Raw genomic sequence first — 50,928 nt, 5'->3', positions numbered from 1 at the left:
ACTGTCTGCTAGGGAGAGTTGCCCTGTTTGTTTCCATGCCATAGTCGTGTTTTTTGCTAGGTGATTGATTTTATTGTATTATACCAATTTAATGAACTTTTGTGTGTTTATTCGTGCAAAGGTTTCTAATCTATATTTCTGCTTTTTATTTTCGTTAATTTCTTGCCGTTGCCGGTTTTATCTTCACACTCAGGATTTTCACCGGTTGAGCCGGAACATTCTGGTGCACACCAACATTGCGGGTCGGTACTTTGGCAATTTTATCGACCACATCCATCCCCTTGGTAACACGGCCAAACACGGCATAACCCGCATTACGTGGACTTTTATTCAGGAAGTCGTTATCGACCAGATTAATAAAAAACTGGCTTTTGGCTGAATCAGGATGATTGGTCCGTGCCATCGCCAAAGTACCACGCTGATTGCTCAGGCCATTATAGGATTCATTTCTGACCGGTGGACGGGTATTCGGACGTTCCACCATGGCTGCATCCATACCGCCGCCCTGAATCATAAAGCCCGGAATGACGCGATGGAAAATGGTACCGGTATAAAAACTGCTGCTGACATATTTTTCAAAATTGGCTGCTGACAATGGCGCTTTGTCGTTAAAAAGTTCAATTTCAATATTGCCCATGGAAGTTTTCATTTCAATCATTGAATTGGCAGCCCATGCAGAGGCACTAAAGGCAAGGCTGGCGGCCATAAGAACGCTACGTTTTAACATTTCTTTACGAATCCGTGGTTTGATGTTTTGCTTCACTTATATTAATTGTTCAGTATAAAGAAAACATTAGCTGTTCCTTTCAAATCCTGAGAATAAGATGAATAACAATATCCAGAACCAGATTTTTGCGCATCCGCCTTGGCGCTTACACGGCGATGCTTTTATTTTGAATTATTGGCTGAATCCTTTTTTCCTGAAAACAGCCAAACGTTTTCGGCTGGCTCCGTCTCCTTTAGGACGCATGGTCAATGTAATGCTGATCCGTTATCAGGATTCGCCAGTGGGTCCGTATGATGAACTGTTAATTATGGATCATCCTTTATTGTATAAACATCGCTTGTCGACCATCCCCAAGATTTATGTCTCGACTCAGGCCTCTTTAGCGCATGGCCAGCAGTTATGGGGCATTCCGAAAGAGCTGGCCGAATTTGAATGGCTGGAAAAAGAAGGTCGCACCTATTGTATTGTGCGTCATCAGCAGCAAGAGATGTCAATTTGTCTGGAGCGGCCGAAAAACAGCACCTCGTTTTATATCAATAGCCACCATATTCCGGCTTCATTTTTATCCATTCAGCAGGCCTGGCAAGGCCAGCGCTACCAGTTTAGTCCGAAGTTTCGCGGCCGTTTATCTAAACTCAAAACGGTGGAATGGCAAAATACCCAGGATATTTTTCCTGATTTTTCCCAGGCCCGACTATTACAAAGTTTTTATGTACCGGAGTTTGATCTGTTATTCCCCGAAGCGCAGATTAAAACCAAAACCGCTGTTCCACGTGAAACCAGAAAAAATCTGAGTCGGCCTTTTTAAGTTACCCCTTTTAAAAGAAGCGTGGTCGATCCCAAAATTTTCTGAAATTCTTGCCCAGCTCGAGCGTGAGTTTTTTAGCACGGCGCGAAACCGGGGTTAAATTAATAAAACCATGGGTCTGGTCGGTATATTCCTTATATTGGACTTTGACCCCTTGCTGACGCAGCTTGTGCGCATAAATTTCCGCTTCATCGTGCAGCACATCATGCCCGGCCGTCACAATAAAGGTCGGCGGCAGTTTTCTTAAATTGCCGTAGGTTGGTGAAATCAGGGCATCATCCAGTGCCATATTGTGCTGTAACGCATAATACTCGGTGACGAAATCAATATCCTGCTCAGTCAGCACCAGACCATCTTTATAGGCAAAGAACGACGGATGACGGCTTTTAAAATCCACCACTGGATAAATCAGTAACTGGGCATGCGGTGCATAGGCGGTATTTTTACTACGCTGTGACACCACGGTAGCAATATTGGCACCAGCACTGTCACCCGCCACGGCAATACGGTTTTTCAGAATATTAAATTGACGGCGATGCTGATACACCCAAGCCAAAGCATCTTCACAGCACTGAATCAGCTGTGTCGGTGAAACCTCGGGGGTCAGTGGATAATCGACACTGACCACCTGCACCTGAGCGGCATGCGCCAATAGCCGGCAAACTTCATCATGGGTATCGAGATTACCCACCACAAAGCCGCCACCATGATAAAACACAATCAACGGCAGTTTTTTATGCGGTGCAGGATGATAATAACGGGCTGAAATGGTGCCACTTTGCAGGCTTAAACGTAAATCTTCGACCCGTTTGACATAGGTCGGCTGTTTACGGATCGCCTTCATCTGAGTATCAAAAGCCTGACGCGATTGCGCCGGATTTTCGCCAATAAAACCGATACGCCCCTGCTTGATTTGGGCCGCCATCATGCATTTAATGAGGGGATCAAGTTGCGGATACTGATAAGGATAGCCCAAGGCGCGCGCCAGTGATTCCTGCGCCACACACGGTAAATGATCGAGTGTTCGCACCACCGTACCCTGACTGTTATCAATGATTTTTTGCAGTTTCTGTTGATACGCACTCATCTATCATCTTCCTTTTTATTCATTCTTCACATTTTCTACATGATCAGCAGTTTAGTGACTATTTCGTTATAGAAGTCCAGTCATCGACCTACATATTCAGAATTTATATACGCTAATCTTATTTCTATAAGGTGTCATTGACAATTTTGATGATACAGAGGGATTGATTTTGCTAATCCGGATAGAAAAAGGACGCTCACCATGTCTAGAAAACTCCTCTTGGTTTCCTGTGCGACCGTATTTTTAGCGGTCGGTTGTGTCGCGTTCCCTGAAGATGGCCACTACAATGGCCGCTATGATCATCGTTATGACCGGGATTACGACCGTAACTATGATTATCGCCGCATGACAGAACGTCAGCGTTGGGAATATGAACAACGTCAGAAACGCTTACAGCAACAACGCCAACGCGAAGCGCAGTGGGATCGACAAAAACGTGAACTGGAACGTAAACGTGCCGAACAAAGCCGTCAGCAGTTACAACGGGAACGCGAACGACGCGCCGAACTGAACCGTAAACGCCAGCAAGTCGAACGCAAACAGCAAGAGCAGCGTAAAAAACGGGTCGAAGAACAGCGTAAACGGATGGAAGAATATCGCAAACGGCAACGCGACCGTCGCGATTAATCCTGTATTTGACAGCGTGCGTGCGATGCACAGTTTAAAAACCCGAAAACCTGGCTTTCGGGTTTCTATTTTTGCCGTATGCATTTATTTAAAAGCACTGTAATAGAAAAATAACGGCCTTCCATAATAATAGTGAAAATAGCATGGCCTTCCCTGGCCTATTAGTTTGATCTCCCTGTTGAGAAATTAAATTTTCCTCCCTGATTTAAATGATGGTCCTGTTTCATTTGAAATAGACAGCGTTGAATTTAGGGCTGTGGCTGTGCCTCAACCGCCGGTGCTTCCGATCCTGCTGGTGCAGCAATGGCCGGGGCAGTGACTTCTGCGGCTACGCCCACTTCAGCCCCCGCTTCTACCGGCATGGTAGTCACCTGTACCGTTTCAGGTTGCTCCGGATTTTGTGCCACTTCTGGCGCCTGTGCCGTTTCATGACTGCTACAGCCTACCACCGCCAGTCCAGCAAACAAGGCCACAGCCAATACACCCATTTTTTTCATCATTCGATCCTCATTCATTGAAAAATACAAAGTCCAACTTTGCGCTGGCTATACTTTCAAAATTTCAGCACTGGCTGGGCAGATAAAAAGTTAAATTTTTATATCCACCGGTACGAGTTATGCAGTTTTTTATAAACATGAAGATGTAGCTGTTTTTACAACCAATATAAATAAACAGCAGGATTAATCTGCTGTTTTTGTTATAGATTACAGCAATAAAAAAGACGAAAGTGCAGAATTATTTTAGAGGGAGAAAACAGCGTGCTCTACACAACATACGGCTAGTTTTGCGAAAAGATAACAGTGTAAATACGGTACTTTTAAATCTTCAGGGCAAAAAAAAGGCTTATCCAGAGGGCGGATAAGCCAGAAAACACATTTCAAGAAAATATCAAAAGAAACTACAGCGATAGAATCTGGGCGCAATCATACAAAGTTGACCTTGCCCTGTAAAATAGTATTTTTCACTCATTCTGATCGTTTTTATGTATAAAGAATAATCAACTTAAAAATTTTTTATAGACAACTCAACAGCATCTACAGAATTTATCCGGACTTAAAATTAAAATCATTTTCCCATAAATTGGGGTTTCAGCCTCGTAGTATCTTCCTGCACCCTCCTGCTAAAAAGATCAAAAATTAAAAGAATGTATGTTTTTTCAGCAAATTTCTGCAGATTTAATGACTGGCACCGCTTGAATTTTTATCCCCTGCCCCGACTTCTTTAATAATTACGAAATTCATCACTCATGGCAGTTCAGAATGAACCAGTCAATACTGATGCCAGAAGGACTGTACATGTTTAAGAACCCATTTAAACGGAGTAAATCAATGGCAACCGAGCACAACCAAGACGCTCAAGATCTGCAACAAGAGCAAGTAGAACAAGATACTACCCAAACTCAAGCTGAAACCGAGCAGGCAGACGTTTCCGTTGAGTCTTTACAAGAACAGATTGCGCAGCTCGAAGGCGATTTAAAACTTGAAAAAGCGCGTACCGCCAATGCAGTGTATGAAGCGCAAAAGAGTGTCGAGCGTATTCAGCGTGAATCTGAAAAGCATAAAGAAGCAGTGCTGGAGAAATTTGCCAAAGAACTGCTCGATAGCGTAGATAACCTGGAACGTGCTATTGCCGCAGCTGGCGAAGAAAAAACCCCGCTGTCTGAAGGGGTGGAACTGACGCTGAAATCACTGCTGACGACTTTAGAGAAATTCGGCATTGTGGCGGTAGATACCGCGAACGGTTTCAATGCAGATTTACATCAGGCGGTGGGCATTGATCCAACAGCCAAAGCCAACGAAATTGGCAACGTACTGCAAAAAGGTTATAGCTTAAATGGCCGTTTATTGCGTCCTGCAATGGTTATGGTCGGCGCTTAAGCCTCATAAATTCGGGAGTTGGTGAAATTTTTTCATATTTTTAACTTGAAAAAAATTGAACGGCTCTCATATCGGATAACAAGTGTAAAGCACAATAAAATTTTTGAGGAAACATCCAAATGGCTAAAATCATTGGTATTGACTTAGGTACAACCAACTCATGTGTTGCGGTACTTGAAGGCGATAAAGTTAAAGTAATTGAAAACGCTGAAGGCGCGCGTACAACCCCATCTATTATTGCGTATAAAGATGGCGAAATCCTGGTCGGTCAGTCTGCGAAACGTCAAGCAGTAACCAACCCGAAAAACACCTTGTTCGCAATCAAACGTCTGATCGGTCGTCGTTATGAAGACCAAGCGGTACAAAAAGATATCGGTCTGGTGCCATACAAAATCATCAAAGCAGACAATGGCGATGCTTGGGTTGAAGTAAACGACAAGAAACTTGCTCCACAACAGATCTCTGCAGAAGTTCTGAAAAAAATGAAGAAAACTGCGGAAGATTACCTCGGTGAAACAGTGACTGAAGCCGTTGTAACCGTTCCTGCGTACTTCAACGATGCACAGCGTCAAGCAACGAAAGATGCCGGTAAAATTGCTGGTTTAGACGTTAAACGTATCATCAACGAACCTACTGCTGCGGCGTTAGCGTTCGGTATGGACAAGAAAGAAGGCGACCGTAAAGTTGCAGTCTATGACTTGGGTGGTGGTACTTTCGACGTATCCATCATTGAAATTGCGGATCTTGATGGCGACCAGCAAATCGAAGTCTTGTCGACTAACGGTGATACATTCCTGGGTGGTGAAGACTTCGATAACGCGTTGATCGATTACCTGGTTGAAGAGTTCAAGAAAGAACAAAACGTCAACCTGAAAAACGATCCACTGGCGTTACAACGTTTGAAAGAAGCGGCTGAAAAAGCAAAAATCGAGCTTTCTTCTTCAAACGCAACTGAAATCAACCTGCCATACATCACGGCTGATGCGACTGGTCCTAAACACTTGGTGATCAACGTAACACGTGCGAAATTAGAAGGTTTAGTTGCTGACCTGGTTGCGCGTACCATCGAACCTTGCCGTATTGCACTGAAAGATGCGGGTCTTTCGACTTCTGACATCTCTGACGTGATTTTGGTGGGTGGTCAGTCTCGTATGCCACTTGTCCAACAAAAAGTACAAGAATTCTTCGGTAAAGAGCCACGTAAAGACGTGAACCCGGATGAAGCTGTAGCAATGGGTGCGGCGATTCAAGGTGCGGTACTTTCAGGTGACAAGAACGACGTTCTTTTACTTGACGTAACACCGCTTACACTTGGTATTGAAACCATGGGCGGTGTGTTAACGCCAATCATCGAGAAAAACACCACGATTCCTGCGAAAAAATCGCAAGTGTTCTCTACCGCTGCTGACAACCAGCCTGCAGTAGACATTTCGGTTTACCAAGGTGAGCGTAAAATGGCTCAACAAAACAAATTGTTGGGTAACTTCCAGTTGGGCGACATCCCACCTGCGCCACGTGGTGTGCCACAAATTGAAGTATCGTTCGACATCAACGCGGATGGTATCTTGAAAGTGTCTGCGAAAGACAAGAGCACGGGTAAAGAGCAATCGATCCAGATTAAAGCAAACTCAGGTTTGTCTGATGCTGAAATCGAAGCGATGATCAAAGACGCTGAAGCGAATGCTGAAGAAGACCGTAAGTTTGAAGAACTGGCAAAAGCACGTAACGAAGCCGATGCCCTGGTTTCTTCTGCTCAAAAAGCAGTAAAAGATCTTGGCGAACAAGTGACTGCTGATGAGAAAACTGCGGTAGAAACAGCAGTTTCAGAACTTGAAGCAGCAACCAAAGAAAATGACGTTGACGCGATCAAGGCGAAAACTGAAGCGCTGCAAAACATCATCATGCCAATTACGCAACGTGCGTATGAAGCAGCCCAAGGCCAAGGCGGTGCGCAAGGTTTTGACCCAAATGCCTTCGGTGGTGATGCAGGTCAACAGCAAAAAGCGGACGATGGCGTTGTCGATGCTGAGTTCACTGAAGTGAAAGATGACAAAAAATAATTTGTCGCTTTAAACAAAAAGACCGCGCGTAAGCGCGGTTTTTTTTATATCTGCTTGAAAGCAAAAAAGACTTGTTTCATCTCTGCGGCTTTTTTAAGCTAGTTAGACATCCCCATCTGGCCTACTCTGCTTGACCGTTTTCCCTGCTATATAAAGGAAAGAAAATCGATTAATCACAGAGATACAGGTGTGTAGTTAATTATCCCCTTCTCTACAGGAAGTCCAATCTGCGTGATGCGTCCCTTAATCCTGATTGTGTTACTGCTGTTTGCCGCCATGCTGTGGTATCAGAACCAGCAGCATCCGCAGTTGCAGCACAACAGCCTGCTGACCCGGATTCAGGCACCTTTGGATACCCGATTGCGTTACCGGATTGCCGAAGTGGACCCACGCTTTGGTTTAAGCCATGCCGAAGTAGTGCAACTCGCCCAACAGGCCACACAAATCTGGACAGAGGGTACTGGTCAGGACTATTTTGTCTATGATCCACAAGCGCGACTGGCAATCCGCCTGATTTATGATGAACGCCAATATGAATCGGAACAGCGTCGCCTACAGATGGGCCAGATTGAGCAACAGCAGCAGCATTGGGAACACCAGCAGACCCAAGTGCAGACAGTCAAACAGCAGATTCAGCAACTGAACCAGCAGCTGGCCTTTAAAAATGCCCAGTTACAGCAACAGCTGAATGCCTATAACCAGCAGGTGCAGCAGCTGAACCAGCAAGGCGGTGCATCGGCCACACAGCGTAGCTCTTTAAACCAGCAGCGCCAGCAACTTGAACAGCAAACCGCTAGTTTACAGGCTGAAATTCAACAGTTTAATGTGCGTATTGCAGGCTTGAACCAACAGGTCGATGCCCTCAACCAGCTAAATCAGTCAATTGATGCTTCGGTGCAGCAATTTAACCAGCGCTTTCAGCCGCGTTTATTTGATAAAGGCAGTTTTGATGGTAAAAGTATTCGCATCTATGAGTTTCAGTCAGCTGCCGACCTGCGTTTAACCTTGGCACATGAATTCGGTCATGCCTTGGGCTTGGGGCATACCCATGATCCACATGCCCTGATGCATCCTCTCATGCAAGAGCAAAATCTGGATCATTTTCAGCTAACTGCCGCCGATTTGGCACTTTTACAGCAGCGTTAAATACATTTGATGCTTTTCATTACAAGTTAATCTAGAAAACCGGGGCTTTATCGCCAACAGCACTGCCCTCTCTGACTATTTCATGTTATTGTGAAAGCCGCAATTTCAACAGGAATGTTTGTGGAGATTAATGTGAGTTACTACCATATTTTGATTGAAGTAAATGACCACATCAGCACGATTGAACAAACGCGTGATATTGAACTGTTTGATATCGTCGATATTCAGCCGTATCTCTACTCTATTCTATTGCCATATTTTAATGAGCAGATGATTGAACTCGAAGAAGAAAATGTCGAGTTTGAAGATATCCTGCATTTAGAAATTAAACAGACCCTGTTGCCGGTCAATCACCTGATTGAAGAAGAACAAAAATTGCTGCCAAGTGATACCGATGTCACCATTACAGCCTATGAAGTGTTTAACAACCGTGATTTGAGTCAGGATGTAACCACGGTGATTTTTGATATTTTAGAAGCCGTGAAGATTGATACCTCAGATATTGAATAAACATCCGGGCGCCATAAGGCGCCCTTTTTTATTGCTTATTTATTGCAGCATCATCAGTTTGGCATTTTCATTACGAAAAGCGCGTAACACCTGCTGTCCGGCACGCCCGGTTGGACTTAAGCCCAAGCGGATCTGTTCCTGACGAATGGCCTGACGGGTTTTATCACCAATCAGGCCATCTACCGCACCAATATCATGGCCGCGATTTAATAAAAACTGCTGGATTTCACGACGTTCTGCGCGTGAAGTGCCCGGATCATCGGTAGGCCATGCCGTCACAAACGGGCCTTTGCCCTGTAAACGGTCGGATAAATGCGCAATGGCCAAGGCATAACTTTCCGCGGCGTTATAACTGTAAATGGCATCAAAGTTTTTAAACACCAAGAAAGCCGGGCCATTGCCGCCTGCCGGTGTCAGCAAACCGGCCTGACTGCTGCCTGAAAGATTGCCCTGAATCAAGGCACTGCCATCGGCTCGTACTAGCCCAAGATTGACCCAGCTGCTTAAGGATTTTTTATTGCGGCGCCCTTCTCCACTGACTGACATGCCTGCGGGCAATTTCACTTCAAAGCCCCACGGCTGTCCGCTTTGCCAGCCACGTTTTTTCAGGAAATTGGCGGTTGATGCCAAGGCATCAGTGGTGCTTGAGACCAGATCACGGCGGCCATCACCATCAAAATCCACTGCCAGTTCTTCATAGGTCGATGGCATAAACTGGGTATGACCAAATGCCCCGGCCCATGAGCCTCTGAGCTGATCTTCACGCACATCGCCGCGTTGTAAAATACGCATGGCGGCAAAGAATTCGCCGCGGAAATAACTCTGACGGCGGCCTTCGCAGCTTAAAGTACCTAAAGCCTGCAATAACGGATAACGGCCAGAAATATCGCCAAAATTACTTTCTACGCCCCACACCGCGACCACGGTTTCTGGCGGTACCCCATAAGCTGCTGCAACCCGGTTCAGTACCTCACGGTGCTCGGCCAGTTTTTGCTGGCCCAGTTGTACGCGTTCTTCATCGACCAGACCGGAAAGATAATCCCAGATTGGCGTCGAAAATTCCGGCTGATAATTCAGGCGTTCAATCACGGAATAATCTGGCGTTAAATTTTGGGTATAGCGGTCATAAGTACTGCCACTGACGCCCTTGGCCATGGCCTGGCCGCGCAAATTGGCCAGACAGACCTGGAAATTATTTTGAGGCTGGATGGTACTTGGCACCGGCGCCGTAGTGGTGACCGGCTGACCATTAATAATCAGTTCTGCATGTAGCTGAGATGCAGCCAATGCCAAAGATCCGAAAACAAAAGCAAAGCGATGCATACTATCCCTTATGTCATTTGAATTTAAAACTGGTTTTACCATAACAGCTGAGCCATAAAATGACAGGGTAAAAACGTAAATTTAAATTTATTTTGCTTCATTTTAAATTCATATTTCAGTTTTGAATTTAAAAAATTTTATCCACAGATCTAATCTTGAGTATTTTTAAATTCAAATCTCGGTTTTCTTATTTTTTAAATTTAAATCATCATTTTTAAATTTATTTCAGGAAAACTTATCCACAAAACCCATCCACCGGACCGTAAATCTGTACTTTTTAAATTTAAATTGCAGTTTTTGAATTTATTTCGCAGGTTTTAAATTCAAATTTTAAATTTAAAACTACAAACAGATTTGAATTCATAATTTTGAATTTAAAGTTCAGCGGATATTTTAAATTCAAACTGCATATTCAGATTTAAATTTAAAATAAAATCTGTGTTTGAATTCATTTTTAATTTTTTCAGATGCTCTGTATTTGTGTTTGTTTTTTAGCCATTTATAGTTATAAAAGATCTGGACTGAAGCAATCAAGCCTGTTGTTGAACCAGCCGACCAATGGCAGCTGGCGAAAAAAGAGCGCAATCTTGCCCGAATTTCTGGCATAAAAAAAGCGGCCCGCTGAGGGACCGCTGTTTTCATAAACGAATCTGCAGTTAAATGCTCATATCTTCACTCAAGGCCAGCGGATTTGGCAAAATTTTCGCCAGCTGACGGCACAGTGACGTCAGTTCGCGACTGTCGTTTGGCATTAAGGTAATATGCCCGATTTTACGACCTTCGCGTTCGGTTTTATTGTACAAATGCAGATGTGCACCATTTAACGCCAACACATCTTCCGACTTTGGATGCTGACCAATAATATTCACCATCACCGTTGGGCGCACCACCTCAGTCGAACCGAGCGGCAAACCAGCCACTGCACGGACATGGTTTTCAAACTGTGAACAGACAGCGCCTTCAATCGACCAGTGCCCCGAATTATGCACGCGTGGCGCCATTTCATTGGCATACAGGCCTTTTTCAGTCACAAACAGTTCCAGTGTCAACACACCGACATAGTTCAGATGATTCAGCAGGCGCGTGATGTAGTCTTGCGCCACCGGTTGCAAGTCAGTGCTGTTCGGTGCCGGTACAATCGAGTGCGATAAAATCCCGTGATGGTGATGGTTTTCAGCCAATGGCCAGGTTTTGACATCGCCATTTTGGCCACGTACCGCAATAATCGATACTTCACGCGAGAAGGTGACAAAACTTTCTGCAATCAGCGAGCCGGCAGGGCCGAGTTCTGCCCAGGCCTGATCAATCTGATCGGCGCTACGCAGCACAAACTGGCCTTTACCATCATAACCGCCAGTTGCGGTTTTCAGCACAATCGGCAGACCTAATTCAGCCACCGCTGCCTGTAAACTGTCCAGCGAATCAACCGCCTTATACGGCGCCACCGGAATCTGCAGCGCATCAAATAGGGCTTTTTCCTGCAAACGGTTTTGCGCAATCGCCAGCGCCTGACGCGGCGGATGTAACGCTTTACTTTGGGTCAAGACATCAACATCGGCCAGCGGGGTATTTTCAAATTCCAGGCTAAATACATCTGCACTCTGGATAAAATCCTGCAAACCGTGTTCAGCTGCGCTTGAATAGACCGTACCTAAAGCCGCAGAAGGGCAATCTGCACTGGCTTCAAAGAAAGTACATTGAATATTGAGTGGTAACGCGGCTTGCGCCATCATACGACCAAGCTGCCCACCACCAAAAATACCAATGGTTTTATTCATAAGGAATGTCCCGTATTACGCCTGACCCGGAATATTGTTGCTGGCCACTTTATCGGTTTGCGCTGCACGGAAATCAGCGACATTTTTCGCAATCTCTGGACGCGTTAAACCCAGAATCTGGGCAGCCATAATGGCAGCATTGGTGGCACCGGCCGGACCAATTGCCAAGGTACCTACCGCAATTCCGGCCGGCATTTGTACAATCGACAGCAGTGAATCGACGCCATTTAAAATAGAAGATTTAACCGGCACACCCAGCACTGGAAGATCAGTCTTGGCTGCACACATGCCCGGTAAATGGGCAGCGCCACCCGCACCGGCAATAATCACCTGAATACCACGATCACGCGCAGTTTCGGCATATTCGAATAAACGGTCTGGGGTACGGTGCGCAGAAACCACTTCCGCTTCAAATGGGACACCAAGCTGCTTGAGCATATTGGCAGTGTGTTCGAGAGTTGCCCAATCAGATTGAGAACCCATAATAATTCCAACGAGAGGAGCGTCTTGTGCTGCGGCCGCATTCATTGCTAATGTTCCAGAGACTAAGTGAAAAAAGATAAATCTCGACGAGAGCCAAGCTTTAATGAATAAGCTCCGTATTATAGACTGAAAAACCGGCTGGCTAAAGTTCGGCGCAAGAATAAAGATTAAAATTATCTGTTTGTAAAACTGAAGAAAATACAATGATGGCAATAGGCCAAAAATACAAAAAGAGGACATACAGCGGTGAAAAAAACGCTATAACTATCAAGATAAAGCTTTTTGTAATGAATAACTTAAGATTAGATTAAAGATATTTTCAGGGCAGTTTCTATGTGGTTCAAACTTAAAATCTGGCTACAAAACCCTTCAGAAAACTTATGGCTGATGCCGGCGCTGGGTGCCATCTTTGCGACATTTTTTTCATTATTTGCCATCGCCAGCCAGTATTTTATTCCGGCCAGTACGGTACCGAATATCAGCATCGACACCTTGGGCAGCTTGCTGGATATTATTGCCTCCAGCATGCTGGCAGTGACGACCTTCTCATTGTCGATTATGGTGGCAGCTTTTGCTTCGGCTTCAAGCAGCGGCACACCACGTGCCTATAGCTTGATGATGAGCGATGACAACACCCGGCTGGCCATTTCCAGTTTTATTTCCGCTTTTATTTATGCAGTGATTGCCAAAATTGCCCTGGGGCTGGAGTACTACGGTCCATCGGGACGTTTTGTGTTGTTTATCAGTACTATTCTGGTGTTGATGTACCTGATTTACACCCTGATTCATTGGGTACAAACCCTGTCTAAACTCGGCAATTTAACCACCACCATCGACAAGATTGAAACTGCGGCCAAAAAGGCCTTGGGCCAGTTCCGGCATCAACCGGACTTGGGGGCAACAGGGCAGAAGCCTGCTTTTGCGCCCAGCTTTTGCGTCTATAGCAGCACAACCGGTTATTTTAACCATGTCGATCTGGCCGGACTGGAGCAGATTGCCGCGCAGCAGCAACTGCATTTACATCTGCCATCTATGCCGGGCAAATTTTTAGATCCGATGACGGCGCTGGTCGAAGTCTATAGCCCGCAGGCGCTGTCCGAAGAACAGCAACAGCAGATCCGCAATCAGATTCTGCAGCATCTGATTATTGAAACCAATCGCAGTTTTCTGCAGGACCCGCGTTTTTGTCTGCTGGTGATGAGTGAGGTCGGGCAAAAAGCCATGTCGAGTGCAATTAATGATGTCGGTTCTGGCATTAGCGCGCTGAATGCGCTGACCCGGATTCTAATTGACAGTCATCCGGACCCGGAGGCAACACGCTGTGATTGTCCGCATCTCAGTATTGAGTGCTTTGATCTGCAAGACCTGATTTATGGCAGCTTTATGCCGCTGGCCCGCGATTGTGCCCAGAATCTGGAGTTAAATCAGCGCCTGCTGAAATGCCTGTCGATGATTGAGCAGAATGTACCGGAACCGGAACTCAGACAGGCGGCCACGCAGATGGCGATGCAGGTGCTACAACGCTGTTTACATCACTTTGATTTCGCACCAGAACGGGCGCTGATTCAAGCAGATTTCGCCGCACTTTTTCCACATCTGCCACAACCGGAATAACTTTAGCTACTGCGAAAAACGAAGTAAACACAACCGAGTAGGCACAGACCAGCCCAGAGATAATCCAGTTTAAACGGCTGCTTGAACAGATACAGCATAAACGGCACAAAGACCAGCAGGGTCACCACTTCCTGGGTAATTTTCATTTGCCCAAGTGACCAGCCATGCTGGGCCAGTAAGCGCGTGGCCGGAATCATAAAGGCGTATTCGAGCAGGGCAATCATCCAGCCAAACAAAATGGCCTGCCACAGCGGCGCGCCATGCAAAAATTTCAGATGTCCATACCAGGCCAAAGTCATAAAACAGTTGGAAATAATTAACAGCAGTAAAGGGAAGGACATAGGCGGCAGTATCCAGAAAATGTCAGCCTATTGTACGGTTTCAGGCCAAAAAAGCAGTGCAGCCGTGCGGATTTTTTTCACGGTCAGCATCCGCCTGGAAAATGCCTGATTTTTTCGGATTCCAGTCAACGAATCCCTACAAGAATGACTATCTTTTCCGAAACAGCCTTGCTATCGTTGCTGACAATTCAATACATCATGACCAGGCCATCAACAAGAATGGTACGGTCCTACACGCAGTGGAGTAACAGCGGATGCATCTGCATATTTTGGGTATTTGTGGCACTTTTATGGGCTCTCTGGCCTTGTTGGCGCGTGATCTGGGACATACCGTGACCGGTTCCGACCAGAATGTTTATCCGCCGATGTCGACCCAACTGGAAAATGCAGGCATTACCTTAATGCAGGGCTATGACCGCAGCCATTTACAGCCGCATCCGGACTTGGTGATTGTCGGTAATGCCATGAAACGTGGTATTGATGCGGTGGAATATATGCTCAATGCCGGTCTGCCTTATGTTTCAGGTCCACAATTCCTGGCCGATCATGTGCTGCAAGGCAAGCATGTTCTGGGCGTGGCCGGCACCCATGGTAAAACCACCACCACCACCATGCTGGCCTGGGTGCTGGATCAGGCCGGTCTGGAACCGGGCTTTTTGATTGGCGGTGTTCCGCTTGGCTTTAAAGAAAGCGCGCGTTTAGGTGGTGGCAAATACTTCTGTGTTGAAGCCGATGAATACGATTCTGCTTTCTTCGACAAGCGCTCCAAGTTCGTGCATTACCATCCGAAAACTGCCATTTTAAATAACCTTGAATTTGACCATGCCGATATCTTTGATGATCTGGCGGCGATTCAAAAACAGTTCCATCATCTGGTGCGTACCATTCCAAGTGAAGGCTGCATTATTGCACCGGTTACCGAAACCCATATTGATGAAGTGCTGGAAATGGGCTGCTGGACACCGGTGGTCCGCACCTCACTGACTGCACATGCCCAGGCCGCGCTATCTGCCGAGCAGTTACAGGCCGATGGCTCACATTTTAAAGTGCTGCAAGATGGTGTGGTTCAGGGCGAAGTCTGCTGGAACATGACCGGCCAGCATTCAGTGGCCAATGCCCTGGCAACCATTGCCGCGGCGGCGCATATTGGTGTATCGATTGAAACGGCCTGTGCGGCCTTGTCCAATTTCGGCGGGGTAAAACGCCGTATGGAACTGCTCGATACCGTACGCGGCATTGAGGTCTATGATGACTTTGCCCATCATCCGACGGCAATTGACACCACCCTGGAAGGCGCGCGCAAACGTTTAGGTGAACGTAAACTGTGGGCGATTATTGAGCCTCGTTCCAATACCATGCGTATGGGCAGCCATAAAGATGGACTGGCACATTCAGCGCGTCTGGCCGATGAAGTAATCTGGTATCAACCGGAAGGACTGGACTGGGATTTACAACCGGTGGTGGCTGCGGCACCAAACAAGGCCAAAATTGCCCGGACGCTGGATGACATTATTCATACCGTCAGCCAGGAAGCAGGCGAGGGCGATGCGGTGGTGATCATGTCTAATGGCGGTTTTGGTGGTCTGCACCAGAAATTATTAAGCGCATTAAAATCGGCTTAAACACGTTTTATTGACCTGAAACATCATTCAACGGGGCTGTAGTTAGAATACTGCAGCCCTGTTTTATTTTCATACAATTCAATAGATTAAAATAAATATACAAATATCTGAATCAAAACGGTTTTTTAGAGATGAACTTGTCATCAACTCCTGTTAAGTTAGAACGATCACATCCTGCGCCATCACGGTTCCTGATGAGGTGAAAAGGCGCAGGCTGTCCCACAATAAGCACAACAAGAGGATGACCACCATGTCCCAGACAATGTAAGCCATGGTTTATCATGGCGCCAATGATATCCGTTTTGAACAGCGTCCACGTCCCCAAATTCTGCAACCCACCGATGCCCTCATCCGCGTGACCAAGTCAACGATTTGCGGTACCGACCTTGGTATCTGGAAAGGCAAAAACCCGGAAATTGAAAGCACCGCAATCGAAAAAACCGGCCAGTTTGATGGCCGTATTCTCGGCCATGAAGGGATCGGGATTGTTGAAGAGGTCGGTACGGCGGTCAAAAATTTCAAACCGGGCGACCGGGTGATTATTTCCTGCGTCAGCCGCTGTGGTACCTGTGAAAACTGCCAGAAACAGCTCTATGCGCACTGCCGCAATGAAGGCGGCTGGATCATGGGCTATATGATTGACGGTACCCATGCCGAATATGTACGAACCCCATTTGCCGATACCTCGCTGTATCCGCTGCCAGAAGGACTGAATGAAGAAGTCGCGGTATTTTTATCGGATGTGTTGCCGACTTCGCATGAAATTGGCGTGCAATATGGCAATGTCAAACCCGGCGATACCATTGCCATTATTGGTACCGGCCCGATTGGGATGGGCTGTCTGCTGACTGCACAATTCTATTCACCGGCACAGATTATTGCGGTGGACATGGATGATAACCGGCTAGCCATGGCCAAAGAACTTGGCGCGACCCACACCATTAACTCGGCCAAAGAAGATGCCATTCAGCGTATTCTGGAAATTACCGATGGCCGCGGGGTCGATTGCGCCATGGAAGCCGTGGGGGTAGAAGCCACCTGGAATATTTGCCAGCATGTCGTCAAAGAGGGTGGTCATCTGGCCAACGTCGGAGTACACGGCAAATCGGTGCATTTCGAGTTAAATAAACTCTGGATTAAAAACCTGACCATTACCACCGGTCTGGTCAATGCCAATACCACCGGCATGCTGCTCAAAAGCTGCTGTGCCGGCAAACTGCCGATGGAACGTCTGGCCACCCATCATTTTAAATTTGACCAGTTTGAAAAGGCTTATGAGGTATTTAAACACGCCTCAGATGAAAAAGCCCTGAAAGTGATCATTGATTACAGCTAAGGTCTTTATCGGCAATCAAAAACCACGAGTTCATGCTCGTAGTTTTTATATATTGGCTGACCCTCCAAAGTCGGCGGCGGGTTCAAGTGCCAGATTTAAGCGGCGACATCAGCCAGGCTGGGCTCGCGTCGAAACATGACTTCAACATAAGAACAGACCGGTACAATCTTGAGCTGTTTTTCCCGGGCAAACGCGACCAGCACATCCAGTAATTGGCGGGCAATGCCTTGGCCACGCAATGAATCATCTACCCAGGTATGGTCGGCGACAATTTTATGTGTGTCTTGCCATTGATAGGTAATTTCAGCAATCCGCTGTCCATCCCGTTCAATAAAAAATGCGCCGCCACGTTTTGCCTCTTGATGTTGAATATCCATTGCTGTCCTGCCTTAAAGTTTATGTGTCACCGGATGAATTAGGGTTGAAGTACATCCTGAATCGACGGGTCTTTTTCAAAAGCCGCTTTGGCATAAGGGCAGAGCGGTATAATCTTGATCTGCTGTTCGCGGGCATAATTGACCGCAGCTTCAACTAAGTGACGTCCCACACCCTGACCACGTAACTGTTCACTGACCGTGGTATGGTCAATAATGATTTTATCTTCGCCGGCGCGTGAATAAGTCATCTCAGCCAGACGCTCGCCATTGGCTTCAACAAAAAAGGCCCCTTTGCTGTCATTGTTTTCGTGTTGCACCATCATTTTTATCATATCCTCCCATCTGAATTTTGAGTATCTGCTTTCTGCAGAAAAAAATATAGCATCTGATCTGTAATCTAACATTTTCACTGCATGTTGAAACAATTGCATACAGTCGCTTTTTTCTTGACGAGGAATACACTGTAGCACGCGCTCATTTACATTCGGCCATTTGCACTTTACTTAAAAATATGCAATTCTCTGTCGACTTTGGGGCATTCCCCCAACACAGAATTGTTGAACAAGGGGAGTAGCCTCCTCCAAGCGTTAAAACCCAGATGAAACTCACTGGTTTTAACCTGTCAGACTATCGTCATTACACTTTGCAAAAAGTCGGTATCTGAGCATTGAATCTGCATCAGGCAGGGCAATGTAGGCAAGACCTTGATCACGTTGTTATGGATGTTTTTATTTCATCTGGCAACGGGTCAAGGTTTTTTTATGGCCAATTGTCGGATGTGGAGATTGTATGGAATCTATCGGCAATATCTGGCTGTATCTGGCCTTTTTTGCGATTGTTATGGTCATGCTCGCCATCGACTTTCTGGGCTTTAAACAAAAAGAAGGCCAGACCGTTCAGGTGCGTACCGCCGCTTACTGGAGTATCGCCTGGGTCAGCGTGGCCATGCTGTTTGGTGGTGGCCTATGGTTATATCTGAAACAGACCGCCGGACTGGATGTCGCCAATACCAAGGTGATGGAATATCTAGCCGGTTATTTACTGGAAAAATCACTGGCGATTGATAACGTCTTTGTCTGGCTGATGATTTTTGCTGCCTTTGCCATTCCACCGGCACTACAACGTAAAATCCTGCTGTATGGCGTTTTGGGCGCTATTGTGCTGCGTACCATCTTTATTTTTATTGGCGCCTGGTTTGTGCAGGAATTCTCCTGGATTCTGTATCTGTTCGGTGCCTTCCTGGTGTATACCGGCTTTAAATTCCTGCGTGGACAGGACGATGAAGACAGCAATATCGAAGATATGGCGATCCTGAAATGGTTACGCAAACATATGCGGATTACCCCGCAGCTGGAAGGCAGCCGCTTCTTTGTACGTAAAGAGGGCTTACTCTGGGCCACGCCACTCTTTCTGGTGCTGATTCTGGTTGAAGCCTCCGATGTGATTTTTGCGGTGGATTCAATTCCTGCAATTTTCGCCGTGACCAGTGATCCCTTTATTGTCTTGACCGCCAACCTGATGGCGATTTTAGGCTTACGCGCCATGTTCTTCCTGCTGGCCGGTGCAGCCACCAAAATGCATTATCTGCCGTATGGGCTGGGAATTATTCTGGTGTTCATTGGCTTCAAGATGCTGATGCTAGATGTATTCCACATGCCAATCTGGATTTCCCTAAGCTTTATTGTGATTGTGCTGGCAATTACTGCCTGGCTGTCGATTCGTCACAGCCGCAAGCATCATGAAACCACGCTCTAAAGTGGCCTGATTGATCAAAAAGCCCGTTGCATACGGGCTTTTTTTATTTTCCATATTCAGGGATTACTCTTAAATATCATCGTATAAGTACGCGATTTAACTGAATATTTTAGAGTTGACCCAGTGGACATCTTGTATTTCACCCAAACTGGCAACAGTTTTGCATGACACCCAATGTCTGTGACTGAATGTTGGATTTTCCATACAGGGCAGCGCTTTTCAGCTACAATCAACCGAAAAAATTAAACAAGTGCAGGTTTTTCATGTCTTCTGTCATTGCAACGACGGCAATTCGCGGCCGCTTCCTCGATATTCAGAATACAGTTGCCCAAGCGCGTGATATTCACGACCAAGTGCGCTATGTAGAAGATGGTTTATTAATTACCCAACACGGGAAAATTCACTGGTTTGGTCCCTGGGAAGAGGGGCAGGCGTATATTCCGGCCGGTGTTTCGGTGCAGCATTATCCCGATCAGCTAATTATACCCGGCTTCATTGATACCCATATTCATTTTCCACAAACCGAAATGGTGGGCGCCTATGGCACCCAGCTGCTGGAATGGCTAAATACCTATACCTTTCCAACCGAAATGCAGTTTGCTGATAAAAGCTATGCTGACAAGATTGCTGCATTTTTTGTGCAGGAACTGCTGAAAAATGGCACCACCACGGCACTGGTGTTCTGTACCGTGCATCCTGAATCTGTCGATGCCCTTTTTGAAGCCGCAGAACAGCACCAGATGCGCCTGATTGCTGGTAAAGTGCTGATGGACCGTCATGCACCCGAGGAACTCTGTGACACGCCAGAACGCGCCTATCAGGAATCTAAAGCACTGATTGAAAAGTGGCATGGAAAAGGCCGTAATTTATATGCGATTACCCCGCGTTTTGCACCGACCTCAACGCCGGCACAACTGGAAAAAGCGCAGCAGCTGAAAGCTGAATATCCGGATGTGTATTTACATACCCATTTAAGTGAAAACAAAAATGAAATTGCCTGGGTCAAAAGCCTGTTCCCGGAGCAAAAAGGCTATTTAGATGTCTATCATCATTATGGGCTGACCGGTTCACGTTCGGTATTTGCGCATTGTGTGCATCTGGAAGAGCAGGAGTGGGACTGTATGCACCAGACCGATTCCGCGATTGCCTTTTGTCCGACCTCCAACCTGTTCCTGGGCAGTGGCCTGTTCCCGATTCATCAGACCTGGCAGAAACAGGTCAAAATGGGCCTAGGCACCGACATCGGGGCAGGGACCTCGTTTAGCCAGCTGCGCACCATTAGCGAAGCCTATAAAGTCCAGCAGCTACTTGAGCAAAACCTGTCGGCCTATGAAGCACTGTATCATTCCACTTTAGGCGGTGCCAAAGCACTGGATCTGGATGACAAGCTCGGCAATTTCAATGTCGGTAAAGAAGCGGACTTTATTGTGCTGGATTTAAACGCCACCGCCTTGCAGACCCTGCGCCAGCAGCACAGCAAAGGCCTGGAAGACAGCCTGTTTGCGCTCATGACCATGGGCGATGAACGGAATATTCAGGCCACCTATATTTATGGACAATGTGCCTATGTCCGCGACTAAACCTATACGCCGGGCGCAACCGAAATGGCGGGTGGCGCTCACGCTGATTGGTCTGGCCTTATTGCTGAAAAGAGACCACCCGGTCAAAAATGCTGTTTTTTTAGACAGCAAAGAGGATGCATCTGACCGCAAGATGTATTAAAATTAAGGCATATTTTGGGGTGTTGCAGGTCAACACCTTTTTTATTTTTTGCTCTTTTAGGGATCTACCCATGACCGTTGATATGAAAGTATTGATTTCTGCTGAAGAAATTCATGCGAAAGTTCAAGAACTTGGTAAACAGATTAATGCGCATTATGCCAATAGCGACAAGGAGCTGGTGTTAATCGGTTTACTGCGCGGTTCTGTGCTGTTTATGGCCGATTTATGCCGGACCATTGAAAAACCGCATGAACTGGACTTTATGACCGTTTCAAGTTATGGCGGCAGTACTGTGTCTTCGCGTGATGTAAAAATCCTGAAAGACCTCGACGGCGAAATTCGTGGCAAAGATGTGCTGGTGGTAGAAGATATTATCGACTCTGGCAATACCCTGAGCAAAGTACTGGAAATTCTACAAACCCGTGAACCAAATTCGATTGAGCTGTGTACCTTGGTCAGCAAACCGTCACGCCGTGAAATTGAACTGGAAGTTAAATTCCTGGGCTTTGAAGTAGAAGACAAATTTATTGTCGGTTATGGCCTCGACTATGACCAGAAATATCGCCATATCCCGTTTATTGGTGAAATCGGTCTGTAAGCAACCGCAAAAGAAAGTGGCGTTCAGCCACTTTTTTTACGACAAAGCGGACAAAAAAACTACAATCTGTAGCAGGACTCTACTGTTTGTCCTCTCAAAAATCCTGAAAAATAAATCAAATAGCAACAACTCAATTTGATAAACCATAACAAGAAGGAGACAGGAGATGTGGACACTTATTGTGGCTATCGTGATTGGTTTTATTGCAGGTCTTATCGCCCGTGCCATCCATCCAGGTGATGATAAAGCAGGCTTTATTATGACCACCTTACTCGGGATCGCCGGTTCACTGTTGGCCACTTACGGCGGTCGCTTCCTCGGTCTGTATGATGAAAACTCAGCTGCCGGCTTTATTGCCTCGGTGATTGGTGCGCTGATTATTCTGTTTATCTATAACATGATTTCCAAACGCTCACATCGCGTTTAAATCAATAAAAAAGCACCGTTCATTCGCCGGTGCTTTTTTATGGTCTAAAATCTGACTTTTAACAATCTGAGCTTAGAGTCCAAATTCCTTGAAAATCTGCTCGATCTGCGCAGCAGGGTAGGCGCCCATCACCTTAAAACCATTCGAGAAAATAATGGCCGGTGTGCCGTTTAATCCCAGGCTTTGCGCCAGTTTCAGATTACGCTGAATCGGATTGGCACAGGACTGGCTCGTGCGCGGGCTAAGACCTTTGGCAATCAGGTCTTCCCAGGCCTGGGCCGGATTGGCTTCACAATACACCTGCTGCGAAGGGCGTACCGATTGTGCCTTTAACGGTAAAATAAAGGTGTAAATGGTGACATCATTGAGTTTTTTCAGCTCTACTTCCAGCTGTTTGCAATACGGGCAATTTGGGTCAGAAAAGATGGCCAGCTGACGTTTACCCGTCCCTCGAACCGTTTTTAAAGCATCTTGTAGCGGCAGTTTTTTCCAGTCGATGCTGTTTTGTTGTACCAGCAGCGCTTTGGTCAAATTCTGCTGGTCGCTTAAACGGAGCATGGAACCGGCCAGAATATGCTTGGCATCTTCATTCAGATAGACCACCTGACCCTGCATTGAACCGCTATAAATCCCGCGCATTTCAGTGGCCTGAATATTCTGGATGTCCAGGTTTGGATGCTGCTGCTTTAAATTGGCTTTGACGGTGTCGACATTGGCCAGTGCCGGCGTTGAGCTCATCGCGAGCGCGGCCAGCAAGAATGCATGTTTAAACATAGTGAAATCTTGTCTTTATCAATCCTTGCCCGATTCTAATCTTAAATCGGGACAAAGATTCCACTTTTATCAGAGAAATTTACCGAATCACTACAGCATCGACAATGGCGTTTCACGTGGAACATAAACCGGATGAATCGAGTTAATTTCAATTGAGACATGCACAATTTCCTCATGCACTGACAGGGCCGTGCGGATTTGATCGGCATTTAATTCATCTTCAGTTTCTACGGCCAGAATACAGGAAAACTTGTCACGACCGACTTTCCAGACATGCAGATCGGTGATATTGACCATTCCTGGCAGCTCGGCAATCACCTCGCGAATTTCTTCCACCACCGGATGATCCATTTCGGCATCCAGCAAGGTGCGTCCAGTTTCCTGAATCAGGCCCCAGGCCCAGCGCGCCACCAGAATCGAACCCACAATACCCAGTACCGCATCAAGAAAATCCCAGCCCCAGAACTTGCCGGCAATTAAGGCCACAATCGCAAAAATGGAGGTCACAGCATCGGCCACCACATGCATAAACGCAGCTTTCTGGTTTAAATCATGTGCTCCAGCTGTATGTGCATGCGCATGTCCATGCCCCGACTCATGGTGATGGTGATGGTGATGGTGATGGTGATGGTGATGGTGATGGTGACCATCATCATGCAGTAACCAGGCACAAATCAAGTTGACCAATAGGCCTAAAATCGCAATGGGAATGGCTTCGTTATAATGAATATTAACCGGGAAAAATAAGCGTTCTACCGAATGAAGCGCCATAAAACCGGCCACTACCAGCAATAAAATCGCACTACTATAACCGGCCAGAATCTCAATTTTCCAGGTACCAAAGCTAAAACGGGCATCCTGGGCATAATGACGCGCCGCCCGATAAGCCACATAGGCCAGCCCCAAAGCCAGCATATGCGAGCTCATATGCCAGCCATCGGCCAGAAGTGCCATCGAGTTAAAAATCCAGCCGCCAATAATCTCTAAAAGCATCATGACACCGGTTAATATCGCAGCATATAATATACGCTTCTGGGCCAGTGGATTGCCTTCATCAAACTGATGGTGATGGGTACTGTGAGAAACATGATTTTGCATGGGGAGAATCGTCCAACATACTCCCCCATAGTATATTTGAAATTAAGGTGAAGTGTGGGCCATTTACATACAGATAAAAAAGTTTTAAATCGCATCAAGCGTTTACAAGGTCAGATCAGTGCGGTGGAACAGTCCATCCATGATCCGGAAAAAAGCTGTATCGAAGTATTACAGCAGGTGGCTGCGATTAAAGGCGCGGTTAACGGGCTGATGAATGAGCTGATTGAATCGCATTTGCGCCATCATGTCATTGGCGATGAGGTCGAGGTCAATGAAGTCGAACTGGATGAATTTTTAAAATTGTTAAAACGCTATACCTAAGCCCATCTTTCGATTGACCCACGAAATTCCTGCCTTTACACTGAAACGATCTTTTCTCATATCATGATACCTGAGCCAAAAAGCTGAGGTATGTTTTTATTCTCTCATGTCAAACGCTCAATCGTGGCAGCCGTTTTTAATGGTCAGCCTGGCGCTGTGTATTGGTACCGTTGGAACCGCACTGGCCAGCCCTTTATATCCCCTATATCAGGAGCTGTGGCAGCTGCTGCCGAGTCATATTACCTATCTGTTTGTGGCCTATATGTTCGGCTGTCTGGCCACCTTGCTGTTTCTGGGACGGACCAGTAACCGCTTTGGTTTTGTCCGCAGCTTGCAGGTCGGTATTGCCCTGGTCACGGTTGGACTGATACTGTCAGCCTGGGCACCGACAGCGCTGTATTTGGGCCTCGGCCGCTTTATTATTGGGATTGCTTCGGGACTGATTACCACCTCTGCCATGCTGGGGCTGATGAATGTAGTGCCCGATAGCCATAAACTGCTGGCGCCACAGCTCAGCTCGATTATTACAGCAATTGGCTTTGGTTTAGGGCCATTTCTGGGCGGTGTAATTGCCCAGTTTGCCGAGCAGTCGCTGGTCACGCCTTATCTTCCGGTGATTGTCAGTGCCATTTTCTGTGGGCTGGGCCTGTTCAAGCTAAAACAGCCTGCCTTTGAACAGCAGCCATTTTCGGTTTATCCCAAATTACAAACCCCGGATGCGCCGTATCAGGCTGCTTTTTTTCTGGTCAGTCTGGCCGCGTTTTGTGCCTTTGCCGGCTTTAGTCTGTTTGCTTCGCTGTCGCCGTCGTTTGTGCAGGATATTTTGCCCTGGCATGGGCCACTGGTCAGTGGTGTAGCAATTTCCGCGATTTTAATTATTTCAGCCATCGTCCAGTTTTTTGCCCGTAGCGTGCTGCCTGCCACGGCCTTGCGCTGGGGGCTCTATGCGCTGCTCGGCAGTCTGCTTCTGCTGGGGTTATGTATGTCGCTGCAATGGAGCCCGCTGTTCTTTGTCAGTGATATGCTGGTCGGAATTGGGCATGGCTTGAGCTTATTGGGCGCCTTTGGCCTGATTCACCAGATGAGTCAGCCGCACAACCGCGCTGCAATTATGTCCAGTTATCTGTTTATTGCCTATCTGGGCACCATTGTACCGATTATTGCGGTGGGCTATTTATCAGACCATTTTGGCTTAAGTGTGGGTATTATCAGCTTCTGCATGCTGATTGGGCTGCTTTGCCTCAGCCTGATCTGGCAGCAGCGTAAAGTGCTAACCTTTTAAATTAATGCTGTTGAGTCGGGGATGATCAGGCACCCTCGGCCTGATCCTGGGTGCGGACAGACTGCGCTGCCAATCAGATGCTGACCATATCAACATCCACCAGATGATTGAATAGTTTTATTTCTCTGTACCGGGTTGATGTTCCAGCTCTTTCATTAAAAAGTAGTTTAAAAAGGTCCGAATGACCGCAATAATCGCCAGTTTGATCAGGCTGTCCATATCCGGATCGACCGTGGTGGCCAGAATATCCGCGGCCAGCTGAAACTCCAGCGCAGTGGCCAGCCAATTGCCAAAACAATAGCGCGCACTGCGGCCGGATTTTAGCTGAACCAGCACCATTAAGGTTTTGACCAGACCAATCACCACACAGACCACCGAGATAAACTCGAGCAACAGCTGCAGCACACTCACTAAAGCAACCAGTGACTCACGTAAATCAACCACCTCCAGCATGCCACACCTCCGGCAGTGTTTTTGTTGAACTGCATTCAGGATTTTATTGGAACAACTTGTAGGTTATTCACTCATCATAGCCTGAATATCGGGCAATAGAAGGGCGGATGGTGGGATATAGGCTAGCCCATACAATGTGACAGGCTGTTCCCTTAGAACATACAAAACTATTTAGGCTGAAATGACGAGATTGCCTGATAAAAAGCAATAAAAAAGCACCAGGTGGCTAACACCTGATGCTTTTAAATGCATAGCAATCTCAGAGCGTGCTGCGCTTATTTTCCAATACAGAAAGAACCGAAAATTTTACCCAACAGATCATCGGCACTAAAATCTCCGGTAATTTCACCTAGGGCATTTTGCGCCAGACGCAGGGATTCAGCCACCAGCTCACCGGCATGATAATCTACCAGCTGCTCGCGCGCTTCGGCCAGATAGTACTGGGTGCGTTTCATTGCGTCTAAATGACGAGTTCGGGCAATGAAGGTATCTTCTTCCGGCTGGAAGCCTGCATGCGCTGTAATCGCATCTATGAGCGATTGAACACCGGTTTCCTGCTTGGCCGACACGGTAATATGACGAAAGCCCTGATAATCACCAATAACGGCTTCAGCACCAGTCAAATCTGCTTTATTACCAATCAGCATCAGACGTTTGGGTTCCAGATGATCGGCAAAATATTCCTGGGCCAAGGCCAGTGGATCTTCACCCTGACTTAAGTCATACACCAGCAGCAATAAATCGGCCTGTTCAATTTCTTTAATCGCGCGGCGGATGCCTTCTTTTTCCACCACATCACCGGTTTCCCGTAAACCGGCGGTATCGGTCAGGGTAATCGGCAAGCCATTTAAGGTGATTTTTTCATGCAGCACATCACGGGTGGTACCAGCAATATCGGTCACAATCGCCCGTTCAATCCCGGCTAAAGCATTCAGTAAAGATGATTTTCCGGCATTGGGTTTACCAGCAATCACCACCTGCAAGCCTTCACGTAATAATTGTCCCTGACGTGCCGATTGCTGTACCGCGGTGACTGAGCTGGCAACATCATCCAGTAGGGCCAGAATTTTGCCATCGGCCAGAAAATCAATTTCTTCTTCCGGAAAATCAATCGCTGCTTCCACATGCAAACGCAGATGAATCAGTTTTTCTAAAACCGTATTGACCTTGGTTGAAAATGCACCTTGTAAAGAACGTACCGCTGAACGTGCTGCGGCCTGCGAAGTGGCGTCAATCAGGTCAGCAATCGCTTCGGCCTGTACCAGATCAAGCTTGCCATTTTCAAAGGCGCGCATGGAAAACTCACCGGCTTTGGCCGCGGTCGCACCGAGTTCCAGTAAACGTGCCAGCAGGGCATTTTGAATGACCGGGCCGCCATGACCTTGCAGTTCCACCACGTCTTCACCGGTAAAGGAGTTCGGATTGGGGAAACAAATCACCAAACCTTCATCCATCACCTCACCGCTAGCCTCATAAAACTGGCGGAAGCCGGCAAAACGGGCTTTTGGCAGCTGCTTTTGGGTCAGGGCTTCAGCAATGGCATAGGATTTAGGACCAGACAGGCGAATTACCCCCACACCGCCACGCCCGGGTGGAGTGGCAATCGCAGCAATTGTTGTGGTTTGGGTCAGCATAAATTCACCTGTCGCAATGCTTAAAGTCGGGCCAAAAAAAATCCGCCTAAGAGTATCATCTTAAGCGGATTTATTCAGCTCGTCAGTACAACTTAGTTGACTGGGGTCGCTTCATCACGTTTGGCACGGTCTTTCTCAACAGATTTGTTGATCAGGCCTTGCTGCAAGATGGTGATCAGGTTGTTGACAATCCAGTACAACACCAGACCCGCCGGGAAGAACAGCAGGAACACAGTAAAGATCACTGGCATAATGCGGAAGACTTTAGCCTGCATAGGATCGGTCGGCTGCGGGTTCAGCATTTGCTGGATATACATGGTCGCACCCATGATCAGCGGCAAGATAAACCAAGGATCCATTGCCGATAAATCCTGAATCCAGAGTAACCATGGCGCATGACGCAGCTCTACAGATTCCATCAGTACCCAGTACAGGGCCAGGAAGATTGGCATTTGCAGTAACAGCGGTAAACAGCCGGCCAGCGGATTGACCTGTTCACGTTTGTACAGGGCCATCATCTCTTGCGAGAAGCGCATCCGGTCTTCACCGAACTCTTCTTTCATGCGCTGCATTTCAGGTGCAATCACACGCATTTTCGCCATAGAACGGTAGCTCTTCGACGATAATGGCCACAGAATCAGCTTCACCAGAATGGTCAACAGAATAATTGCCCAGCCCCAGTTCCCCACTAAGCCGTGGAAGAATTCCAAGCCTACAAACAGCAGTTTGGCAATTGGCCATAACCAGCCATAATCCACAGTCTGATTCAGACCGGTGGCCAGATCTTTCAGCTCTGACTGGATTTTTGGACCGCTATAGAAGGTCGCATCGACTTCTGCCACTGTACCCGCCGGTACATTAATGGTTGGCGAAGTAAAGCCGATAATATTCATATTATCGCCTGATTTACGCGATTCCAGCTTGGCGCTATACGGTTGGCCATCGGCCTGGGTCAGTTTCAGGTTACCCGGTACCCATGCACTCACGAAGTAGTGCTGCACCACCGCAACCCAGCCGCCAGTCGCTTCAACATTCAGTTTTTCTTCAGTGAAGTTGTCGAATTTCAGCTTGTTGTAGTGTTCATCCGGTGTCCCCCAGGCGCCGCCCAGGAAGGTACCCAAAGTGAAAATGCCCTGGTCCGATTTACCCGGATCATCCGAGTTATCACGTTTGATCTGACCAAACATTTGACCTTGCCAGTTCTGGCCACTGCGGTTTACCACTTTGTGGTTGACCACAATCGGATATTCGCCTTGCTTGAAGCTGAAGGTCTTGATAATTTCTACACCGTCAGCAGTTTTGTACACCATTGGTACATTTAACACTTTCACCGCTTCACCGTCCTGATTCTGAACGGCTTTGGCATCTTCCAGGCTATAGCTTAATTTTTCAACTTCATAGCTTGGACGACCATTACGGCTGCTGTCTGGTCCATTCAGACCAATCAGGCCTGACTGAGCGACATAGGTACGTTTGTCATCGCTTTCAAGCATTACAAACGGTGCATCACTGTCTTTATTTTTGTCATGATTGAGTAATTCAACACGAACAATATCACCACCTTTTGGATTGATCCAAAGATGATAAAGGTCAGTTTGTACTGAAATAAGCTGCTGACTTACAGGTGCAGTGGCATCTGTGGTTTGAGTCTGCTGCGCTGAAATATTTGCCTGCGGTACATCAGAAGCTGCTGTAGCGGTTTGGCCATTTGGCAAATCTGCAGACACTTCATGTGAAACCACCGCAGCCTGTTGCTGTGGTTGGGTTTCAGCATTTCCATAATCTTTTTGCCAAGCCAAAATGAGCAAATAAGCGACAACAAACATGGCCCCGAGAATTGCAATCCTGGCCCATTGTTGCATATCTATTACCCCAAGTGGTTAGAGTGATTTTGGTTCAATAAACGTTCACGAAAGGGTACAGCAATGTGACCCGTTTGAGAATCTATTTGCTGAAATGAAATAAAACGAATTGCTTTGGCCGGTACAGGGTCATAGCCCGAACCACCCCACGGATGACAACGACAGATACGTCTAGTCGCCAGCCACACACCACGTCCGGCCCCATGGATCTGGACTGCTTCCAGGGCATATTGAGAACAGGTTGGAATATAGCGACAACGTGGTCCAAGAAGCGGACTAATCGCAATCTGATAGAAACGAATCAACCAATGCAGTAAACGTACCATTGGTCATCTCTACTGATGTGGGGAGGGAGCTATTTTAGAATGCTTTTTGGCAAGGCGGTGCAATTTCTGCCAAGCAAATTGTAATTGCTGATGTAACTCTGCATTTGGCACTGTTTCAATCCCCATTTTGGGCATCACCACAATATCCAGTACAGCCAATTGCTGTTGATGCAGGCGAAAACTTTCGCGAGCAAGTCGTTTTACTCGATTTCTTTCGTGTGCACGACGCACTTTTTTCTTGGCAACAACAATACCCAAACGGCTGTTCAGCAGTTCGGACGGTTTTGCCAGAAATAAGAAATGGGGTTGATGCACTTTAAAAAGCGCACCATCAAACACATCTTTATAATCGGCAGCACAGCGTATACGAAGCTCTGTGCTGAAGCCATAAAGTGATGTCATAACACCCAAGTCGATGCAGCGTGACTGATTAAACAGTTAAGCTGTGACGACCTTTTGCACGACGGCGAGCTAATACTTGACGACCAGCTTTAGTAGCCATACGAGCACGGAAACCATGAACGCGTTTACGCTTTAATTCAGATGGTTGGAATGTACGTTTCATGTCGAAACTCCAAAAATGATCTTTCTATAAAGGTCCGCGATTTTAGTGCTCATTGCTTGAGCTGTCAATCAAAAACACGGTTTTCCTTTAAATAAGCCTAATTTTTATAAAAGGCCTTAAGTTTATCCAGGAATAGGCAACTGTACATATTCTGGCTTATTCACAAGCTATCCTATTGTTAAAAAATACAAAATAAGTTATAAACAATATTATTCACATAATTATCCACAAGACCATGTGAATAAACTTATTCTCTGCAGGTTTAAATTCGAATTTAAATTTATTTTCAGTTTATCCACATCCGAGCACGCTCTAATATATAAATTCAAATTTATAAATTTAAATTTATTCTTATTAGGGTGGCTTTTTTATGTGGAAAAGCAATTTTTAAATTTAAAAAACATAGACTTTGCATGTGGATAACTGTGTTTTTATATTTTTAATACATTGTGGATAACTTTATGCTATATTTTATTCACAGCTTGCGGATAAACTTATCCACACCAGCTTTTAAATTTAAATTTAGATCTTGATGTTTGTTTTTTGGCTAAATTCGCTCAATTTCTCATGACAGATGTGGATAACTTGGTTAGAATGGCGACCCGCTTGCAGCGGACGAATGCGTTTTAAATTTAAAATGGAATAAATAGGGGTTTTCACATGCTTTGGACGGACTGCTTAAATCGCTTGCGACAAGAGCTCTCTGGGAATGTCTTTACGATGTGGATTCGCCCATTAGTTGCAGAAGAATCAGAAGATACTTTACGTTTATATGCACCGAACCCGTATTGGACCCGCTATATTCAGGAACATCATCTTGAGCTGATCACGATTCTGGCCGAACAACTGTCTGAAGGACGGGTACGTAAAGTTGAAATCCTGGTCGATTCCCGTCCGGGCGCCATTTTATCGGCCAGTGAACAGCCAGCGACCACCACCGCTGCTTTAGAGTCAGCACCGGCACCGGTCAGCCGTCCAAAAAAGGACAAAGAAGAGAGTGCCAGCAAAAACAGCCGCAAGCGTCAGTTAAACCCTTTATTTACCTTTTCTTTATTTGTAGAAGGCCGTTCTAACCAGATGGCGGCAGAAACCTGCCGTAAAGTATTGACCCATCTGGGCGCTTCACAACATAACCCGCTATTTTTATATGGCCCGACCGGTCTGGGTAAAACCCACTTGATGCAGGCAGTGGGGAATGCCTTGTTGCAGGCCAAGCCGAATGCCCGGGTCATGTATATGACTGCTGAAAGCTTTGTACATGACTTTGTCAGCTCGCTACAGCAGGGCAAGGTTGAAGAATTCAAGAAAAATTGCCGTTCACTTGATCTGCTCTTGGTGGATGACATTCATTTGCTGGCCGGTAAAGAAGCCAGTCTGGTGGAATTTTTCTATACCTTTAATGCCTTATTGGATGAATCCAAGCAGATTATTCTGACGTCGGACCGTTATCCAAAAGAACTGACCGAACTGGACCCGCGTCTGGTGTCACGTTTTTCCTGGGGCTTGTCAGTTGGGGTAGAACCGCCCGATATTGAAACCCGGATTGAAATTCTATTAAAGAAAGCCGAAAGCAGTGGCGTCGATTTACCGCGCAACTGTGCCTTGTTTATTGCCCAGCAGGTGGTCGCCAACGTGCGTGAACTGGAAGGCGCCTTAAACAAGGTGGTCGCAATTTCCCGTTTTAAAGGCACCGCGATTGATCTGGATGTGGTGCGTGAATCTCTAAAAGATGTGCTGGCGATTCGTGCGCGTACCATCAGTACCGAAAATATCCAGCGTGTGGTCAGTGAATATTTCCGTATTCCACTGAAAGAATTGGTCGGGCCAAAACGTACCCGGATTTATGCCCGTCCGCGGCAGCTGGCGATGGGGCTGGCCCGTGAACTGACCGGGGACAGTTTCCCCGAAATTGGCATGGCTTTTGGTGGTCGTGACCACAGTACCGTGATGCATGCCTGCGAGAAAGTACAAAGCCTGCGCGAAGAAGATCCAATCTTCAACGAGGACTATAAAAACCTGCAACGCCTGTTGCAAAGTTAGGCCGGTTTGGTCAAATTCTGTTCTTGCAATGCGGCATATTCTGCCGCATAGTACACTGCTAAAAAATTAATTTTTATCTTCATCATCTTCAGTTGTTAGAGGAATGTACCGTGCGTTTAAAAATCGCCAAAGAAAGCTTACTCAATGTTCTATCACATGTTGTAGGAGCGGTTGAACGTCGCCATACGTTAAACATTTTATCTAACGTGAAAGTTCAGGTGACCGAACAGGCGCTGACCATTACCGGTTCCGATCTGGAAGTTGAGCTGGTGGCCAGTACGGTTCTGGCTGAAGGTGCATGTTTACAGGCGGGTGAGACCACAGTGCCGGCACGTAAACTGATGGATATCTGTAAATCTTTGCCGACTGCGGCTTTAATTGACCTGCAGATTACTGAAGATCAGCGCTGTATTTTAAAATCAGGCAACAGCCGTTTCGTGTTGGGCACTTTACCAGCCGAAGATTATCCGTTATTGGCCACTGAAAATACTCAAGGCACACAGGTAGCGGTGACTCAGCGTGAATTAAAACGTTTATTTGAAAAAACCGCCTTTGCCATGGCGGTGCAGGATGTACGTTTCTATTTGACCGGCACCTTACTGGAAATTGATGAAAACCAGCTGCGCGCTGTGACTACCGATGGCCACCGTTTGGCATTATGTGAAACCGGTGCCTCTTCAAATGCGACACAACCGATTCAGGCAATTGTGCCACGTAAAGCCGTGGGCGAATTACAGCGTTTACTCAGTATTGAAGATGAGCAACTATCCCTGTTAATTGGTCGTGAACTGTTAAATGTAACCATTTCCGTGCCGAGCCGTGACAAAGAGCAGGGCGATATTACCGTACGTTTCACCACCAAGTTAATTGATGGTAAATTCCCGGATTACCGCCGTGTGATTCCACGTGGTGGCGATAAAGTGGTGATGATTGCACATGATGTCTTCAAGCAGTCGTTACAGCGTGTGGCGATTTTAAGTAATGAAAAATTACGCGGCGTATTCCTGAACTTTAATGCAGATTCACTGCAATTACGTGCCAACAACCCGGAGCAGGATGAAGCGATTGAAGACCTGGCCGTGCAATACAATAATGCACCGCTGGAAATGTCGTTCAATGCTCAATATCTGCTGGATGTATTAGGTGCACTGGATGGTGATGATGTGGCAATGACCATGACCGAAGCCAACCAGTCGGTACTGGTGCAAGACCCAGCGCAGCAAGATCAAACCTATGTTGTGATGCCGATGCGTGTCTAAGCTTGTATGTGATCTGACACGATTATGCATATTACGCGTTTAAATATAGAACGTGTTCGAAACTTAAAAGCGGTTGCACTCGTCGGGTTGCAGCCGTTTAATGTCTTTTATGGTGCCAATGGCTCCGGTAAAACCTCGATTCTGGAGGCCATTCATTTACTGGCCACCGGTCGTTCCTTCCGTACCCATATCCCCAAAAACTATATTCAGCATGATGCCCAAGATGCGATTGTATTTGCCCAGTCGCCCACCGAAAAAATCGGCATGCAAAAACTGCTGTCTGGGGAACAACTGATTAAGGTCAATGGTGATCATATTGCCACCCAGGGGCAGCTGGCCAAACTGCTGCCGCTACAACTGATTGATCCGCAAAGTACGGATATTATCGACCACGGCGCTAAACCACGGCGACAGCTGCTGGACTGGATGATGTTCCACGTGGAACCAGAGTTTTATCATGCCTGGCAATACTATTCGCGGGCCTTAAAACAGCGTAACAGCTTACTAAAAACCCGGCGTCATTTAAGCCTGGCAGAACTAGAACCGTGGAACCAGATGCTGAGCCAGTATGGTGAAATGCTGCATCTGCAACGCTACAGTATTATCGAGCAGTGGCAGCACTATTTTCAGCAGGATTTACAGCAGTTGTTGCCCGATTTAAATATTCGCCTGGAATACCATCCGGGATTTCATCCGGAACCGGGTTTAATGAGCGATTTGATCAATCATCATCAGAAAGATGTGGAGCGCCGTTATACCGAATATGGACCGCATCGCGCAGATTTACGTTTAAAAACAGTGACGGGCGATGCCGATGTAGTGCTGTCACGCGGACAAAAAAAGTTATTGATCATGGCTTTAAAACTGTCACAGATTGCAATGCTGCATGCGTGCAATAAGGAAACTGTGGTATTATTAGATGATCTGACAGCAGAATTAGATTTAACCGCACAACGACGTTTAATTGAGCGATTGAGCCAACTTGGTAGTCAAGTTTTTATTACCACCTTAGACCATGAATCAGTGCAGAATCACTTACATGATTTGTCTATTTCCTATCAATTATTCAATGTTGAAAACGGTACTGTTCAAGTTGTTGTGCAATAGTTTTTTATCTTTGGATAGACCAGTTTTTACTAGGGAGAAACCATGAGTTCAGAAGATCAATCTGCCACTCAAACAGAACAAACCAATGAAAAGGCTTATGATTCCTCTAGTATCAAAGTATTACGTGGCCTAGATGCTGTTCGTAAACGCCCGGGCATGTATATCGGTGATACAGATGATGGTACCGGTTTGCACCACATGGTGTTCGAGGTGGTCGATAACGCGATTGACGAAGCGCTTGCCGGCCATTGTGACGAGATTCTAGTCACTATTCATGAAGATGAATCGGTATCTGTGGCCGATAACGGTCGCGGCATTCCAACCGACATTCACCCGGAAGAAGGCGTATCGGCTGCCGAGGTGATTCTGACCATCCTGCACGCCGGCGGTAAGTTCGACGACAACAGTTATAAAGTGTCGGGCGGTCTGCACGGGGTCGGGGTATCGGTGGTAAACGCCCTGTCGAGCAAACTGGAACTGACCATTAAACGTGCCGGTCAGATTCATCAGCAGGAATACCGTCATGGTGATCCGCAATATCCATTAACCGTGGTTGGTGAAACAGAAGAGACCGGAACCATGGTCCGTTTCTGGCCAAGTGCTGAAACCTTTAGCCAGACCATTTTTAATGTCGATATTCTGGCGCGCCGTTTACGTGAACTGTCGTTCCTGAATGCCGGTGTACGCATTGTCCTGAAAGATGAACGTATTAACCTGGAACATATCTATGACTATGAAGGTGGTCTGTCTGAGTTTGTGAAATACATTAACGAAGGCAAAAACCATCTGAATGATATTTTCCATTTTACCGTGCAGGCAGAAAATGGCATTGGAGTTGAAGTTGCGTTGCAATGGAATGATTCTTATCAGGAAAATGTACGCTGCTTTACCAACAATATTCCGCAAAAAGATGGCGGTACCCATTTAGCCGGTTTCCGTGCCGCGTTGACCCGTGGTTTAAACAGCTACATGGAAAACGAAAACCTGCTCAAAAAAGAGAAAGTGGTGGTTTCCGGGGATGACGCACGTGAAGGTTTGACCGCAATTATTTCGGTGAAAGTGCCTGATCCAAAATTCTCTTCACAGACCAAAGAAAAACTGGTGTCGAGTGAGGTAAAACCTGCGGTCGAGCAGGCCATGAATAAATCTTTCTCGGAATATTTACTGGAAAACCCGCAAGCGGCCAAATCGATTGCCGGCAAGATTATTGATGCAGCGCGTGCCCGTGATGCAGCGCGTAAAGCACGTGAAATGACCCGTCGTAAGAGCGCGCTGGATATTGCCGGTTTACCGGGTAAACTGGCCGATTGTCAGGAAAAAGATCCGGCTTTATCGGAACTGTATCTGGTCGAGGGTGACTCTGCGGGTGGTTCAGCCAAGCAAGGCCGTAACCGTAAAATGCAGGCGATTTTACCGCTAAAAGGTAAGATCCTGAACGTGGAACGTGCCCGTTTTGACAAGATGATTTCATCGGCAGAGGTCGGCACCTTGATTACTGCACTGGGCTGCGGAATTGGTCGTGAAGAATATAACCCGGACAAGCTGCGTTATCACAAAATCATTATCATGACCGATGCCGACGTCGATGGTTCGCACATCCGTACCTTGCTGCTGACGTTCTTCTTCCGTCAAATGCCGGAGCTGGTGGAACGTGGTCATATCTATATTGCCCAGCCACCGCTGTACAAGCTGAAAAAAGGCAAGCAGGAACAGTACATTAAAGACAATGAAGCGCTGGAAACCTATCTGATTTCCAATGCCATTGATGAACTGGCCCTGCATGTCAGTGCAGATGCACCGGCGATTCGTGGTGAAGCACTGGCTTCGGTGATTGCCGATTATCAGACCTCGCAAAAGAGCCTGAGCCGTTTAACCTTGCGTTATCCAGCCAGCCTGTTAGATGGTTTGCTGGCGCAAGAGGCGTTCAAGCTGGATCAGGCGCATGATCTGGATTATGTACAGGCTTGGGGTGAGCAGCTGTGTGCCTATATCGCGGCCACTCAAAGCAGTTTACGTCCTGAACTCAGCATCGAAACCTTTGACAAAGAAGATGCGGAAGGACAGAAGTCTGCGATTTACTGGCCACGTATTACCATTTATGTGCATAACCTGCCACATGCCTATTTGCTGGATGCCGGTTTACTCGGTTCGGGTGAGTACGCACGTTTGCTGAAGAACTCGAAGAGCTGGTTTAGCCTGATTGAAGAAGGCGCGTACTTGCAAAAAGGCGAGCGCAAGATTCAGGTCAACAGCTTCCATCAGGTCTGGCAGCATATTCTGCAGGACTCACGCCGCGGCATGATGATCCAGCGTTATAAAGGTCTGGGTGAAATGAATGCCGAGCAGCTTTGGGAAACCACCATGGACCCGGAAAACCGTCATATGCTGCAGGTGACCATTGAAGATGCGATTGAAGCAGATCGGATGTTCTCATGTTTAATGGGCGATGATGTGGAACCACGTCGTGCTTTTATTGAAGAGAACGCCCTGAATGCCGATATTGATGCCTAAGGGCATGATTTAAAAAAAGCGCCTGCGGGCGCTTTTTTGTTGGCGCGATGGATTAGGGCGTGAGAATAATTTTGCGGCAATCCTGTTCGCGTTGATCAAAAATACGATAGCCCTCGGCAGCATCGGCCAGTTTCATACGGTGGGTAATAATCACTTCGGGGGACAGGTCGCCATTTTCAATCCGTTCCAGTAATTCGGGCAGGTACCGATGCACATGGGTCTGGCCCATCTTGAAGGTCAGGCCTTTATCAAAGGCATCACCGAACAGGAAACCGTGAATTGGACCGGCATAGACGCCCGGCACACTGACCACGCCGCCACGGCGCACTGCGGCAATACACTGGCGCAGGGCAAAGCCGCTGGAGCCTTCCAGTTTCAGGTTGGTCATCACGGTTTCAATCATGCTGCCTTTGGCTTCAAAACCAATTGCATCAATGACCGCATCGACACCCCGATGGCCGGGGGTATTGTCAATAATAAACTCGGCCGCATCCATTTCATCAAAATTGACCGGAATCGCGCCATAGGTTTCATGGGCAAACTGCAGCCGGTAATGGTGATGATCGACCATAAAAATCTGTTCAGCGCCAAGCATCCGCGCACAGGCCGCTGACAGTAATCCGACCGGGCCGGCACCATAAATGGCTACACTGGAGCCTTTGCCAATTTGTGCATTGGTCACCGCCTGCCATGCGGTTGGCAGAATATCGGTCAGGAATAGCACTTTTTCATCTGGCAGTGAACCGGGAACTTTAAAAGGACCGATATTGCCTTTGGGGATTCGCACATAATCGGCCTGTCCACCCGGCACGCCGCCATAAAGATGACTGTAGCCAAACAGCGCTGCACCCGGTGGAATCTGTTTTTTATTCAGAATGGCGCCGCGGCCCGTATTGGTATTTTCACAGGAGGCAGTCAGCTCATGTTCACAGAAAAAGCAGTGACCGCAAGCAATCACAAAGGGAATAATTACCCGGTCGCCTTTTTTTACCGCTGTGACCTCGGGGCCGACTTCTTCGACCACGCCCATAAATTCATGGCCAAAAATATCGCCGTGTTCTGTGGCCGGAATTTTACCGCGATATAAATGCAGATCTGAGCCACAAATGGCAGTGGCGGTGACGCGAAGGATAACATCATCCGGTTCCTGAATAATCGGGTCAGGCACCGATTCAACTCTTACATCTCGGGCTCCATGATAGGTTAAGGCACGCATAGAATTTCCTCTCTTGGCTAGCAGAAGGCCAGACCCGTGCATTGAGCCGGCCACATTCCTCCATAATGAAAGGCGCGGCTGTAAATTTATGTATAAATAAACCGGCCAAGCTGTGTGCAAGAGAGCTTTATATTGCAGTTCAGTAAGTGCAATCAGAAGTAAAACGGAGAGGAAAAAGCTATCTATTCGCATCCTCCTTGATCTTTTTAGAGAAAACAGACGGGCTAAAAAGAGGAGTGATCATAAAATGGAAATAAAAAAAAGATAGCCACGGGGGCTATCTTGAGGGGAAGGTTTCGGAAGAAACCGGTTTAACTGTTCTGGAACGATTGCTCCAGGGTTTCCAGTTCCATCATCAGTTCCAGCATGGTTTCTTCGGCCTGTTCCAGCGTGGTTTTTAAGCTGGTCTGTTCATTCATCAGCTTGAGCAAATCTTCTTTACGCGAAGCTTCATACAGGCTGCTGTCAGCCAGCTGTTCTTCAATACTGGCCAGACGGGGCTGGATTTTTTCAATCTGGCTTTCACATTGTTCAATTTTTTTCCGCAGCGGACGGGTTTCTTCACGGCGCTGCGCTGCCAGTTTGCGCTGTGCTTCTTTATCAACTTTGGCCGGTGCGGCAGTCTTGTTGGTACTTGCGCTGGCCTGTGCCAATGCGGTTTGAGCATTGATCTGCTGCTGACGGGCCTCACGTAACCATTTGGCATAATCCTGCAAATCACCGGAAAATTCAGTACAGCGTCCGGCATGCACCAACAGCAGGTCATCACAGACACTGGCGATTAGCTGACGTTCGTGCGATACCAGTACCACTGCGCCTTCAAAGTCCTGTAAGGCCATGCTTAGGGCATGACGCATGTCTAAATCCAGATGGTTGGTCGGTTCATCCAGAATCAGTACATTCGGGCGCTGCCAGACAATCAGGGCTAAGGCCAGACGGGCGCGTTCACCACCGGAGAAGCTTTCGCACGGCGTATCCATACGTTCACCGCTAAAACCAAAACTGCCGAGAAACGAACGTAGGGTGGCTTCACTGATCTGTTTGTCGGCCAGACGTGACAATTGCAGCATCGGGCTGGCTTGTGCATCCAGTGCATCCATCTGATGCTGGGCAAAGTAACCAATATTCAGCAGTTCAGAGGCTTTGCGCTGGCCATTTAATAGTGCTAAATCACCGACCAGTGATTTAATCAGGGTGGATTTACCGGCGCCGTTCATGCCCAGCAGGCCAATACGCGAGCTTGGGGTAATCTGCAGACTGATTTTGCTGGCAATACTTTTGCCCGGATAGCCAATCTCAGCCTGATCCAGAGTCAGTAAGGGTGAACTCATTTTGGTGGGTTCACGGAAACTGAAAGTAAACGGGGTATCGACATGCGCCGGCGCCAGCAACTGCATTTTTTCCAGCTGTTTAATCCGGCTTTGTGCCTGACGCGCCTTAGTGGCTTTGGCTTTAAAACGGTCAATAAATTTTTGCAGATGTGCGCGGGCTTCAACCTGCTTTTCAAAGGCCTGTTGCTGCTGAGCCAGACGTTCGCTGCGGGTCACTTCAAAGGTCGAGTAATTGCCGGTATATAAGGTCAGTTCCTGATTTTCAATATGCAGGATATGATCGGTCACTGCATCGAGAAAATCGCGGTCATGCGAAATCAGGATTAAGGTGCCTTCATAGGCATTGAGCCAGTCTTCAAGCCATAAAATAGCATCTAAATCCAAGTGGTTGGTCGGCTCATCCAGGAGTAGTAAGTCGGAGCGACTCATCAGAGTGCGCGCCAGATTTAAACGCATCCGCCATCCACCGGAGAAACTGGAGACATCTAAGCGCAGCTGATGTTCCATAAAACCGAGACCAGCCATTAACTGGGCGGCTTTAGATGGGGCAGAATAGCCATGAATTTCATCAAAACGGCCATGTAATTGTGCCAGTTCGCTGTCACTGAGCTGTTCAGGTTGTGCCAGCTGTTTCTGAATCTGCCAGTATTCTTCATCACCCGATAACACAAAATCCAGCGCCGGCATATCCAGGGCTTTGACTTCCTGGGCCATGTGCGCAACGGTCCAGCCCGATGGACGGGTCAGGCTGCCTTCATCTGCCCCCAGTTCTCCCAATAAGGCGGCAAATAAGGTCGATTTGCCGGCGCCATTGACTCCGGTGAGGCCAACTTTCCAACCCGGATGGATCTGCATGGACGCTTTTTGAAATAAGACACGACCACCACGGCGTAAAGAGACTTGGTCAAATTGAATCATTGGACTCACTAAACTCAGGAACAGAATGCGCCTATTCTAAAGGATGCGCTCTGGAAAACAAAAAGCTGGCGCAGTTTATTTCAGGTGCTACAGCAACACATCGAAAAAAATAATGAAAAAGCGGGCGCCGTGTCATCTATCGGAAAGCGGCTATGCAGGGTTTTTTTATAAAACCAAGCCCGATATATTAAAATTTCTGATAAAAAACAAAAACAAATGTACGGTGACAAAAATGAAAAACGGAGTTTTGTTGTTGTCGACACTGGCCTTGTGTGGCGTCAGTGGCCTGGCTCAGGCCAATCCGCAGGTCTGTGTTTTTGATCTGTTGGGACGGGCCGGAGAATCCTATAAATTGCTGGAAGAATGGGCCTTGGCCAGCAAGCGCTGGGGCAGCAATGTCAGTCTGAAAGCCTATCAGGATGAAGCCCAGGTCGAGCGCGATTTTAAGGCGGGCAAGTGTGATGGTGCCTATATGACCTCAATGCGGGCGCGGCAATACAATAAATTTGCCGGTTCGATTGATGCACTGGGCGGTGTGCCAAATAATAGCATTGCCCAGAAAGCCATTAGTTATGTGCTGGACCGGCGCAATAACCGCCGTCTGGTGACCCGGATTGGCCAGGAAACCTTTGAAGTGGCTGGCATCGGCCAGATTGGCTCGGCCTATATTTTTGTTAAAGATCGGGCCATGAACTCGGTTGAGCACATTAAAAACCGGAAATTTGCGATTCTGCATTATGATCCGGCACAAAAAATGATGGTGGAGCGGGTCGGTGGTATTGCGGTCGATTCCGATATTTCCAATTTTGTGCGTAAGTTTAATCAGGGCGAGGTTGATATTGTGGCCGCACCGGCCTATGCCTTTAAACCGCTGGAAATTGAAAAAGGTTTGGGCACACGCGGCGCCATGATTGATTTTCCGGTGGTGAATGTCACGGCGGACCTGATTATCCGGCCAGAAAAATTCGCAGATGGTTTTGCAGTACAGTCCCGGCGCTGGTTTGTCCAGCAGATTCCAAAAAACTTTGCCATGGTAAAACGCCTGGAAGCGGAAATTCCGAATAAATACCGCACCCGACTCAGCAAGGAAGATCAGGACAAATACCAGAAACTGTTACGTGATGGCCGCATCGAACTGACCGAAAAAGGTATTTATGATGGCTCGATGATGCGGGTACTGAAACGGGCACGTTGCACGGTAGAACGTACCAATTTTGAATGTTCACTTGGTGGCGAATAGAGAAAATGGTTATAAGTTTGTAAAAAAGTGGCCGTGATGTGTAAATTTTCACCGCGCTGCCTGAAATTTTTAAGCTATTGAAAATACTGCTGATCTCTGCAATTTGTGGGTTTGAGATCAGCAGCTGTATAAATTGAATTGGTCACGATTTAAAAATATTTGGAGTAAAAACTCTATTTTTTTAAAAACAAGTTGCTTAATATTCAGCAAGTGTATGGACACTCTTGATGAAAGACGATTCTGTAAGGACAAATACAATGAAAAAAACAATTCTCGCGCTTTCTGCACTTGCTACTTTGGGTATGGCCAGCAATGCTCAGGCAGCCAAGGTCGATGTATGTATCTTCGATTTACTCGGCAAATCTGGTGAATCTTATCAAATGGCCCAGGAATGGGCGCTGGCCGCGAAAGGCTGGGGCGCAGACATCAACCTGATTCCCCGTCAGGATGAAGCCGTGGCAGATAATGACTTTAAAGCCGGTAAATGTGATGCGGTTTTCCTGACTGCGATGCGTGCCCGTCAGTACAATAAATTTGCCGGTTCGATTGATGCACTGGGTGGTGTGCCAAGCAATGCCATTGCCCAACGTGCGATTACTTTTGCCCTGGACAAACGTAATGCCGGCAAAATGGTCACCAATCTGGGGGGTAAAAAATATGAAGTGGCGGGAATTGCACCTTTAGGTTCGGCCTTTATTTTTGTCCGTGACAAGAATATTGATTCGATTGAAAAAGCTGCCGGCAAGAAATTTGCGGTACTGGGCTATGATGATGCACAAAAAATTATGGTGCAACGTGTCGGTGCTCAGGCGGTAATCTCCGATGTCTCTAACTTTGTGGCGAAATTTAATAATGGTCAGGTCGATATGGTTGGTGCGCCAGCCTATGCCTATAAGCCGCTTGAAATCTATAAAGGCTTGGGCAGTAAAGGCGCCATGTTTAATTTCCCGGTGCTGCATGTCACGGCTGATTTAGTGATTAGTCCGGAGAAATTCCCGGCCGGTTTTGGCCAGAAATCGCGTGACTGGTTCTCGAAAAATCTGCCAAAAAGTTTGGGCATGATTAAACGTCTGGAAGCAGGTATTCCGGCCAAATACAAAATGAACCTGAGCGCGGAAGAGAAAACTAAATACCAGAAGCTGTTACGTGAGGGGCGGATGGATATGACCAAACGCGGTATTTATGATGCGTCGATGATGAGCGTACTCAAACGTGCCCGCTGTTCTGTCGATAAGGCCAACTTCGAGTGTTCACTGGGCGGTGAATAAGCTTCATTTTTAAGGAAAAACAACCCGGCATCTGTGCCGGGTTGTTACGTCTGGAACCTTGTCACTTGGGCCATTGCAGTTCAGGTCAAATCACGTAAGCTAATCAAAAATAATAGTTTCATCTTTGCCCAAGCCTAAAAAATAGAGATGAGTTGTTTCATCCAAGGCATACAGACAGGAGGAGCAGGAGAGGGTGATCTCCAAAGGTAAAAAGAACAAGGATGGATAGGCAAAAACAGCTTTTTAAAATATTAAACACTTCAGTACAACTGAAAACAACAAGAACAGCGATAAAGGAAAGATCAATGAAATATTATGCTCAAGGCATCGCACTGGCTGCAGTGATGGGACTCGGTGCGACTGCAGCACAGGCCAAGCAGACAGTGTGTGTCTTTGATTTGGTGGGAAAAAGTGGTGATGTGTATGCGCTGATGCTGGACTATCAGCTGGCGGCCAAAGCCTGGGGCGCCGATATTGAACTGCGTGTCGGACAGAATGAAGCGGTAATTGCCGAAGATTTTAAAGCCGGTAAATGTGACGGGATTAGTGTCACCGGTATGCGCGGGCGTCAATTTAACAGCTTTACCGGTTCTCTGGATGCGATTGGTGCGATTCCCGATTTAAATCTGGCGGTCAAAGTCATGCAGGGGCTGGCCAGCCCGAAATTTTCCCGTTTCATGACTCAGGGCCAGTATGAAGTGGCTGGTGTAGTGCCTGTTGGTGATGCCTTTTTAATGGTCAATGACCGCAGCATTAATACTGTGGCCAAAGCTGCCGGTAAAAAAATTGCGGTCCTGGATTATGACCAGGCACAAAAAATTATGGTGCAGCAGATTGGTGCGCAGGCGGTCAGTTCCGATGTCACCAACTTCGGCAGCAAGTTTAATAATGGTCAGGTCGATATTATTGGTGCACCGGCCGCCGTGTTTAAGCCACTGGAGCTGCATAAGGGCCTGGGCAGTAAAGGCGCGATTGTGAATTATCCGATTTTACAGGTAACTGGCAATATTATTATTCGCCCGAACAAGTTCCCGGCCGGTTTTGGCCAGAAATCACGGGAATGGGTTAAAGGTCAATTGCCACGTGCCTTTAACATCTTGGGTAAAATGAAAGCCGATATTCCACAAAAATACTGGATGAATATTCCGGCAGCCGACAAACCGGGCTATCAGAAGATGATGCGTGAGGCGCGGATTGACCTGACCAAACGTGGCATTTATGACAAACGCATGATGAAGCTGCTGTGGCAATTCCGCTGTAAGCAGGACCCGAAAAACTTCGAATGCGGCCTACAGGATGAGAATTACAAATAATCTTGATAAAATTAGTCTGAATTGACTTTGAATTGAACATGACTGACCATATATTGGGTATGTTATACTTGATATGTGGTCTTTTCTGTTAAAAGACATTTGAATCGAACGAGGAATCCGACATGAATGCCCAAGCCCTTGTGCTGACTGACAATGCTGCGAACAAAGTACGCCAATTGCGTGACAGTGAAGGCAACCAAGATTTAATGTTACGCGTTTATGTGACCGGTGGTGGTTGTTCGGGCTTCTCTTACGGCTTTAACTTTGCTGAAAGCATGAATGAAGATGATGCTGAATTCGTGAATGGTGACGTAAAAATGCTGGTCGATTCACTTAGCTATCAATATCTGGTCGGTTCAGTGGTGGACTATTTAGAAGGTCTGGAAGGTTCACGTTTTGTGGTTCAAAATCCGAATGCCACGACTACGTGTGGCTGTGGTTCTTCTTTCTCGATTTAAGCAGAATTTTAAAATACTCAGCCCTCTATTTTGAGGGCTTTTTTAATATCTTTTTTAATACCAAGAGATTGGCCTAGACTGCGGTCAATGTTCCTAAAATCCGGTAGCCTTTGGCCCCGGTCACAGCCGGGAAATTGCCACTTTGCTGGTTGAGAAAACGCATCGCCAGCCAGGCAAAAGCAGTGGCTTCCACCCAGGTCGGGTTAATACCTAAATCTGCCGTGGTCTGTACACTCCACTCATGTTTGCGTAAGCGCCAGCGCAGCTGTTCCAGCAAATAGGAGTTATAGGCACCGCCACCACAGACATAGACTTCACCGGTGTCCATGCCGGAGCGGTAAATGGCTTTTTTAATCGCCCGAGTAGTCAGCTTTAACAAGGTGGCCTGTACATTTTCCGGGGTATCTTCCAGTTCCTGATAGGCCAGGTCATTGCGCCAGTCGGCAATCTGCTCATCCAGCCATTCCAGGTTGAAATCTTCACGGCCGGTACTTTTTGGCGGCTCTTTGGAAAAATATTCATGTGCCTGCAGCCGGTCCAGCAGGCTGCGAATTGGTTGGCCATAAGCCGCCCAATTGCCGTTTTCATCATAAGGCTGGCCGGTGTAGCGTTCACACCAGGCATCCATCAGGATATTGGCCGGGCCGGTATCAAAACCATAGACTTTTTCCGGCTGTGCGGCAGGCAACATGCTGACATTGGCAATCCCGCCCAAATTCAGAATCACCCGGTGGATGCTGTCATGCTGGAACATATCCTGATGAAAAGCTGGTACCAAAGGGGCACCCTGTCCACCGGCAGCCATATCACGCCGGCGGAAATCCGAGACCACCGGCAGCTGGGTTATTTCAGTAATAATATTCGGGTCACCAATTTGCAGGGTAAAGCCATGTTCAGGCCGGTGGCGGATGGTCTGACCATGTGAACCAATGGCACGAATCTGGCTGCGATCAAGTTGGTGTTCTTTAATCAGGCGGTTAATGCCATGTCCGATCATTTGCGCCAGCGCGACATCGGCCTTGCCCATCCGGTCAATTTCATTGTCATCCGGCAGGGTCAGGGCCATCAGTTCATCGCGTAAATCGGGATCGAAGCTCAGGGTCAGGGTGGCATGAAGCTGTAAAGGATCAAAAGAAGCAGCAACAATATCGACACCATCCATACTTGTGCCGGTCATTACCCCAATATAGATCGCTGTCATGGTTATTCTTAAGCCTGCAATGTGCTGAAAAAGTGTTAGTATATCGCACAAATTGAATAACTGATGTGTTTGGGTTTTGTGATGTCAAATTTCTTGCCAGCTGAAGAACAACTTGCCCTCATCCAACGAGGTACGCATGAAATTATTTCTGAAGAAGATCTTCTAAAGAAATTAAAAGAGAACCGTCCTTTAAAAATTAAAGCGGGCTTTGACCCGACTGCACCTGACCTGCATTTGGGTCATACGGTTTTAATTAACAAGCTGAAAGTGTTCCAGGATTTGGGGCACGAGGTCTTCTTCCTGATTGGTGACTATACTGCCATGATTGGTGATCCGACCGGTAAGAGCGCAACCCGTCCGCCGTTGTCACGCGAGCAGGTACTGGAAAATGCCAAAACCTATCAGGAACAGGTGTTCAAGATTCTTGATCCAAACAAAACCAAAGTGGTGTTTAACTCGGAATGGTTTGCCAGCAAAACTGCGGCCGATTTAATTCAATTGGCCTCACAGCAAACCGTGGCGCGTATGCTGGAGCGTGATGACTTCACCAAGCGTTATAACAACCAGCAACCAATTGCGATTCACGAATTCCTGTATCCGCTGGTACAAGGCTATGACTCGGTGGCTTTAGAAGCTGACGTAGAGTTGGGTGGCACCGACCAGACCTTTAACCTGCTAATGGGCCGTACCTTACAGGGCCGTTATAACCAGGAAGCACAGGTGTGTATTACCGTGCCAATTCTGGAAGGTTTAGATGGCGTCAACAAGATGTCGAAATCATTAGGCAACTATATTGGTGTATTTGATGCCCCAGGCGCGATGTATCAAAAAGTGCTGTCTATGCCGGATTCACTGATTGAGCGTTATTTTGACCTGCTCAGCTTCAAGTCTGTGGCAGAAATCCAGCAATTACTGAAAGAAGTGGCTGAAGGTCGTAACCCGCAGGATGTGAAAAAGATTCTGGCGCTGGAACTGGTCGAGCGTTTCCACGGTGCGGAAGCTGCAGCCAATGCGCATAAAGGTGCCGGTAACCTGATTACCGAAGGTGAATTGCCAGAAGGCACACCAGAAGTGACCATTTCACGTGGCGAATATGGCGGCGAGATTTTCATTGCTTCTATTTTACGTGCAGCAGGTTTAACCAAAAACGCGGCACAGGCTAAAGATGCTGTCGGTCGTGGTGCAGTGAAAGTTGATTGGCAACCAGTCGATGCCTCATTCTCGGTAAAAGAAAACGTGACCTTGATTGTGCAGGCCAGTAAAAAGGCCATTGCCAAAGTCACCTTTACCGACTAAAAATGCAGTTAAGTATTTGAATTAAAAAGCAGGCTTCGGTCTGCTTTTTTTATGATATTGCTTATAAGATATTTAAATATTTAAATTTAAAAAAAACCTTATAAAAACAAGAATTAAATTTTTCCGATTGTCTTGATTTTGTCATATTTTATGTTTAAGATTTATCCGTCTAAATATGTGGTGTCTACATATCTAGAGGGTAAATTGCTATTTGATGACGTTTCATCCCCAAGAAGCGCGGAAATAGCCGAAAATAATAATGACAATAACATATGGATCCGTAAAAGATTCAACTCCGAGGGAGAGATTTTGGGAGAGATCTCTTTCTTTTTTTTATCCAAAATTTAGCCTTTGACCTGAAAAAAAGCGGTTTTTTGAGCAGCTGGAGCACTATCTGCCCCATGGTTGCCCGCTGCAAAAATCCGGCGTATAAATAAATCCGGATCATCATTTCCATATAAAAAATAAACTCGAGCCAGAGGGAGCGCATGTATTCCTATAATACCGATACTCATGATCAGCAGCTGGATGCCATTTTACGTTTCCTGTTTGAATATCAGCCGCAAAGTGAAAAGCAGTTTGCCTATCAACCGGTCAAGACACTGTTTGAGCAATTAGAGCTGTCGGCCATGTATCAGCTATTTGCCCTGATTCACGAGCAACTGCCGCGCAAAGCCAGACTGCTGTTTGCTGCCGAAGATTATCGCGGTAAACAGGCACTGGTCTTAGAGGTCATGCAGCATATTCGCGAACGGGTTTAACTATTGTCATGAAATCTTGATCGTTTTTTCATCTGCCTTACATGTTCAGGCCACAGACTCAGTCAGACAATTCCAATTAAAACACTGAGTCTCAGGGTAATTGCCAGATGAACGTATTGAATAAAAAAACCATATTATCAATAGCCTGTCTTTCTGTTTTTATGACAGCCTGCGGGGATAATGACCGTCATACTACTGCACCGACGCCAGTAGTCGAGGGCAAAGCCGTTGAACTGAATATTCTGCATATCAATGACCATCACTCCCATTTAGATGAAGAGCACTGGAACTTTAGCCTGGCACAAGGGGCTGAGGAAGAAAATTATAGCGTCAGCCGGGGTGGTTTTGCCCGTGTCGCCGGTTTAATCAACCGTCTGGCAGAGGAATATCCGAATGTGATTAAACTGCACAGTGGGGATGCGATTACTGGCGATCTGTATTTCAACCTTTCTGAAGGTAAGGCCGATGCAGATGCCATGAATACGGTCTGCTTTGACAGTTTTGTGCTGGGCAATCATGAATTTGATGCCAAAGATGCAGGCCTACAAAAATTTATTAACTATCTGGATGCCGGTAACTGTGCCACACCGACCCGTATTGTATCGGCCAATGTGAATTTCGGTTCATCTTCGCCGCTGTATCAGACTCAGCGCATTGAAAAGTCTTTTATATTTGAACGTGACGGTGAAAAGTTTGCCATTATTGGCCTGACCATTGCCGATAAAACCAAAAATGCCTCTCAGCCGAACAGTGACACTACGTTTGCCAATGAAATTGAAGCGGCTCAACAGGAAATTGATCGCCTGAAAGCTCAAGGCATCCATAAGATTATCCTGCAAACCCATACTGGTTTTGCCCTGGATCAGCAACTGGCTGCGGCTTTAACCGATGTCGATGTGATTGTCGGCGGTGATTCACATACCTTATTAGGTCCGGACAGTTTAGAGGCGGTCGGCCTGAGTCCGAGTGGTGCGTATCCGACCCAAGCGCGAAATAAAGATGGTGATCTGGTCTGTATTGCCCAGGCCTGGCAGTACAGCTATGTAGTGGGTGATTTAAAGGTCAGGTTCAATCCGCAAGGTCAGGTGGAACAGTGTAGTGGTACACCGCACATTTTAGTGGGCGATGACTTTAAGCGTGAAAATACCGAGAGCAAACAGTTTGAAGCCTTAAATGCAACCGAACAGGCGGCGCTGCTGGAGCGTTTTAAAGCGGCAAATATTCCGATGCAGGTGGTCAGCCCATATACCGCGACCTTAAATGTGCTGTTGCCATATCAACAACAGAAACAGAATTTTGCCAGCACGGTGGTGGCTCAGGCAACCGATAACCTGTGTTTACGCCGTGTACCGGGGACACAGCGTGATACCAGCCGTTCTAGTCTGGGCGATATCTGTAACCAGAATCCGCATGTCATTGCCCATGGCGGCGATATTCAGCAGATGATTGCCGAAGCCTTCTTGCAACAGGGCAAAGTGTACTTTGATGCCGATCTGTCATTCCAGAATGGTGGCGGGGTGCGTGTAGATGTCGCAGCAGGTCCAGTTACGGTTGAGAAAATCTATCAGGTACTGCCATTTAAAAATACACTGGTCCGTCTGGATATGACCGGTGCAGAAATTAAAGCCACGCTGGAAGATGCGATTAGCGGTGTGGTCGAGCAGAGAAATACTGGCAGTTATCCATATACTGGTGGTTTACGCTGGCAGGTAGATTTAACCCAGGCCAAAGGGCAGCGTATTAGCCAGCTGGAAGTGCGTAATACAAGCGGTAGTTATGAAGCACTGGTCTTGGATCGAACCTATAAAGTGGTGACTATCGACTTCCTGGCCAATGGACAGGACTACTATAGCAGCATGAAAGAGGTGACAGGCGAGCGCCGTATGGACGTGGGCCTTGATTATGCCGAAGCGTTTTTACAATATGTGGAGCGTTTACCGGGAACAACCGGACAAAAATCACTCGGTAAATTGCCAACAGCGGATTACAGCACGCAGAAATTTACTGAATAAGATAAAAAGAAAGACAGCAAAAAATCCCGTTCGCGGGATTTTTTCTTTTGAATTGTGCAAAAAATAAGTGAAAAACCGGTTTTTTTAGCTGTTTCGTAGAAAAAAGATACATATGTGAAAAATAAAGTGAATTGGGGCTTGCAATGATTCTGAAATCCTCTAGAATGCACCCCATACCGACGAGATACACGGTGATGAACGAGGCGGATCGCTGAGTTGTTGAGTGTTTTGAGTCCAGCTTCTGGCACTGACGAGGTGTTGGAAAGATCATTAAGAGATTATGAAGAACAACTTGTGTGGATTTTTACTGGTTGATTAATCGAATATATTTTCATTAATTGATTGGTTTAAATTACTCGAAGTTTATTTGAGCGAATTTAAGTCAGGAATTGATGAGCCAGATTTGGTCACTTCGAATAAAGTGACAAAATGATTTTAACTGAAGAGTTTGATCATGGCTCAGA

General features: G+C 46.9%; 48 protein-coding genes. 27 read left to right on the top strand and 21 right to left on the bottom strand.

The window, feature by feature from the left end:
• Positions 1 to 154 precede the first annotated feature (154 nt).
• Positions 155 to 727 carry a peptidylprolyl isomerase gene (locus FTU69_RS12145; RefSeq protein ID WP_180103948.1) on the bottom strand — a complete coding sequence of 191 codons (573 nt, stop codon included), beginning with the start codon at positions 725 to 727 and terminating at the stop codon, positions 155 to 157.
• Positions 728 to 824: 97 nt separating this feature from the next.
• Here FTU69_RS12145 and FTU69_RS12140 point away from each other — a divergent pair, with 97 nt between their 5' ends.
• Positions 825 to 1,535: an acetoacetate decarboxylase family protein gene (locus FTU69_RS12140; protein ID WP_168407672.1), complete on the top strand. Its 711-nt coding sequence runs from the start codon at positions 825 to 827 to the stop codon at positions 1,533 to 1,535.
• 10 nt (positions 1,536 to 1,545) lie between these two features.
• Here FTU69_RS12140 and FTU69_RS12135 read toward each other — a convergent pair whose 3' ends face one another.
• Positions 1,546 to 2,622 (bottom strand): alpha/beta hydrolase, encoded by a 1,077-nt coding sequence (locus FTU69_RS12135; RefSeq protein WP_180103947.1) that lies wholly within the window; start codon positions 2,620 to 2,622, stop codon positions 1,546 to 1,548.
• 201 nt (positions 2,623 to 2,823) lie between these two features.
• Here FTU69_RS12135 and FTU69_RS12130 point away from each other — a divergent pair, with 201 nt between their 5' ends.
• Positions 2,824 to 3,249 (top strand): hypothetical protein, encoded by a 426-nt coding sequence (locus FTU69_RS12130; protein ID WP_005181048.1) that lies wholly within the window; start codon positions 2,824 to 2,826, stop codon positions 3,247 to 3,249.
• 248 nt (positions 3,250 to 3,497) lie between these two features.
• On the opposite strand, the gene FTU69_RS12125 is transcribed toward FTU69_RS12130, so the two are convergent.
• Positions 3,498 to 3,749, bottom strand: coding sequence for a hypothetical protein (locus FTU69_RS12125; RefSeq protein ID WP_168396845.1), 252 nt, complete (start codon positions 3,747 to 3,749; stop codon positions 3,498 to 3,500).
• Positions 3,750 to 4,577: 828 nt separating this feature from the next.
• Here FTU69_RS12125 and grpE point away from each other — a divergent pair.
• From grpE to FTU69_RS12105, 4 genes are all read left to right on the top strand, one after another.
• A complete protein-coding gene (gene grpE / locus FTU69_RS12120; protein ID WP_005181051.1) occupies positions 4,578 to 5,126 on the top strand; it encodes a nucleotide exchange factor GrpE in 549 nt (182 codons plus the stop codon).
• A 119-nt stretch (positions 5,127 to 5,245) separates the two neighbouring features.
• The gene (gene dnaK / locus FTU69_RS12115) at positions 5,246 to 7,186 is read left to right on the top strand and encodes a molecular chaperone DnaK (protein WP_005181052.1); all 1,941 of its coding nucleotides are present in this window, start codon (positions 5,246 to 5,248) and stop codon (positions 7,184 to 7,186) included.
• A gap of 234 nt (positions 7,187 to 7,420) precedes the next feature.
• The gene (locus FTU69_RS12110; RefSeq protein WP_075168301.1) at positions 7,421 to 8,332 is read left to right on the top strand and encodes a matrixin family metalloprotease; all 912 of its coding nucleotides are present in this window, start codon (positions 7,421 to 7,423) and stop codon (positions 8,330 to 8,332) included.
• 120 nt (positions 8,333 to 8,452) lie between these two features.
• Positions 8,453 to 8,842: a hypothetical protein gene (locus FTU69_RS12105; RefSeq protein ID WP_162182855.1), complete on the top strand. Its 390-nt coding sequence runs from the start codon at positions 8,453 to 8,455 to the stop codon at positions 8,840 to 8,842.
• Positions 8,843 to 8,881: 39 nt separating this feature from the next.
• Here FTU69_RS12105 and FTU69_RS12100 read toward each other — a convergent pair whose 3' ends face one another.
• From FTU69_RS12100 to purE, 4 genes are all read right to left on the bottom strand, one after another.
• Positions 8,882 to 10,165, bottom strand: a complete 1,284-nt coding sequence (locus FTU69_RS12100; RefSeq protein WP_218946436.1) for a lytic murein transglycosylase — start codon at positions 10,163 to 10,165, stop codon at positions 8,882 to 8,884.
• A 399-nt stretch (positions 10,166 to 10,564) separates the two neighbouring features.
• A complete protein-coding gene (locus FTU69_RS12095) occupies positions 10,565 to 10,807 on the bottom strand; it encodes a hypothetical protein (protein WP_104470775.1) in 243 nt (80 codons plus the stop codon).
• Positions 10,808 to 10,821: 14 nt separating this feature from the next.
• Complete coding sequence (locus FTU69_RS12090; protein ID WP_075168298.1) at positions 10,822 to 11,943, bottom strand: 5-(carboxyamino)imidazole ribonucleotide synthase; 1,122 nt, start codon at positions 11,941 to 11,943, stop codon at positions 10,822 to 10,824.
• A 15-nt stretch (positions 11,944 to 11,958) separates the two neighbouring features.
• Positions 11,959 to 12,471 carry a 5-(carboxyamino)imidazole ribonucleotide mutase gene (gene purE, locus FTU69_RS12085; protein ID WP_005181065.1) on the bottom strand — a complete coding sequence of 171 codons (513 nt, stop codon included), beginning with the start codon at positions 12,469 to 12,471 and terminating at the stop codon, positions 11,959 to 11,961.
• A gap of 288 nt (positions 12,472 to 12,759) precedes the next feature.
• Here purE and FTU69_RS12080 point away from each other — a divergent pair, with 288 nt between their 5' ends.
• Positions 12,760 to 14,040, top strand: coding sequence for a DUF2254 domain-containing protein (locus FTU69_RS12080; protein WP_075175484.1), 1,281 nt, complete (start codon positions 12,760 to 12,762; stop codon positions 14,038 to 14,040).
• 2 nt (positions 14,041 to 14,042) lie between these two features.
• On the opposite strand, the gene FTU69_RS12075 is transcribed toward FTU69_RS12080, so the two are convergent.
• A complete protein-coding gene (locus FTU69_RS12075; protein WP_005181069.1) occupies positions 14,043 to 14,381 on the bottom strand; it encodes a DMT family protein in 339 nt (112 codons plus the stop codon).
• Positions 14,382 to 14,635: 254 nt separating this feature from the next.
• Between FTU69_RS12075 and mpl the strand changes: the two genes are divergently transcribed.
• Together mpl and FTU69_RS12065 are read left to right on the top strand one after the other, a co-directional pair.
• Positions 14,636 to 16,003, top strand: a complete 1,368-nt coding sequence (gene mpl / locus FTU69_RS12070; RefSeq protein WP_180103946.1) for a UDP-N-acetylmuramate:L-alanyl-gamma-D-glutamyl-meso-diaminopimelate ligase — start codon at positions 14,636 to 14,638, stop codon at positions 16,001 to 16,003.
• Between the two features lie 271 nt (positions 16,004 to 16,274).
• The gene (locus tag FTU69_RS12065; protein WP_218946435.1) at positions 16,275 to 17,339 is read left to right on the top strand and encodes a zinc-dependent alcohol dehydrogenase family protein; all 1,065 of its coding nucleotides are present in this window, start codon (positions 16,275 to 16,277) and stop codon (positions 17,337 to 17,339) included.
• Positions 17,340 to 17,434: 95 nt separating this feature from the next.
• Here FTU69_RS12065 and FTU69_RS12060 read toward each other — a convergent pair whose 3' ends face one another.
• Both FTU69_RS12060 and FTU69_RS12055 read right to left on the bottom strand, forming a co-directional pair.
• Complete coding sequence (locus FTU69_RS12060) at positions 17,435 to 17,716, bottom strand: GNAT family N-acetyltransferase (protein WP_180103945.1); 282 nt, start codon at positions 17,714 to 17,716, stop codon at positions 17,435 to 17,437.
• A gap of 38 nt (positions 17,717 to 17,754) precedes the next feature.
• Positions 17,755 to 18,120 carry a GNAT family N-acetyltransferase gene (locus FTU69_RS12055; RefSeq protein ID WP_158650617.1) on the bottom strand — a complete coding sequence of 122 codons (366 nt, stop codon included), beginning with the start codon at positions 18,118 to 18,120 and terminating at the stop codon, positions 17,755 to 17,757.
• 385 nt (positions 18,121 to 18,505) lie between these two features.
• Between FTU69_RS12055 and FTU69_RS12050 the strand changes: the two genes are divergently transcribed.
• The 5 genes from FTU69_RS12050 to FTU69_RS12030 all read left to right on the top strand — a co-directional run bounded on the left by FTU69_RS12050 (position 18,506) and on the right by FTU69_RS12030 (position 22,218).
• Positions 18,506 to 19,471, top strand: a complete 966-nt coding sequence (locus FTU69_RS12050; RefSeq protein ID WP_075168119.1) for a TerC family protein — start codon at positions 18,506 to 18,508, stop codon at positions 19,469 to 19,471.
• Between the two features lie 263 nt (positions 19,472 to 19,734).
• A complete protein-coding gene (guaD, locus tag FTU69_RS12045; RefSeq protein ID WP_180103944.1) occupies positions 19,735 to 21,051 on the top strand; it encodes a guanine deaminase in 1,317 nt (438 codons plus the stop codon).
• On the top strand, positions 21,038 to 21,193 hold the full coding sequence (locus tag FTU69_RS12040; protein ID WP_005181085.1) for a hypothetical protein: 156 nt from the start codon (positions 21,038 to 21,040) through the stop codon (positions 21,191 to 21,193). Before guaD ends, FTU69_RS12040 begins: the two co-directional genes overlap by 14 nt.
• A 70-nt stretch (positions 21,194 to 21,263) precedes the next feature.
• Complete coding sequence (gene hpt / locus FTU69_RS12035) at positions 21,264 to 21,791, top strand: hypoxanthine phosphoribosyltransferase (protein ID WP_005181088.1); 528 nt, start codon at positions 21,264 to 21,266, stop codon at positions 21,789 to 21,791.
• Between the two features lie 166 nt (positions 21,792 to 21,957).
• Entirely contained in the window at positions 21,958 to 22,218 is a 261-nt protein-coding gene (locus FTU69_RS12030) for a GlsB/YeaQ/YmgE family stress response membrane protein (RefSeq protein WP_005181091.1), read from the top strand.
• Positions 22,219 to 22,290: 72 nt separating this feature from the next.
• Here the strand turns inward: FTU69_RS12030 and FTU69_RS12025 are convergent, their stop codons facing one another.
• Together FTU69_RS12025 and dmeF are read right to left on the bottom strand one after the other, a co-directional pair.
• Entirely contained in the window at positions 22,291 to 22,992 is a 702-nt protein-coding gene (locus FTU69_RS12025) for a DsbC family protein (protein WP_180103943.1), read from the bottom strand.
• Between the two features lie 90 nt (positions 22,993 to 23,082).
• Positions 23,083 to 24,090, bottom strand: coding sequence for a CDF family Co(II)/Ni(II) efflux transporter DmeF (gene dmeF / locus FTU69_RS12020; protein WP_180103942.1), 1,008 nt, complete (start codon positions 24,088 to 24,090; stop codon positions 23,083 to 23,085).
• Between the two features lie 54 nt (positions 24,091 to 24,144).
• Between dmeF and FTU69_RS12015 the strand changes: the two genes are divergently transcribed.
• Positions 24,145 to 24,411: a metal/formaldehyde-sensitive transcriptional repressor gene (locus FTU69_RS12015; protein ID WP_005181098.1), complete on the top strand. Its 267-nt coding sequence runs from the start codon at positions 24,145 to 24,147 to the stop codon at positions 24,409 to 24,411.
• A gap of 106 nt (positions 24,412 to 24,517) precedes the next feature.
• Positions 24,518 to 25,693, top strand: coding sequence for an MFS transporter (locus tag FTU69_RS12010; protein WP_257223644.1), 1,176 nt, complete (start codon positions 24,518 to 24,520; stop codon positions 25,691 to 25,693).
• A gap of 117 nt (positions 25,694 to 25,810) precedes the next feature.
• Here the strand turns inward: FTU69_RS12010 and FTU69_RS12005 are convergent, their stop codons facing one another.
• From FTU69_RS12005 to rpmH, 6 genes are all read right to left on the bottom strand, one after another.
• Complete coding sequence (locus FTU69_RS12005; protein WP_005181102.1) at positions 25,811 to 26,146, bottom strand: DUF1622 domain-containing protein; 336 nt, start codon at positions 26,144 to 26,146, stop codon at positions 25,811 to 25,813.
• Between the two features lie 275 nt (positions 26,147 to 26,421).
• Positions 26,422 to 27,777 (bottom strand): tRNA uridine-5-carboxymethylaminomethyl(34) synthesis GTPase MnmE, encoded by a 1,356-nt coding sequence (mnmE, locus tag FTU69_RS12000; protein ID WP_163143529.1) that lies wholly within the window; start codon positions 27,775 to 27,777, stop codon positions 26,422 to 26,424.
• Between the two features lie 95 nt (positions 27,778 to 27,872).
• Positions 27,873 to 29,642 carry a membrane protein insertase YidC gene (gene yidC / locus FTU69_RS11995; protein ID WP_005181113.1) on the bottom strand — a complete coding sequence of 590 codons (1,770 nt, stop codon included), beginning with the start codon at positions 29,640 to 29,642 and terminating at the stop codon, positions 27,873 to 27,875.
• Between the two features lie 5 nt (positions 29,643 to 29,647).
• Entirely contained in the window at positions 29,648 to 29,968 is a 321-nt protein-coding gene (yidD, locus tag FTU69_RS11990; RefSeq protein WP_045795963.1) for a membrane protein insertion efficiency factor YidD, read from the bottom strand.
• A 9-nt stretch (positions 29,969 to 29,977) separates the two neighbouring features.
• Positions 29,978 to 30,370 (bottom strand): ribonuclease P protein component, encoded by a 393-nt coding sequence (gene rnpA / locus FTU69_RS11985; protein ID WP_005181120.1) that lies wholly within the window; start codon positions 30,368 to 30,370, stop codon positions 29,978 to 29,980.
• Positions 30,371 to 30,398: 28 nt separating this feature from the next.
• Entirely contained in the window at positions 30,399 to 30,533 is a 135-nt protein-coding gene (gene rpmH, locus FTU69_RS11980; protein WP_000831329.1) for a 50S ribosomal protein L34, read from the bottom strand.
• A gap of 660 nt (positions 30,534 to 31,193) precedes the next feature.
• Here rpmH and dnaA point away from each other — a divergent pair.
• The 4 genes from dnaA to gyrB all read left to right on the top strand — a co-directional run bounded on the left by dnaA (position 31,194) and on the right by gyrB (position 37,450).
• A complete protein-coding gene (dnaA, locus tag FTU69_RS11975) occupies positions 31,194 to 32,573 on the top strand; it encodes a chromosomal replication initiator protein DnaA (protein ID WP_180103941.1) in 1,380 nt (459 codons plus the stop codon).
• 110 nt (positions 32,574 to 32,683) lie between these two features.
• Positions 32,684 to 33,832 carry a DNA polymerase III subunit beta gene (gene dnaN / locus FTU69_RS11970; protein WP_016659767.1) on the top strand — a complete coding sequence of 383 codons (1,149 nt, stop codon included), beginning with the start codon at positions 32,684 to 32,686 and terminating at the stop codon, positions 33,830 to 33,832.
• A gap of 24 nt (positions 33,833 to 33,856) precedes the next feature.
• Entirely contained in the window at positions 33,857 to 34,939 is a 1,083-nt protein-coding gene (gene recF / locus FTU69_RS11965) for a DNA replication/repair protein RecF (protein WP_180103940.1), read from the top strand.
• 42 nt (positions 34,940 to 34,981) lie between these two features.
• Complete coding sequence (gene gyrB / locus FTU69_RS11960) at positions 34,982 to 37,450, top strand: DNA topoisomerase (ATP-hydrolyzing) subunit B (RefSeq protein WP_104470783.1); 2,469 nt, start codon at positions 34,982 to 34,984, stop codon at positions 37,448 to 37,450.
• Positions 37,451 to 37,502: 52 nt separating this feature from the next.
• On the opposite strand, the gene FTU69_RS11955 is transcribed toward gyrB, so the two are convergent.
• Positions 37,503 to 38,666, bottom strand: a complete 1,164-nt coding sequence (locus tag FTU69_RS11955) for a zinc-dependent alcohol dehydrogenase (RefSeq protein WP_104470784.1) — start codon at positions 38,664 to 38,666, stop codon at positions 37,503 to 37,505.
• Positions 38,667 to 38,977: 311 nt separating this feature from the next.
• Entirely contained in the window at positions 38,978 to 40,915 is a 1,938-nt protein-coding gene (locus tag FTU69_RS11950) for an ATP-binding cassette domain-containing protein (RefSeq protein ID WP_180103939.1), read from the bottom strand.
• A 232-nt stretch (positions 40,916 to 41,147) separates the two neighbouring features.
• Here FTU69_RS11950 and FTU69_RS11945 point away from each other — a divergent pair, with 232 nt between their 5' ends.
• The 4 genes from FTU69_RS11945 (at position 41,148) to erpA (ending at position 45,194) form a co-directional block, all read left to right on the top strand.
• Positions 41,148 to 42,155: a putative solute-binding protein gene (locus FTU69_RS11945; RefSeq protein WP_180103938.1), complete on the top strand. Its 1,008-nt coding sequence runs from the start codon at positions 41,148 to 41,150 to the stop codon at positions 42,153 to 42,155.
• Between the two features lie 257 nt (positions 42,156 to 42,412).
• A complete protein-coding gene (locus FTU69_RS11940; protein WP_016659761.1) occupies positions 42,413 to 43,423 on the top strand; it encodes a putative solute-binding protein in 1,011 nt (336 codons plus the stop codon).
• A gap of 344 nt (positions 43,424 to 43,767) precedes the next feature.
• Entirely contained in the window at positions 43,768 to 44,736 is a 969-nt protein-coding gene (locus FTU69_RS11935; protein WP_171065126.1) for a putative solute-binding protein, read from the top strand.
• Positions 44,737 to 44,858: 122 nt separating this feature from the next.
• Positions 44,859 to 45,194 (top strand): iron-sulfur cluster insertion protein ErpA, encoded by a 336-nt coding sequence (gene erpA / locus FTU69_RS11930; protein ID WP_005181144.1) that lies wholly within the window; start codon positions 44,859 to 44,861, stop codon positions 45,192 to 45,194.
• Positions 45,195 to 45,267: 73 nt separating this feature from the next.
• Here erpA and FTU69_RS11925 read toward each other — a convergent pair whose 3' ends face one another.
• The gene (locus FTU69_RS11925) at positions 45,268 to 46,395 is read right to left on the bottom strand and encodes an anhydro-N-acetylmuramic acid kinase (protein ID WP_180103937.1); all 1,128 of its coding nucleotides are present in this window, start codon (positions 46,393 to 46,395) and stop codon (positions 45,268 to 45,270) included.
• A 63-nt stretch (positions 46,396 to 46,458) separates the two neighbouring features.
• Between FTU69_RS11925 and tyrS the strand changes: the two genes are divergently transcribed.
• The 3 genes from tyrS (at position 46,459) to FTU69_RS11910 (ending at position 50,464) form a co-directional block, all read left to right on the top strand.
• Positions 46,459 to 47,691, top strand: coding sequence for a tyrosine--tRNA ligase (gene tyrS / locus FTU69_RS11920; protein WP_005181149.1), 1,233 nt, complete (start codon positions 46,459 to 46,461; stop codon positions 47,689 to 47,691).
• 488 nt (positions 47,692 to 48,179) lie between these two features.
• Entirely contained in the window at positions 48,180 to 48,452 is a 273-nt protein-coding gene (locus FTU69_RS11915; RefSeq protein ID WP_005181154.1) for a hypothetical protein, read from the top strand.
• Positions 48,453 to 48,559: 107 nt separating this feature from the next.
• Positions 48,560 to 50,464, top strand: coding sequence for a bifunctional UDP-sugar hydrolase/5'-nucleotidase (locus FTU69_RS11910; protein WP_180103936.1), 1,905 nt, complete (start codon positions 48,560 to 48,562; stop codon positions 50,462 to 50,464).
• The last annotated feature ends 464 nt before the right edge of the window (positions 50,465 to 50,928 follow it).

It is taken from the genome of Acinetobacter sp. YH12134 (assembly GCF_013418555.1).
Taxonomy (GTDB): Bacteria; Pseudomonadota; Gammaproteobacteria; order Pseudomonadales; family Moraxellaceae; genus Acinetobacter; species Acinetobacter indicus.
The sequence above is the reverse complement of the archived record's forward strand: the minus strand, read 5'-3'. Positions and strand labels throughout refer to the sequence as shown.

What these genes read in the sequence shown, in the direction of transcription:
- FTU69_RS12145 (WP_180103948.1), bottom strand. Translation starts at nt 727, where the DNA reads ATGTTAAAACGTAGCGTTCTTATGGCCGCCAGCCTTGCCTTTAGTGCC.
- FTU69_RS12140 (WP_168407672.1), top strand. Translation starts at nt 825, where the DNA reads ATGAATAACAATATCCAGAACCAGATTTTTGCGCATCCGCCTTGGCGC.
- FTU69_RS12135 (WP_180103947.1), bottom strand. Translation starts at nt 2,622, where the DNA reads ATGAGTGCGTATCAACAGAAACTGCAAAAAATCATTGATAACAGTCAG.
- FTU69_RS12130 (WP_005181048.1), top strand. Translation starts at nt 2,824, where the DNA reads ATGTCTAGAAAACTCCTCTTGGTTTCCTGTGCGACCGTATTTTTAGCG.
- FTU69_RS12125 (WP_168396845.1), bottom strand. Translation starts at nt 3,749, where the DNA reads ATGATGAAAAAAATGGGTGTATTGGCTGTGGCCTTGTTTGCTGGACTG.
- grpE (WP_005181051.1), top strand. Translation starts at nt 4,578, where the DNA reads ATGGCAACCGAGCACAACCAAGACGCTCAAGATCTGCAACAAGAGCAA.
- dnaK (WP_005181052.1), top strand. Translation starts at nt 5,246, where the DNA reads ATGGCTAAAATCATTGGTATTGACTTAGGTACAACCAACTCATGTGTT.
- FTU69_RS12110 (WP_075168301.1), top strand. Translation starts at nt 7,421, where the DNA reads ATGCGTCCCTTAATCCTGATTGTGTTACTGCTGTTTGCCGCCATGCTG.
- FTU69_RS12100 (WP_218946436.1), bottom strand. Translation starts at nt 10,165, where the DNA reads ATGCATCGCTTTGCTTTTGTTTTCGGATCTTTGGCATTGGCTGCATCT.
- FTU69_RS12095 (WP_104470775.1), bottom strand. Translation starts at nt 10,807, where the DNA reads ATGAAAACAGCGGTCCCTCAGCGGGCCGCTTTTTTTATGCCAGAAATT.
- FTU69_RS12090 (WP_075168298.1), bottom strand. Translation starts at nt 11,943, where the DNA reads ATGAATAAAACCATTGGTATTTTTGGTGGTGGGCAGCTTGGTCGTATG.
- purE (WP_005181065.1), bottom strand. Translation starts at nt 12,471, where the DNA reads ATGAATGCGGCCGCAGCACAAGACGCTCCTCTCGTTGGAATTATTATG.
- FTU69_RS12080 (WP_075175484.1), top strand. Translation starts at nt 12,760, where the DNA reads ATGTGGTTCAAACTTAAAATCTGGCTACAAAACCCTTCAGAAAACTTA.
- FTU69_RS12075 (WP_005181069.1), bottom strand. Translation starts at nt 14,381, where the DNA reads ATGTCCTTCCCTTTACTGCTGTTAATTATTTCCAACTGTTTTATGACT.
- mpl (WP_180103946.1), top strand. Translation starts at nt 14,636, where the DNA reads ATGCATCTGCATATTTTGGGTATTTGTGGCACTTTTATGGGCTCTCTG.
- FTU69_RS12065 (WP_218946435.1), top strand. Translation starts at nt 16,275, where the DNA reads ATGGTTTATCATGGCGCCAATGATATCCGTTTTGAACAGCGTCCACGT.
- FTU69_RS12060 (WP_180103945.1), bottom strand. Translation starts at nt 17,716, where the DNA reads ATGGATATTCAACATCAAGAGGCAAAACGTGGCGGCGCATTTTTTATT.
- FTU69_RS12055 (WP_158650617.1), bottom strand. Translation starts at nt 18,120, where the DNA reads ATGTTAGATTACAGATCAGATGCTATATTTTTTTCTGCAGAAAGCAGA.
- FTU69_RS12050 (WP_075168119.1), top strand. Translation starts at nt 18,506, where the DNA reads ATGGAATCTATCGGCAATATCTGGCTGTATCTGGCCTTTTTTGCGATT.
- guaD (WP_180103944.1), top strand. Translation starts at nt 19,735, where the DNA reads ATGTCTTCTGTCATTGCAACGACGGCAATTCGCGGCCGCTTCCTCGAT.
- FTU69_RS12040 (WP_005181085.1), top strand. Translation starts at nt 21,038, where the DNA reads ATGTCCGCGACTAAACCTATACGCCGGGCGCAACCGAAATGGCGGGTG.
- hpt (WP_005181088.1), top strand. Translation starts at nt 21,264, where the DNA reads ATGACCGTTGATATGAAAGTATTGATTTCTGCTGAAGAAATTCATGCG.
- FTU69_RS12030 (WP_005181091.1), top strand. Translation starts at nt 21,958, where the DNA reads ATGTGGACACTTATTGTGGCTATCGTGATTGGTTTTATTGCAGGTCTT.
- FTU69_RS12025 (WP_180103943.1), bottom strand. Translation starts at nt 22,992, where the DNA reads ATGTTTAAACATGCATTCTTGCTGGCCGCGCTCGCGATGAGCTCAACG.
- dmeF (WP_180103942.1), bottom strand. Translation starts at nt 24,090, where the DNA reads ATGCAAAATCATGTTTCTCACAGTACCCATCACCATCAGTTTGATGAA.
- FTU69_RS12010 (WP_257223644.1), top strand. Translation starts at nt 24,518, where the DNA reads ATGTCAAACGCTCAATCGTGGCAGCCGTTTTTAATGGTCAGCCTGGCG.
- FTU69_RS12005 (WP_005181102.1), bottom strand. Translation starts at nt 26,146, where the DNA reads ATGCTGGAGGTGGTTGATTTACGTGAGTCACTGGTTGCTTTAGTGAGT.
- yidC (WP_005181113.1), bottom strand. Translation starts at nt 29,642, where the DNA reads ATGCAACAATGGGCCAGGATTGCAATTCTCGGGGCCATGTTTGTTGTC.
- yidD (WP_045795963.1), bottom strand. Translation starts at nt 29,968, where the DNA reads ATGGTACGTTTACTGCATTGGTTGATTCGTTTCTATCAGATTGCGATT.
- rnpA (WP_005181120.1), bottom strand. Translation starts at nt 30,370, where the DNA reads ATGACATCACTTTATGGCTTCAGCACAGAGCTTCGTATACGCTGTGCT.
- rpmH (WP_000831329.1), bottom strand. Translation starts at nt 30,533, where the DNA reads ATGAAACGTACATTCCAACCATCTGAATTAAAGCGTAAACGCGTTCAT.
- dnaA (WP_180103941.1), top strand. Translation starts at nt 31,194, where the DNA reads ATGCTTTGGACGGACTGCTTAAATCGCTTGCGACAAGAGCTCTCTGGG.
- recF (WP_180103940.1), top strand. Translation starts at nt 33,857, where the DNA reads ATGCATATTACGCGTTTAAATATAGAACGTGTTCGAAACTTAAAAGCG.
- gyrB (WP_104470783.1), top strand. Translation starts at nt 34,982, where the DNA reads ATGAGTTCAGAAGATCAATCTGCCACTCAAACAGAACAAACCAATGAA.
- FTU69_RS11955 (WP_104470784.1), bottom strand. Translation starts at nt 38,666, where the DNA reads ATGCGTGCCTTAACCTATCATGGAGCCCGAGATGTAAGAGTTGAATCG.
- FTU69_RS11950 (WP_180103939.1), bottom strand. Translation starts at nt 40,915, where the DNA reads ATGATTCAATTTGACCAAGTCTCTTTACGCCGTGGTGGTCGTGTCTTA.
- FTU69_RS11945 (WP_180103938.1), top strand. Translation starts at nt 41,148, where the DNA reads ATGAAAAACGGAGTTTTGTTGTTGTCGACACTGGCCTTGTGTGGCGTC.
- FTU69_RS11940 (WP_016659761.1), top strand. Translation starts at nt 42,413, where the DNA reads ATGAAAAAAACAATTCTCGCGCTTTCTGCACTTGCTACTTTGGGTATG.
- FTU69_RS11935 (WP_171065126.1), top strand. Translation starts at nt 43,768, where the DNA reads ATGGGACTCGGTGCGACTGCAGCACAGGCCAAGCAGACAGTGTGTGTC.
- erpA (WP_005181144.1), top strand. Translation starts at nt 44,859, where the DNA reads ATGAATGCCCAAGCCCTTGTGCTGACTGACAATGCTGCGAACAAAGTA.
- FTU69_RS11925 (WP_180103937.1), bottom strand. Translation starts at nt 46,395, where the DNA reads ATGACAGCGATCTATATTGGGGTAATGACCGGCACAAGTATGGATGGT.
- tyrS (WP_005181149.1), top strand. Translation starts at nt 46,459, where the DNA reads ATGTGTTTGGGTTTTGTGATGTCAAATTTCTTGCCAGCTGAAGAACAA.
- FTU69_RS11915 (WP_005181154.1), top strand. Translation starts at nt 48,180, where the DNA reads ATGTATTCCTATAATACCGATACTCATGATCAGCAGCTGGATGCCATT.
- FTU69_RS11910 (WP_180103936.1), top strand. Translation starts at nt 48,560, where the DNA reads ATGAACGTATTGAATAAAAAAACCATATTATCAATAGCCTGTCTTTCT.